This is a genomic window from Nonomuraea sp. bgisy101, from assembly GCF_057708945.1.
In genome coordinates this window covers 57,054-113,279 of the sequence record NZ_JBYITD010000013.1, presented here as the reverse complement: position 1 = coordinate 113,279, position 56,226 = coordinate 57,054, and the positions used below count along the sequence as shown (strand labels likewise).

Below are 56,226 nucleotides of genomic sequence, written 5' to 3'. Positions count from 1 at the left end.
AGGCGACAACGTCGCCGTCACCTACCGATCAGGGGAGCCGCCCGAGGGGCTGTTCGGCGTCCGCTGCGACGTGACCAGCTCGGAGGACGTCGAGGCCGCCTTCGCCAAGGTGGAGGCCGAGCAGGGCCCCGTCGAGGTGCTCGTCTCGAACGCGGGCATCACCAAGGACACCCTGCTGGCGATGATGAAGGAGGACACCTTCACCGACGTCATCGACGCCAACCTCACCGGCGCCTACCGGGTCGCCAAGCGCGCGATCAGGCCCATGATGAAGCTCAAGCGCGGCCGCATCATCCTCATCTCCTCCGTCGTCGCGATGTCCGGCCAGGCGGGACAGGCCAACTACGCCGCCTCCAAGGCAGGCCTCATCGGCTTCGGCCGCTCCCTGGCCCGCGAGTACGGCTCGCGCGGCATCACGGTCAACGTCGTCGCCCCCGGCTTCGTCGAGACCGACATGACCGCCGACCTCGACCACGAGGCGATCGTCAAGAACATCCCGCTGGGCCGCCAGGCGGCGCCCGCGGAGATCGCGCGCGTCGTCCGCTTCCTGGCCGGCGACGACGCCTCCTACATCACCGGGGCAGTGATCCCCGTCGACGGCGGACTCGGAATGGGGCACTGATCATGGGCATCCTCGAAGGCAAGCGCATCCTCGTCACCGGCGTCCTCACCGACGCCTCCATCGCCTTCTCCGTGGCCAAGCTGGCCCAGGAGCAGGGCGCCACGGTCGTGCTGACCGGGTTCGGCCGGCTGTCGCTGGTCGAGCGCATCGCCAAGCGGCTCCCGCAGACGCCGCCGGTGATCGAGCTCGACGTCCAGAACGACGAGCACCTCGACACCCTGGCGGCCCGCGTCGGCGAGCACGTCGACGGCCTCGACGGCGTCGTCCACTCCATCGGCTTCGCCCCGCAGACCGCGCTCGGCGGCAACTTCCTCAACACCACGTGGGAGGACGTCGCCACCGCGCTGCACATCTCCACCTACTCCTACAAGTCGCTCGCGGTGGCCTGCCTGCCGCTGATGAAGGAGGGCGGCTCCGTCGTCGGCCTCGACTTCGACGCCAGCAAGGCGTGGCCGGTCTACGACTGGATGGGCGTGGCCAAGGCGGGCCTGGAGTCGGCTAACCGCTACCTGGCCCGCGACCTCGGCAAGCAGGGCATCAGGGTGAACCTGGTGGCCGCGGGGCCGCTGCGCACGATGGCCGCCAAGTCCATCCCCGGCTTCAAGGAGTTCGAGGACAGCTGGCCGGAGAAGGCGCCGCTCGGCTGGGACCTGGCCGACACCGAGGTGGCCGCCAAGGCGTGTGTGGCGCTGATGTCCGACTGGTTCCCCGCCACCACCGGCGAGATCGTCCACGTCGACGGCGGCGTCCACGCCATGGGCGTCTAGGTTCCCGCGCGTAGTCTCCGGCGTGTGGTCCCGTCCGTCGCGGAGGGCGTGGCGGCCACCGGATCATCGGTGGCCGCCGCCTCGCGCGGTCAGGCCAGGCGGTGGCGGCCGCCGCTCACGCGCACCGGCTCGAACGGGATCGACTCGCCGCGGTCGTCACGGCCGCGGCGCGACTGCATCACCCTGGCCGCCAGCACCGCCGAGGCCAGCAGCACGGCCGTCAGCGCCGTTCCGAGCACGTCGGAGTCGGGCTCGGTCGGCCGTACGACCCGGCCGCCGATGTGGTCGGACAGCTTCTCGGAGAACGGGCCTGGCCACAGCAGTTCCACCCGGGGATCGTCGGGGTCGACGGGCTCGGGCTCGGCCGTGACGACCTCGTCGGTGCTCTGCATGAGCTGGGGCCTGCTCATGGGCGGGGTTGCCGGCTCGACGGGCAGCGTCTTGGAGTCCTTGCGCCGCTTGGCGGGCGGGGCGCTCGGCGAGGGCGAGGGGCCGGAGGTGGCCTTCGGCGCGGCCGAGGGCCGGGGCGCCGGCTCGCCGACCGGGCTCAGCACGCCCTCGCCTTCACAGGCCAGGGCCGGCAGGCAGACGTCCTCCAGCGTGCTCGACACCAGGCCGCCGTCGCCGGCCGGTGGCCGCTCGTCACGCTGGCCGCCGGGGGAGCGGGTGGAGGCGGGCGCGGGCTTGTCGGTGGGCGCGACCTCGCCCACGGGGGCCAGGACGGTGCCCGCGGCCTTGTCCACGCCCTCGGTCACCGGGCTGAGCGCGTTGCCCGTGACGCCGTCGACCGCGTCGGTGACGCCGTCGACCAGGTCGCACACCCCGTTGGTCACGCCGGACAGCAGCCCGCCGCCGCGCTCGCAGTCGCGCGCCTGCGCCGCGGCGGACCCCGCACTCATCGGGAGCGCGGCCAGCGCCAGCGCGAGGAGGCCGGCCGAGACCGCGGTTCTGCGGCGTCCTACGCCCATCTACCCCTCCTGTGTTGTTCGCCCGATGGATAGCTTTGTGGAGTCGGAGCCGATTTCCACGCAAAGTTACGATTCGATATCGACTAGTGATACGCGAGGGTGACTCTCGTTCTGTCGGCCCCCGATGCGCTATGGAGACGATCAGCCTACTCACGTTGATCGTCTCGGCGCACGCCCGTATTACCGGGCCCGCGCGGCGCTCAGTCGACGGAGGAGACGTCGTCGAGCGCCTCGCGGATCTCGCGCGGCAGCACCACGTCCTCCGACAGCAGGATGCCGCTCAGCTGAGCGTGGGTGCGGGCGCCGACGATCGCCGAGGAGACTCCCGGCTGGTCGCGCACCCACGACAGGGCGACCGACAGCGGGGAGACGCCCAGCCCCTCCGCGGCCGTCGTGACCGACTCCACCACCCTGCGGCAGCGCTCGTCCAGGTAGGGGCGGACGAAGTCGGCGAAGTGCGGCGTGGCCGCTCGAGAGTCGGCCGGGACGCCGGTGCGGTACTTGCCCGTCAGCACGCCCCTGCCGAGCGGCGACCAGGCCAGCACTCCCGCGCCCACGTGGTCGGCCGCGGGCAGCACCTCGCGCTCGGGGTCGCGGGCCAGCAGCGAGTACTCCACCTGCGCCGCGGTGATCGGGATCCGGCCGGGGGTGGCGCGCTGCGTCACGGCGGCGGCGGCCAGCTGCCAGCCGGCGTAGTCGCACACGCCCGCGTAGACCGCCCTGCCGGAGGCGACGATCGCGTCGAGGGCCGCCAGCGTCTCGTCCAGCGGGACCTCGGGGTCGTAGGTGTGCAACTGCCACAGGTCGACGTAGTCGACGCCGAGCCGGGTGAGGGAGGCGTCGATGGCGGCGATGAGATGGCGCCGCGAGGCGTCGCGCGGACGCCGCGCGGCCGGGGTGAGCACGGCCTTGGTGGAGATGACCAGTTCCGAACGTGGCACCGCGTCCCTGAGCAGCCGCCCGAGCAGCCGCTCGGCGTCGCCGCCCGTGTAGACGTCGGCCGTGTCGATCAGGTTGCCGCCGACCTCGGCGAAGGTGCGCAGCTGAGCGGCCGCGTCCTCGGCGTCGGTGTCCCTGCCCCACGTCATCGTGCCGAGGCCGAGACGGGACACCGAAAGGCCGCTCCGACCGACATAGCGTTGTTCCATGAAGCTCTGGCGCTCCCATCTGTCGATCTCGGCCAGGAATTCGGCCAGGCTACCGTCAGCCCAGGCAAAGAAACGTGATCGACGCCTGCAAGACTTGTCTCATGGCGACCGTCCTCCTGGCCAGACACGGCCTCACCGCTCTGACCGGTCCCGTCCTCGCCGGCTGGACCCCTGACGTTCATCTCAGCGACGCCGGAGGCGCGCAGGCCAAGGCGCTGGCCGAGCGGCTGGCCGCGGTACGGCTGGACGCCATCGTCTCGAGCCCGCTCGATCGCTGCCAGGAGACCGCCCAGGCCGTGGCGGACGCGAGGGACCTGGAGATCCAGACCGACGACAGGTTCGGCGAGTGCGGCTACGGCGAATGGACGGGACGCCCGCTGAAGGAGCTGGCCAAGGAGCCCCTGTGGCAGGTCGTCCAGTCCCACCCGAGCGCGGCGGTCTTCCCCGGGGGAGAGGCGCTGGCCGACGTGCAGCACCGCGCGGTGGCCGCGGTGCGTGACTGGAACGAGCGGGTCGGGGAGAAAGGCGTCTACCTGGCCTGCACGCACGGTGACGTCATCAAGGCGATCGTGGCCGACGCTCTCGGGCTCCACCTCGATCAGTTTCAGCGCATAACTGCTGATCCGGCCTCCGTAACGATCATTCGTTATACCCCCTTGCGTCCCTTTGTTCTCAGGCTTAACGATGTGGGGGAATTGCGGCTTCCTGAGGGTTCGGAGGAGAAAGACGGGGGAGAAAACATCACCGGGAGCGATGCCGCCGTCGGCGGCGGACCAGGAACCACGTAAGGTCGGGCTATGCCGGTCTTCGACTACGACCCACCAGAGAGGTTCGTGGCGGGTGCCTTGGGGCAGCCGGGGGCACGGATCTTCTTCCTGCAGGCCAGGGCCGAGGGCAGACTGACCACGGTCGCCCTCGAGAAGCTGCAGGTCGCCGCCCTCGCCGGCAAGCTCGAGGAGCTGCTCGACGAGGTGCTCAGACGCAGTGGGGGCACCGCCCACGTGCCGGCCGTCGCGCCCGCCGATCTCGCCGACAACGCGCCGCTCGACCAGCCGATCACCGAGGACTTCAGGGTCGGCACGATGGCGCTGGCATGGGATCCCGACAGGGACCAGGTCGTGATCGAGGCCCAGGAGATCATCGACGAGGAAGACCTGGAAGCGCCGGAGCCCTGCATGTTGAGGGTCCACATCAGCGCGGGCGCCGCCAGGGCCTTCTCCCAGCGAGCGTTGAAGATCGTGGCGCAGGGCCGCCCGCCCTGCCCGCTGTGTGGTCAGCCACTCGACGCCGAAGGCCACATCTGCGTGCGCCTGAACGGCTACCGCGGAGGTGAGGTCGCTACGTGAGCGTGCCCGAGCGCGAGCTTGAAGATCTCCGCTACGACGAGGAGGCCGCCCTCAGCCTCCTCAGAGAAGGCAGGCTGGAGGTGGCGGGCCGGCTGGTCGAGGCGACCAACATGACGCTCTATTGCGGTATCACGCTCGGGGGACGCTCGGCGGCCTGCGTCTACAAGCCGGTGCGCGGCGAGCGCCCGCTGTGGGACTTTCCCGACGGCACCCTGGCCGCCCGCGAGGTGGCCGCATACGAGGTGTCCAGGGCGACGGGCTGGCAGATCGTGCCGCCCACGGTCTACCGCGAGGGGCCCTTCGGCCCCGGCATGTGCCAGCTGTGGATCGACACCGACCAGGAGACGGACCTGATGAGCCTGATCCGCAGCCGCCACCCCGCGCTGCGGAAGATGGCCGTCTTCGACGCGGTCGTCAACAACGCCGACCGCAAGGGCGGTCACCTGCTGCCCCTGCCGGACGGCGAGACCATCTACGGCGTCGACCACGGCGTCTGCTTCTCCGCCGAGGACAAGCTCCGCACCGTGCTGTGGCAGTGGCGCGGCAAGACGCTCCCGCGTGAGGTCGTCGGCGTGCTGGCCAAGCTGGAGCGCGACCTCGAGTCCGGCCCGCTGGGCCGCCGCCTGCGCGAGCTGCTCACCCTCGCCGAGGTGGAGGCCACGTGGACCAGGGTCAGGCGGCTGCTCGACACCGGCGTGCACCCCTACCCCTCGGAGGACTGGCCCGCGATTCCCTGGCCGCCCATATAGGTAGTCTGTCCGCGTGTGTACGGTCATCGTGCGGACGGGTGAGCCGCTGACTCTGCTGGGCGTGCGTGACGAGTTCGCCGATCGGCCGTGGGAGGGCCCAGGCGAGCACTGGCCCGAGTATCCAGGCGTCGTCGGCGGGCGCGACCTCAAGGCCGGAGGCACGTGGCTGGCGGCCCTGCCGTCCCGTGACCGCGTCGCCGCGCTGCTCAACGGGCGCGGGCTGCCCGCCGACGAGCGGACCAAGATCTCCAGAGGCGAGCTGCCGCTGCGCGCCGTCGTGGCAGGCGGCATGCCGGAGGTCGACCTGCCCCGCTACGACCCCTTCCACCTGGTGCTCGCCGGCCGGTCAGGCGCCCGCATGTGGTCGTGGGACGGCGAGCGCCTGACGGCCGCCGGCCTGCCTGTGGGCACCAGCGTCATCGTCAACAGCGGTCGGGACGACGACCCGAAGGCGGTCGAACTGCGCCCGCTGTTCGCCGCCGCCGCAGACTGGCACGACCTCGTCGAGGCGGCCACCGTACGGCACGAGCTTCCTGACGGCCGCGTCTACGCCTCGCTGTCGGCCACGCTGGTCACCGTGGGCGGCGGAGGGCTCGGCTACGAGTTCTCCGATCTCAGCAGGTGGAATGCGGTGCGGCTGCCTCGCGTTGATCGTGGTGTTTCCCGAGACGGATAAGGTCAAAGCATGCGATCGTGGTCTGCCCCTGATGTTCCCGGCCTGCCCGGCACCGCCGTACCTCTGAGGTTGTATGACACCGCGGCGCGCCAGGTGCGGCTGACCGAGCCGGGCGCCACCGCCAGGATGTACGTGTGCGGCATCACACCCTACGACGCCACGCACCTCGGCCACGCCAACACCTACCTCGCCTTCGACCTGGTGAGCCGGGTGTGGAGGGACGGCGGCCACGAGGTCCACTTCACGCAGAACGCCACCGACGTGGACGACCCGCTGCTGGAGCGGGCCGAGCAGACCGGGCAGGACTGGCGTGAGCTGGCCGAGCGGGAGATCGAGCTGTTCAGGACGGACATGCGGGCGCTGCGCATCCTGCCGCCACGCGAGTACGTCGGCGTGACCGAGGTCGTCGACCAGGTCGCCGACCTGATCGAGCAGCTGGCCGACAAGGGCCTCACCTACACCGTCGACGGAGACGTCTACTTCAGCGTCGCCGACGCCCCCAAGTTCGGCGAGGTGTCGGGCTACGGCCGCGAGGAGATGCTGACGCTGTTCGGCGAGCGCGGCGGCGACCCCGACCGTCAGGGCAAGCGCGACCCGCTCGACTGGCTGCTGTGGCGGGCCGAGCGGCCCGGCGAGCCCTCGTGGCCCTCCCGGTTCGGGCCCGGCCGTCCCGGCTGGCACGTGGAGTGTACGGCGATCGCCCTGGCCAACCTGGGCGCCGGCTTCGACGTCGCGGGCGGAGGGTCCGACCTGATCTTCCCCCACCACGAATGCGGCGCCTCCGAAGGCTACGCGGCCAGCGGCGAGTGGCCGTTCGCCAAGTTCTACACGCACGCGGGCATGGTGGCGCTCGACGGCGAGAAGATGTCGAAGTCGCGTGGCAACCTGGTGTTCGTCTCCAAGCTGAGGGTCGAGCACGACCCGATGGCCGTCAGGCTGGTGCTGCTGGCCCACCACTACCGCGCCGACTGGGAGTACACCGACGACCAGCTGACCGCGGCCGAGACCAGGCTGGAGCGGTGGCGGGCCGCCGTCGCGCTGCCGGCCGCGCCCCCGGCCGACCAGCTGCTGGCCACGGTGCGCGAGCGGATGGCCGACGACCTCGACGCGCCGGGCGCGCTGGCCGCCCTCGACGCGTGGGCCGCCACGGCCCTGGCCGAGGGCGGCACCGACACCGCCGCGCCCCGCCTGGTGCGCGACCTGGCCGACGCGCTGCTCGGCGTGGAGCTCTAAAGGGCCTCGCCCGCCGTCACGAGGGCGGCCGACATGTTGCGCTCCATCATGCGCAGCGCGGCCGCCCCCAGGTCCTCGTGGATGGCGGCCACGCAGTCGGTCGGCACCGTGATGGCGAAGTGCCTGACGTAGGCGTCGAGCGCGCTGTAGAGGACGCACTGCTCGGTCACCTGGCCCGTCAGCACCACCGACCCCACCCCGTGGCGCAGCAGGTAGTACTCCAGCGACGTGCCGTAGAACACGCTGTGCCGCACCTTGGGCAGGAACGCGCAGTCGCGTGGCGGCAGCACCGGTTCGACAAGGTCGGGCCGCCGCCCCTTGAGCGCCCGTTCCTCCAGGTCCCCCCGCCCGGCGGTGAAGTCGCCGTAGTTGTCGTTGACGTAGACGAGATCGATGTCGGAGCGGTCGTGCGCGGCGCTCACCAGCCGCGACAGCGGGCGCACGATCGCCTCCACGCCTTGTGCCAGCGGCTCGGCGTCCTCGTGCTCGTAGGGATTGAGCATGTCGATCACGATCACCGCGGTGCCCGCCATCTCAACCTCCTCGCTTCGGCCCCGCCCCTACGGGCGGGCCGCCGTCGGGCCGTTCGAAGGGGCCGAGCCGGGCGAACCACTCGACCGTACGGCGCAGCCCCTCCTCGGTCCCGACCTGAGGCCGCCAGCCCAGCACGGCGGCGGCCAGGCGGGTGTCGGGCCTGCGGACCCTCGGGTCGTCGACGGGCCGGTCGATGAACGCGATCGGCGACGACGAGCCCGCCAGGTCGCGGATCAGCTCGGCCAGCTCGACCATGGTCAGCTCGTCGGGGTTGCCGATGTTCACCGGGCCTGCGAAGTCGCTGCCGGCCATCCGCAGGATGCCCTCCACGGTGTCGTCGACGTAGCAGATGGAACGGGTCTGGCTGCCGTCGCCCGTCACCGTCATGGGCTCGCCCGCCAGCGCCTGCCTGACGAAGGTGGGGATCGCCCTGCCGTCGAAGGGGCGCATGCGGGGGCCGTAGGTGTTGAAGATCCGTACGATGCCCGTGTCGATGCCGTGCGAGTCGCGGTAGGCGGTGGTCAGTGACTCGGCGAAACGCTTGGCCTCGTCGTAGACGCTGCGCGGTCCCACGGGATTGACGTTGCCCCAGTAGGTCTCCCGTTGTGGGTGTTCGAGCGGGTCCCCGTAGACCTCGCTGGTGGAGGCCAGGACGAACCGTGCCGCCTTCTCCTTGGCCAGACCGAGCGCGTGCAGCGTGCCCAGGCTGCCGACCTTGAGCGTCTCGATCGGATGCCTCAGGTAGTCGGCGGGCGAGGCGGCCGAGGCGAAGTGCAGCACCAGGTCCACCCTGCCGGGCACGTGCACGAATCCCGTCAGGTCGCATTCGACGATGTGCAGCTGAGGCCTGTCCAGCAGGTGTTCCAGGTTGCGGGGGGAGCCGGTCAGGAAGCTGTCCATGCAGACGACCTCGCTCCCTCTCTCCAGCAGCTTCTCGCACAGGTAGGAGCCGAGGAACCCGGCCCCTCCCGTCACCACGGCTCTCATCACGACATCGCCTCGATCACTTCGTCGACTTCGATCTCCAGCAGGCCCGGGTCGGGGGAGGATCCGTGCGGATCGCCTGAACGGTTCTTCCACAGAACGGTGTGCGGCCCCCCGGGAGGAGGGCCCCACAGGGCGGGGGAGACGGGGCCGAACAGCAGGACCGAGGGAGTGCGGTAGGCGGTGGCCAGGTGCGCGACCCCCGTGTCGCCGCACACCACCATCCGGGCGTCGCGGACCAGCGCGGCCAGCTCCAGGACGTCCGTCCGCCCGGCCAGCACCCGGGCCCCCGTGCGGCCGGCCACCCGCTCGGCCAGCCCGCGCTCGGCCGCGCTTCCCGTGACGGCCACCTCGTGGCCGCCGGCCCGCAGCGTGGCGACGACCGCGGCGAAGCGGGCGGGAGGCCATCTCCTGGACGGGAAGGCCGCGCCGGGATGGACCACGACGGGGCCGCTCCTGTCGCCGCGCCCGAGGTACAGGTCGGCGGGGTCGGCCCGCACGCCGTACCACTCCAGCAGGTCGCACCAGCGGCACACCTCGTGCACGCCCTCGCGCCACGGTGGGCCGCCGTCTCCGTGGGTCAGCAGCCGCCCCGGGCGGGTCGCCCGCAGCGCCCACGTGCTCTGCGGCCCCCTGCCGTGCAGGTTGACGGCGATCTCCGGCGCCGCGTAGGGCACGGGTCCCGGCCCCTTCACCTCGATCACCTCGTCCACCGGCAGCAGCGGCTCCAGCGCCGAAGGACCGGCCAGCACGAGGCGACGCGCGGGGAAGGCCCGGCGCAGCCCGCGCAAAGCCGGTACCGCCGTCAGCAGGTCGCCCAGCCCCAGCCCGCGCAGCACCAGGACCTCTAGGGCCACGAGGTCTCCGTGGAGGGGCAGACCACGAGCTCGCGCACCTCGCACCCGGGCGGCTGCGACAGCGCGAACACCACGGTCCGCGCCACGTCCTCAGGCCGGTTGAGCTTGGCGTCGGGCCCCGGCTTGTACTGCTCGGGCCGGTCGTCGAAGAAGTGCGTCGACATCCCGCCGGGCACCAGCATCGTCACGCCCACCTGGCCCGCCAGCTCCGCGGCCAGCGCCCTGGTGAAGCCGACCACCCCGAACTTGGCCGCGCAGTAGGCCGTCGCGTCGCTGACCGCCCGCAGACCCAGCGTCGAGGCGCAGGTCACCACCCTGCCCGACGACCGCTTCAGGTACGGCAGCGCGGCCCGCACGACCGCCGCCGTCCCCAGGAGATTGACCTTGATCACGCGCTCCCAGTCGTCGGCGGGCACGTCCTCCAGCCGCCCGCACGCGTCGATCCCCGCCGCGGTGACCACCCCGTCGAGGCCCCCGGCCCGTACGGCCAGCTCCCGCACCGCCCGTTCGGCCTGCGCCCGTTCGGCCAGATCGGCGAGCGCCTGCTCGAATCCGTGCGCCGAGCGCACATCCACCACCAGCGGCCTGCCTCCCGCCTTCGCGACCGCCTCGGCGACCGCCAGGCCGAGGCCCGACGCCCCTCCGGTGATCAGGATGTTTCCCAGCATCGCTTCCCCCTCAGGTCTCCTGCACGGCGGCGATGAGCCCGGTCGTGGACCTGCCGGGCACGCTGGCCAGCACGACGGTCTCCGCGCCGATCCGCCGCAGCGATTCGGCCTCGGCAAGCTCGCGCCCTGCGTAGTCGCCGCCCTTGACCCACACGTGCGGCCGCAGCCGCTCGATGACCTGGGCTGGGGTGTCCTCCTCGAACACCATGACGGCGTCCACGCAGGCCAGTGCCCTCAGCACCTCCACGCGGTCGCGCTGTCCCACGACCGGCCTGCCCGGCCCCTTGAGCCGCTTGGCCGAGGCGTCGGAGTTGACGCAGACGATCAGCGCGTCCCCGAGCGCCCTCGCCCTGCGCAGGAGACTCACGTGCCCGGCGTGCAGCAGGTCGAAACACCCTCCGGTGGCGATCAGCCGTCCCCCGCTCGCCCTCACCAGCTCCGCGACCTCCATCGGCGTGCGCGGCCTGTCGCCCATCTCGTGGCTCTGCAACCTGATGGCCGCCGCGCCGCCGCCCTCGACGAACCTGGAGGCCTCGCCGACGCCGACGGCGACCGCGTCCTCCACCGGCAGCCCGTCGCGCAGCGCCAGGGCCGACGCTCCCGCGAACCTGTCACCCGCTCCGCACACGTCGTGGCCGGAGGCGAGCGTGGGAGGCGGAATCCTGCTGTGGTGGCCGCCCGCGTGGGCGAACGCCGCGCCGTGCGAGCCCAGCGTCACGGCGACGGCCTGCGCGTGCAGGGCCTTCGTCAGGTGGCGGGCCGCCAGGTCAGGGCTGGTGTACGGCGGCGGGCACAACCGCCTGGCCTCGAGCTCGCTCGGCGTGACCAGCGCGCATCCCCGCACCGGCATGGAGCCCCTGGGGTGCGGGTCCCACACGATCGGCGCCCTCACCTCGCCGAGCAGTTCGAGGACCGTGCCGGCGACGCCCCTGCCGTAGTCGGAGACGAGCACGGCGCCCGCCCTGCGCACCGCCGCGCGGACGGTGTCGGTCACGCAGGCCAGCGCCCGCCCGTCGCCGGTGTCGATCCGCACCAGCGTCTGCCCCCTGGCCCTGACCCTGGTCTTGCACACGGTCGTGCCGTGCAGCGGCATCCTGACGACCTCCAGATGGCCGTTCAGCAGCGAGCGCAGCGTACGGCCCTGCGGGTCGTCGGCGAGCGCCGTCACCAGCACCACGTCGGCCCCGTCGCGGGCGGTCAGCAGCGCCGCCAGCCCCGCGCCGCCGGGGCGCAGGTGTTCCCCCTCGACGTCGACGACCGGCACGGGGGCGTCGGGCGCGATGCGCTCGGCGGATCCCTCGACGTCGATGTCCAGCAGCGTGTCGCCGATGACGACCAGCGGTCCCTTCTTCACTCGCACGCCTCCTCGATCGAGTCGCAGAGCAGGTGGATCATCGCCAGGTGCACCTCCTGGACGGTCGCCGTGTCGGACGCGGGCACGGCGACGACCTCGTCGCTCAGCTCGGCCAGCGGGTTGGGCGCGATGCCCGTCATGGCCCACGTGACGAGCCCGCAGTCGTGCGCGGCACGCGCCGCGGCCAGCACGTTGCCGCTGCAGCCGCTGGTCGACAGGCAGATCAGCACATCGCCATGGCGGCCGTGGGCGCACACCTGACGGGCGTAGACGACGTCCGAGCCGAAGTCGTTGGCGATCGCCGTCATCGACGAGGTGTCGGCGTGCAGCGCGATCGCCGCGAACGGCCGCCGCTCGCCTTTGAAGCGGCCCACCAGCTCGGCCGTCAGGTGCTGCGCCTCGGCGGCCGAACCGCCGTTGCCGCACACCAGCAGCCTGCCGCCGCCGCCGAGGACCCCCGCGAGTTTGCGGCCCCACGCCTCGACCGTGGGCGCCTGGTCGGCGCTCATCGTCAGCGCGTCGCGCAGCCTGGTCAGGTGCCTGTGCATGTCATCCCCCTCACTCTGTCCCCCAGCACGCTCCGGTAGACCGTCTCCGTCTGCTCGGCCACGTGCGGCCAGCCGTACCGCTCCCTGGCCCTGCGGGCCCCCGCCGCGCCGAGCGCGGCCGCCCTGTCCGGGTGGTCGAGGATGTCGCACAGGGCGCGGGCCAGCGCCTGGGGGCGGCGCGGCGGCACCAGGACGCCGCAGCCCGCGACCGTGTCGAGGTGGCCACCGACCGCGGAGGCGATCACCGGCACCCCGCACGCCATCGCCTCGAGCGGCACCATGCCGAACGGCTCGTACCAGGGCACCGCGACCACCACGTCCGCCGAGCGCATCAGCGCGGGCACCTCGTCGCGGGGAACGCTGCCGATCACCTTCACCCTGCCGCCCAAACCGTAGGCGGCCGCCAGTTCCGACAGCCTGACCGCCTCCGGGTCGTCGGCCGAGCCGCCCGCGATCACCAGCTCGACCTCGGGCACCTCGCGCAACGCCCGCAGCACGGTGTCGACCCCCTTGCGCGGCACCAGCCTGCCGATGCTCAGCACCCGCTTGACCCCGCCCGTGGGGGTGCGCGGCCCGTCGGGGGTGAAGTGGTGCAGGTCGACCCCGCACGGCACGACCGACACCCGGTGATCGGGGACGCCCATGGCGCGCAGCTCGGTCACCTCGTCGGCGCAGGTCGCCAGGACCGCCGCCGCCCGCCGTCCGATCTGCGTCTCGACCGCGATCCTGCCGGGCGGGCTGGTGTCGGCCCTGCCCTGCCAGCGCCGCTTGACCGTGCCCAGCGCGTGGAAGGTCTGCACCACGGGACGGCCGCGCGCGGCCAGCAGGGCGGCCCTGCCGCTCATCCAGAAGTGAGCGTGCGCCACCTCGGGCGGACGCGCCGCCCACCTCCGCGACAGCGCCTTGGCGAAGTCCGGCATGTACGGCGGCAGCTCGTCCTTGGGCACCGGCGCGGCGGGCCCCGCCGTGACGTACTCGACCCGCACCCCATCCGCCATCGGCACGCTACGCGGCTGGTCGGGAGCGCTTCGCCTGGTGTGCACCGTGACCTCGTGACCGCGTTCCGCCAGCGCGAGGGCCAGAGCGGCGACGTGCACGTTCTGCCCGCCCGCGTCGACGCCGCCCACGCTCGCCAGCGGATCGGCGTGCTCGGAGATGAGATCGATCCTCACGTGACCAGCTCCCTCACTGCTTTGACGACCTGTTCCGCTGTCACTCCCGACAGGCATGGATGGCCTCTGACCGGGCACAGGCGTGCCCTCGTGTCCTTGCACGCCGCTTCCTGGTCGCCCAGCAGCACGGACGGCACGCCGTACGGGGCCCAGCGTTCGGCGGGCACGACAGGAGCGAAGAGGCTGACCACGGGCGTGCCGACGGCGGCGGCGAGATGCGCGGGCCCGGTGTTGCCCGCGACGAGGGCGCAGGCGTCGCCCAGCACCCCCGCCAGCTCGGCCAGGCTTGTCAGGCCGCCCAGGTCGACCCCGTGCCGCCCGGCCACCGCGGCCGTCAGCGCCCGCTCGCCGCCGCCGCCGGTGACCACCACCGTGAAGCCCTCGCAGGCCAGCGCCTCGACCGCCTCCCTGTGCCGCTCGGGCGGCCACGCGCGGGCGGGCGCGTTGGTGCCCGGATGGACGACGACGTAGCCTGGCGGGCCGACGACGCTCGGCGGCGGCGGCCTGACCGCCAGCGCGGCGTCGCCGCCGTCGAAGCCCGCGGCCCTGGCCACGGCGAGCATCCGCTCGGCCTCGGGAAGGTGGCTGCTCTCGTCAACCTGGACCCTGACGTCGAGCAGGGAGCCTGGGTAGTCGTCGCTGATCGCGGTGATCCGCCCCACGCCCCTCAGCCGCAGGAGCAGCGCCAGGGGGAGCGCGGACTGGTGGAAGGAAGTGAGGATGAGCGCCTCGTCGGCGTCGGGCAGCAGCGTCATGAGCCGGTCGACGTGTTCACGGGTGACGGGCGGCGGATCGGCGTCGATCCACGGGGTGCGCCACTCGATCACGCGGTCGACCCCCGGCAGGAGTTCGGCGGCCGCGCGGCCCAGCGGGCCGGCCAGCAGCACCACCCGCCGGCCGTGCGCGCTGACCGCCCGGATGGCGGGGCCGGCGAGCAGGACGTCGCCGGCGCTGTCCGGGCGTGCCACCAGGACGGTCCCCTTCACCGGCGGACCTTCAGCTCGCCGCGCAGGCGGTGCAGGCACGCAGCGGGCGGGATGAAGGCGCTGGTGACCGCCATCCTGGCCACCTCCGCAGGCGTTCTCGGGCCCGGGGCGATGCGCTCCCACGCGAACCTCGCGGTGAGCGCCGCCCATCCGGCCGCTGCGGCCATCGCCCCGCCTCTCCTCCCGGCGAGCGCGAGACCCACGGCACCGAGCCCCAGCACGGTCGTGGCCGCGTGACGGGGCAGCAGACCGCCCGCCCCGATCCGCGACCGCCAGCCGGGCCCGTGCACCCTGCGCATCAGGGCGTCGTCGGCGTTGCCCCGCTGGAACCGCACGCTGGCCCAGAAACCGTCGTCCCGCACCGGATGCCGGGTCACCCGCTCGCCCTTGACCAGCCGGAAACCGGCCGCCCGCACTCTCAGCGCGAGATCGGCGTCCTCCCTGTAGGCGCGGGGGAAGCGCTCGTCGAACCCGCCGACCTTCTCCAGCGCGGCCCTCCGGTAGGCCATGTCCGCGGTGATCCACTCGGCGCCGGCCAGGCCTGCGGTGTTGCGCTCGGCGTCGGTCGGCCGCCGTCCGGCCGGGAGCGGCACCTCGATCCTGGCCTGGCTGCCGCCGACGTCCTCCGGCAGGTCAGCGAGGTCCCTGGTGACCGCCTCCAGCCACCCCTCGCCCGGGACCACGTCATCGTCGAGGAACACCACCCACGGCGTCCGCGCCTGCCGCCACCCCCTGTTGCGCGCCGCGGCGGGTCCCCTCCTCCCGGTGTCCTCCACCACGATCACCGGCACCCCCTCGGGGATCGCCCCGGGCAGGGAGGCCCGCCCGATCGTGGGGATGACGACGGTGATCACGCGGCTCTCCGCACGACGAACGGCCCCAGCACGAGCACGTCCACGGGGGAGGAGCCGAAGCACTCCAGCGCGTCCCTCGGCGAGTCGACCATCGGCCTACCCGCCGTGTTCAGGCTGGTGTTGACCACCACGGGCAGCCCCGACAGCCCCTCGAACCGTTCGATCACCTCGGCCATGAGCGGGTCGTGCTCCCGCGACACCGTCTGGATGCGGGCCGTCCCGTCGACGTGCACCACGGCCGGGATCCGTTCCCGCCAGCCGGGTCGCACGTCGTGGACGAACAGCATGTACGGCGAGGGCACCGGCCCCCTGCCGAAGATCTCGTGTGCCCTCGACTCCAGCACCATCGGCGCGATCGGTCGGAACTGCTCGCGACCCTTGACCTCGTTCAGCCGCTCGGCGTTGCGGGCGTGGCCGGGATGGGCCAGCAGGGAGCGCCGGCCGAGCGCGCGCGGGCCGTACTCGCTGCGGCCCTGGAACCAGGCCACGATCCTGTCGTCGGCCAGCGCCCGCGCCACCTCGCCCGCCAGGTTCTCCGGCCGCGTGTACGGCACGCGCGCCACGTCCAGCCACGCGGCCAGCTCGCCCTCCGTCCATCCGCGGCCGAGGTCGGCACCCCGCATGGGCGCCGCGGGCTCGCCGAACTCCTGGGCCAGGTGGAGGGCGCCGCCCAGCGCGGTGCCCGAGTCGCCCGCGGCCGGCTGCACCCAGATCTCTTCGAACGGCCCCTCGGCCAGCAGCCTGGTGTTGGCCACGCAGTTGAGCGCCACCCCTCCCGCCATCGCCAGGCAGCGCGCCCCCGTCCTGTCATGCAGCCAGAAGGCCAGCTCCAGCAGGACCTCCTCCAATCGCGTCTGGACGCTGGCGGCCAGGTCGGCGTGGTCGGCGGTCCAGGTCTCGCCCCTGCCGAGCCGCTTGGCGAAGCCGCTCCAGTCGACGCGCTCGACGGTGAAGCCCCCGTCGCCCGTGGTCGTGACGAGCTCGCGCATCGCGTCGAGGTGCCGCGGCGTGCCGTAGGAGGCCAGCGCCATCACCTTGTACTCGTCGCTCGAGCGCATGAAGCCGAGGTGCTCGGTCACCTCCTCGTACATCAGGCCGAGCGAATGCGGCAGCTCCTGCGCGGCCAGCGTGGTCAGCTCGCCGCCGCGGTAGTGTCCCGCCAGGTGCGAGACGGCCTCCCCGCGACCGTCGCACACCAGGACCGCGCAGTCTTCGTACGGCGCGGCCAGCCCCGCCGAGGCGGCGTGCGCCACGTGGTGCGGCACGAACCGCACCTGGGCGGGGTCGAGGCCCGGCAGCGCCGTGGCCAGGAAGCTCGGCGCCCTCGTCGCGTACGTGGTGCGCAGGTCCTCCCACGGAGCCCCCGTCTCCCGCCGGACCAGTGAAGGGTCGTAGGAGTAGGCCACCGCGTCGAGATCCTCGGGCCGCAGCCCCGCCTCGGCGAGACACCACGCGGCGGCCTGCTCGGGCAGCTCCCACGCCGAGAACGGGACGGGGCGCTTGCCGTGCTTGCGGCGGCTGAACCGTTCCTCCTCCGCGGCCGCGACCACCTCGCCGTCGACCACGAGGGCGGCGGCAGGGTCGTGAAAGACCGCGTTGATCCCCAGGAACCTCATGGGAGAAGCGCTACCGAGAGAAGCGCTCGTTAAACACAAGGTAGGCGGGGTAGCCGCCACTCATGTTCACGCGTCGGCCCGCCGCGGCCGTGCTTTTCGACCGCGACGACACCTTGATAAAGGATGTCCCATATAACAACGATCCGGACCTGGTCGAGCCCATGCCGGGCGCGCTGGAGGCGCTGAGGACACTGCGCGCCGCCGGGATCCCTGTGGCGATCGTGACCAACCAGTCCGGCGTGGCCAGAGGGCTCATCACGCCCGACCAGCTCCACCAGGTCAACGAGCGCGTCGAGGAACTGCTCGGGCCGTTCGACGCGTGGGCGATCTGCGTCCACGACGAGGACGACGGCTGCCTCTGCCGTAAGCCGAACCCCGGCCTGGTGCTGAGAGCGGCGGGGACGCTCGGTGTGGAACCGGCGGACTGCGTGGTCATCGGGGACGTCGGCAGGGACATGGAGGCGGCCAGGGCGGCGGGAGCCCGCGCCATCCTGGTGCCCACGCCGAGGACCCGGCCCAGCGAGATCGTCGCCGCTCCCGAGGTCGCCCACGACCTGCGCGAAGCGGTGGACTGGGTGCGTCGATGAACATCCTGCTCTGGCACGTCCACGGATCGTGGACCACCTCGTTCGTCCAGGGCCGCCACTCCTACCTCGTCCCGCTCACGCCGGGACGCGACCCCGACGGGCGGGGGAGGGCGCAGAGCTTCGACTGGCCATCCTCGGTGCGCGAGGTGCCGTGGGACAGGCTCGCGGACGAGCGCGTGGACCTCGTCGTCTACCAGCGCCCCCACGAGATCGAGCTGGCCAGGGACTGGCTCGGCGGGACGGTCCCCGGCGTCTACGTCGAGCACAACACGCCCAGGGGCGACGTGCCCGCCACCCGCCACCCGCTCGCCGGGCAGTCGGCCGTCCCGCTGGTGCACGTCACCCACTTCAACGCGCTCTACTGGGACAACGGCCTCGCCCCGGTCCACGTGATCGAGCACGGCGTGGTCGACCCCGGCCACCTCTACACCGGTGAGCTGCCACGCGCAGGCGTGGTCGTCAACGAGCCGGTCCGAAGAACGCGCGTGGTGGGCACCGACCTGCTGGCCGCCTTCGACGTGCCGCTCGACGTCTTCGGCATGAAGACGTCGGACCTGCCGTACCCGGCCTTCGACCTTCCTCAGGCCCGGCTCCACGCCGCCCTGGCCCGGCGTCGCGCCTACCTGCACCCCTACCGGTGGACCTCGCTCGGCCTCTCGCTCATCGAGGCCATGATGATCGGCCTGCCCGTCGTGGCGCTCGCGGCGACCGAGGCGATCGAGGCCGTCCCGCCCGAGGCCGGCGTCCTGTCCACCAGGCTGTCCGTGCTGGTCGAGGCGCTGTCGGCGTTCGTCGCCGACCCTGCCATGGCGAGCCGGTACGGCAAGGCCGCCCGCACGGCCGCGCTGTCCAGGTATGGGATCGCCAGGTTCCTCGCCGACTGGGACCGTTTGCTCGGCTCATGTCCGGGTAACCGGAATGGGCACATCGCTCGCTGACACGTCTGGAATTCCATGTTCATCCTCGACCGCTCGCGCCGGGCCGCCTGCCTCGACGAGGACCCGGAGACCTTCTTCCCGATCTCGCTCCACGGCGCGGGACACACGCAACTGGAGCGGGCCAAGGCCATCTGCCACGGCTGCCCCGTCAGGCAGCCGTGCCTCGACTACGCGATCGCCACCCGCCAGGCCGACGGCGTCTGGGGCGGCACCGGCCCCGACGAGCGCCGGGCGCTGGTCCTCAGTCCTTGACCAGCCACACTCCGTCGCGCATGAGGTCGCGGTCCTTCAGCTCGTTGACCTCCCTCCACGCCTGCACCCTGTGCGGTGTCACGCGGAAGTAGAGGTAGGGGCTGCGCAGCCGCCGAGGGTCGAAGCCGGTCTTGACGGCGAAGGCGTCGCCGACCTCCTGCGAGATCTCCTCCGAGGCGAGCGTCTCCACGCTGCCCTCGATGAGGACGACGTCCCTGGTGAGCCCGAGGCCGAGCCTGACGGTGCGCGACGCCTCGAGATTGCGCGCGGTCGGGTTGCTCGCGGCCGTCGACAGCAGGAGGCAGGCGCCGTCCCACAGGAACGACAGCGGCATCAGGTACGGGCCGCCCTCCTGGTCGGCGCTCGCCACCCACAGGTCCACATCGTGGTCGAGCCTGTCCAGAGTGTCTTGCTTGCGCTGCTTCGGGGTGCGGGGTTCAGGGAGCATCTCGGGCATCTCCACAGATTGTCACATCGGCGTGGTCGGCGGGCCAGTGGTGTGACAGCCGGCCGAGCGGTGCAGGCCGCGCGCCGCAGGGTGTGCGGGGGCGCCGGAGACACGGCTCCGGCGCCCCCGCCTCACCCGTCCGCCTCAAGCGGGCTCGGACCCGCCCCGGCTCAGGCGAGGGCGATCAGGTCGGCGTACCCGGCGTTCCAGAGGTCCTCCACCCCGTCCGGCAGCAGCAGCACCCTGTCGGGCCGCAGCGCCTCCACCGCGTCCTCGTCGTGCGTGACCATCACCACCGCGCCCTTGTAGGCACCGACGGCGCCGAGCACCTCCGCCCGCGAGGCCGGATCGAGGTTGTTGGTCGGCTCGTCGAGCAGCAGCACGTTCGCTCCCGAGCTGACCAGGCCCGCCAGCGCCAGCCGCGTCTTCTCCCCGCCCGACAGCACCCCCGCCGGCTTGTCGACGTCGTCACCGCCGAACAGGAACGACCCCAGGACGTTGCGCGCCTCACCGTGCGTGAGATGCGGCGCCGCGTCGGCGAGGTTCTGCCCGACCGTGCGGCCGGGATCGAGCGTGTCGTGCTCCTGGGCGAAGTAGCCGAGCCGCAGCCCGTGCCCGTGCACCACCCTGCCCGAGTCGGGCGCCAGCCGTCCCGCCAGGATCTTCAGCAAGGTGGTCTTGCCCGCGCCGTTCAGCCCGAGCACCACCAGCCTGCTGCCACGGTCGACGGCCAGATCCACGCCCGACAGCACCGGCAGCGCGCCGTAGGACTTGGCCAGGCTGACGGCCCCCAGCGGGGTCCGCCCGCTCGGCGCGGGCTCGGGCAGCCTGATCCTGGCCACCTTCTCCGTACGGCGGGCGGGCTCCACCCCCGCCAGCATCCTGTCGGCCCTGCGGGCCATGTCCCTGGCGCGGACGGCCGTCGCCACGTTCGAGCGCATCCTGCCGGCCTGGGCGTGCAGCGCGGCGGCCTTGCGCTCGGCCGCCGCCCGCTGCCTGGCCCTGCGCCGCTCGGCCGCGGCGCTGTCGGCCAGATAGGTGTCCCATCCGGTGTTGTGCGCCTCGATCGAGGCCAGGTCGGCGTCCAGCCGCCACACCCTGTTGACCACCTCTGCCAGCAGCCCGGTGTCATGGCTGATCACCACCAGCCCGCCGGGGTAGCCCGAGAGGAACGACCGCAGCCAGGCGACGGAGTCGCCGTCGAGGTGGTTGGTCGGCTCGTCGAGCAGCAGCGTGCCGCGCTCGGCGAACAGCACCCTGGCCAGTTCCACCCGCCGCCGCTGCCCGCCGGACAGCGTGCCGATCGGCTGGGCCATCACCCTGTCGGGCAGGCCGAGCCCCGCGGCGACCCTGGCGGCCTCCGCCTCGGCCGCGTATCCGCCGCGGGCCTGGAACTCGGCCTCCGCCCGGACGTAACGAGCCATGGCCGCCTCGCCGCCCGCGCCCATGTCGCGCTCGGCGGCGCGCAGCGCGCGCACCGCCTCGTCCAGCCGGCGCGCCGACAGGACGCGGTCGGTGACGGTGAGCTCGGGATCGGCCGCGGCGGGATCCTGCGGGAGGTAGCCGACGGGTCCCGTGCGGGTGACCACGCCTGCCGCGGGGGCGGCCTGGCCCGCGAGGATGCGCATCAGCGTGGTCTTGCCCGCGCCGTTGCGGCCGACCAGGCCGACCCGGTCGCCAGGGCCGACGTGGGCGGTGATGCAGGACAGGAGGAGACGGGCGCCGACGCGCACGTCGACATCGCGAAAAGTAATCATGAGGTAACGCTCCGGATAAGCCAGTGGACACACGGGTGACGCGAAAGCGGGTGTCCTGGCTAAGAGATCCGGGCGGTAGGCATGCGGCCCAGGCTACGCGAGGCACCGGCCGGGCCGCATCGGGTTTTCCGCGCCCCCACATCCGCAAATTAACCATCTAAATCAAGTTGACCGGTTAACGACATTGCGCTAACGTCGTCGACATCAACCGCTGAAACGGCTTTAGCCGGTTAATGGAGACTTGTCATGACCATTCGCCACCACACCGTCCGGATCGACGGGCTCGACGTCTTCTACCGCGAGGCAGGCGACCCCGCCGCCCCCGCGCTCGTCCTGCTCCACGGTTTCCCGACCTCGTCGGTCGCCTACCGCGACCTGATCAAGGAACTCGCCGGTGACTTCCACCTCATCGCCCCCGACTACCCCGGCTTCGGACACAGCTCGGCCCCGTCCGCGGCGGAATGGGACTACACCTTCGACCACCTGGCCGACATCGTCGACCAGTTGCTCGACACGCTCGGGCTGACCACGTACGCGATCTACGTCCACGACTACGGCGCTCCGGTCGGCTTCCGGCTGGCCCTGCGCCACCCCGAGCGGATCACCGGCATCGTCACCCAGAACGGCAACGCCTACGAGGAGGGCCTGACCCCGTTCTGGGACCCGATCCGCGCCTACTGGGCCGACCCGTCCGCCGCCAACGCCGACGCCCTGCGCGGCCTGCTCACCCGCGAGGCGACCCACTGGCAGTACACCCACGGCGTGCCGGACGCCGCCCTCGTCGACCCCGACAACGAGGCCCTCGACCAGGCGCTGCTCGACCGACCCGGCAACCAGGAGATCCAGCTCGCCCTGTTCCTCGACTACGGCGGCAACCTCCCCAGGTACCCCGACTGGCAGGAGTACCTGCGCACCCACCAGCCGCCGCTGCTCGCCGTCTGGGGGAGGAACGACGAGATCTTCGGTCCTGACGGCGCCAGGGCCTACGCCAGGGACCTCAAGGACGCCCGCGTCCACCTTCTCGACGCCGGTCACTTCCCGCTCACCACGCGTCTGAAGCAGAGCGCCGCCCTCATCCGCGACTTCCTGCGCGGACTGTCCGACTGAGGACCGCCAGGCGCGCCGCGCTCCTTGGAACCGGAGCGCGGCCTGACGGGCCTGGCTCGTCCTTCCGAGGATCCGAACCTCGGCCGGACGAGCCCGCTCCACCCGAAGCTTGAACGGAGACATCGATGACCACCTCGACCGGCCGGCCCGTGACCCCGACTGCCCAGCCCGTCACCTCGCCCGCCCGCCCTTCGGCCAGAGCCGTCCTCGTCACCACGACGGCCACCCTGGCGGGGCTGCTCTTACTCGCCATCGTGACCTCGGCGACGCACCTGCCGATCTTCGCCCTCCCGTTCGCGGCGAGCGCGGCCATCGTCGCGGTCGCCCCCGCCGCGCCGTTCGCGCAGCCGCGCAGCATCCTGCTCGGCCACCTCAGCGCCACCGCGCTGGCACTGGTGATCACCACGCTGGCCGGCCCCTCGATCTGGGCCGCCGCGGTAGCGGCCGGCCTGGCCACCGCCCCCATGCTCGTCCTGCGCGCCCCGCACCCGCCCGCCACGGCCACCGCCGCCCTGATCGGTCTGACCGACCCCGGCCCGATCTTCCTTCTCAACCCCGTCCTGGCCGCGAGCGTCGTCGTGGTTCTGGGCGGCATCGTCCTCGGCCGGGCGCTGCCGGGCCACCGCTACCCGGCCTACTGGCGGTGATCCTCACCCGGCATGTTCCCGACGTTGCGCGACAGCCCGCCGACACTGTGCCACCGCGCCGCCTGACGCACGCGCCGGGGCCATCGTGGGAACACGGAACGAGCGGGCGCCCTGCGGCGGATATTCGGTTGTCCCGTCTGACACCGGTGGGCCACAGTCCTGGCATGCGTGATGTTCTCCTGCTGCCGGGCGCCGGCCGTACCAAGGCGGACTGGCGGCTGGTCCGGCCGATGCTGGAGGCGGCGGGGCTCAGGACCCTCGCGATCGACCTGCCGGAGCTGGGCACGTGGTCGTGGGAGGGGGCGCTCGACGCCGTCGCCGCCGCGATCGACGACCACGGCCTGGAGCGGCCGATCGTGGCGGGTCACTCGCTGGGCGGGCTGGTCGCCGCCCTGTGGGCCACCCTCCACCCCGAGTGCCCGCTGGCGGTGAACGTCGACGGCCACACCAACCCGACAGGACCGCTCGACGGCGTCGACCCCCGCGAAGGCGAGCGGATCATGCGCGCGTTCCTGACCGAGCACTCCGCGGACCCCGCGACGGCCCACCTGATCGCCCAGCTCGACGCACTCGACCTCCCCGCGACCTACCGGGCGGCGCGCTGCCCCCTGCTGGTCATCTCCTCGACCGCCTCGGGGTTCGAGGACCTGCTGCCGCCGGACGTGGCGAAGGTGTTCACCGCCTACGAGCGTGGTTTCGGCCTGGAGCTGGCCTCGATCGCCCGGACGACCCCCCTCGTGTCGATCGCCGACCTGCCGACCGGCCACCACGTTCATCTGGAGGCGCCGCACGAGGTGGCACGCCTGATTCTGGCTCACCTCTGAGGAGCGCGACCCTCAGGGCGGCGGTGCGGGGCGGCGTCGCACGCGAGGTCGCGTTCCAGCGTGCGCGCGTAGGACTCGACACTGGCGACGATGTCGATCGTGCCGGGGTCGAGCAGCCACTGGGTCTGCAGGCCGTCCAGCGTCGCGATGATCTCGGTCGCCTTCGTCACGGGGTCGACGTCCGGCCGGGTGACGCCGGCGGCCTGGGCGGAGCGGATGCTGTCGGCGACGATGGCCCGCATCGCGCGGTACCGCTCGACGAAGTGCCCGTGCCCAGGAGCGTCGGGTTCCAGGCTCTCGGCCACCAGCACGGTGAACAGCTTGGCCAGCCCCGCCCGTTCCCGGTTCCTGCGCGCGAACTCCGGCATGGCCCGCAGCCGTCCCTCGGGTGCCATGCCCAGCAGCTCCATCGCGAACGCCTCGCTGTCCTGGTCCCTGCGCTCGATCACCGCCAGCAGCAGGCCCGCCTTGCTGCCGAAGTGATGCAGCAGCCCCGGCTGGGTGATGCCGGCCGCCGCGGCGACGTCGGCCAGCGAGGTGCCCCGGAAGCCGCCCCGGGCGAACATCTCGCCGGCGACCGCGATGATCTCCTCCCGCCGCCGGAGCGCGCGTTCCTGTCTGCTGGGGGCTTGCCTGTCGCCGGTCACGATGCTAAATCTAACCCATTCACCTACCGAGTACTAGGTAAGTGAAATCGGCTCGACGAGTGGGGAGACGCGACGATGCCACCGAGACGACAGCACGTCCGGCCGTTACTGATCGCCGGGCTCGCCCTGGCGGCCGGGCTGTGCACCGGCCAGCAGGCCCAGGCCGAGCAGCGGGAGCCGGTGATCCTGGTCCACGGCTGGAACGGGACGCCCGCTGTGTTCGACCAGATGAAGGCGGCGCTGGAGCAGGCCGGCCACCCCGCGTACGCCATCGACCTGCCCGGCGAGGAGAACATCGCCAACGCCGAGGCCATCAGGAACCTGGTCGACCAGGTACGGCAGCAGCACAACGGCAGCAAGGTCAGCCTCGTCGGGCACAGCATGGGAGGGCTGTCCGCGCGCCACTACCTGAAGTTCCTCGGCGGCGCGGACAAGACGCTCAGCTACCTCTCGATGGGCACGGCGCAGCTCGGCTACTGGCCCGCCTGCCTTCTGCAGCCCGCGCAGGGTGGGCAGATGTGTCCCACCCGCGCCTTCATCAAGCAGCTCAACAGCGGCGACCCCACGCCGGACCCGGTCCGGTACACGACGCTGGCGAGCTCGCTCGACGAGACCCGCAACGACGTGATCGCGGGCACTTGGTGCAGGGCCGAGTTCCCCGGCGTGCCGCACGCCGACGAACCGAGGACGCAGGTGTTCATCGACGCCGTCCTCGGCGCCCTGGCCGGCCGGTGCCCCTCCTGACCGGGCCCCGCCCCTCCCCGGCCGCGAACCGGTGGACGTCATCAGCCTCTGGGAGTCCCGCGAGGGCCGGTCAGGAGGAGGCGGCTGATTCGGTGAAGCGGTCGCGGTCGTCGTCGCCCAGACGGTCGACGAACAGCACGCCGTCCAGATGGTCGGCCTCGTGCTGGAGCACCCTGGCCAGCATGCCGATCGCCCGCACCGTCACGGGCTTGCCGTACATGTCCCTGCCCCGCGCGGTCACCCCGAAGGAACGCTCCAGCGGCCACCACGCTCCGGGCGCCGACAGGCATGCCTCGTCGGCCACGATCGTCCGCTCCGACAGCTCGAGGCGCGGGTTGACCAGGTGCCCGGCCTTGCCGTCGTAGTCGAAGACGACCACCCGGGCGCTGACCCCGATCTGCGGTGCGGCCAGCCCCGCTCGCCCTTGGCCTTGGCGCATCGTGAGGGTCAGCGCCTTCACCAGCCCCCGCAGCTCCTTGTCGAACTCCGTCACCGGCTGCGCCACCTCGCGCAGCACGGGATCGTCGAAAGCGCGGATGCGCTGTACGGCCACGGCAACTCCCCGAGAACGTTGTCGTCGTCCAGGAGACGATTCCCTCGGCGGTGCGCGGCGAATCGTCAAATGTCTCCCACGAAGGGGGCCCACCCGTCCACGGTGACCGGCGGAGAGTCCCGGCCCGCACCTCGTCGGTCACCGAGCGGACCCAGTCCAGTTCGGCGGCCGTCATCGCGCGCACCTCCGGCTCGACGGCCGGGGAGTGCACGATCTGTTCCACGACTCTTTCGTCCTGCTCACCGGCAGGCAGGGGGAGGAGTGGGAGCGGCCGCCCGGAACGTGGAGGGCGTGCGCGCCCACCGCGTCCAGCACGACCTCTGACGCGAGCGCTACGACCTGGGAGAGGACGGCGCCGTGCTCGTCAGGCCCGACGGCTACGTGGCCCGGCGGGCGGAGGAGCCGCCCTCCGACCCGGCGGCCGCCCTCCGACACGCCGTTAACGCCGTGTTGCGGCCGTGAAACACATGCATTGCTTGTTACAGCGGTGAGTTACCCGTAACCGGCGCACGGTCACAGAACGTCAAGGTGCGTAACCGGCTCCTCCTACGGTCGAGATCCCCGAACCACAGGAGGAACGATGGCGCGTTGGATCACCGACTGGCACCCGGACGACCCCGCCTTCTGGGAACGCGACGGCAGGCGCGTGGCCAGGCGCAACCTGGCCTTCTCCATCCTGGCCGAGCACCTGGGCTTCACCGTCTGGACGCTGTGGAGCATCGTCGCGGCCAAGATGGGCGCCTACGACTTCACCACCGACCAGCTGTTCTGGCTGGTCGCCCTGCCCAACCTGATCGGCTCGGCGCTGCGCGTCCCCTACACGTTCGGCCCCGCCAGGTTCGGCGGGCGCACCTTCACCGTGGCCAGCGCGCTGCTCCTGCTGATCCCCGCGATCCTTCTCGGCGTCGCGGTGAGCGACCCGGGCACGCCGTACTGGCTGTTCCTGGTGATCGCGGCGACGGCGGGCTTCGGCGGCGGCAACTTCGCCTCCAGCATGGCCAACATCACCTACTTCTACCCCCAGCACAAGCAGGGGTCGGCGCTCGGCCTCAACGCCGCCGGCGGCAACATCGGCGTCAGCTCGGTACAGCTGGTCATGCCGCTGGTGATCGGCGCGTTCGGGCTGGCCGCGGCGGGCTGGTTCTGGGTGCCGTTCATCGTCGTCGCCGCGGCCTGCGCCTGGTTCTTCATGGACAACCTGTCCAGCGCCAAGGCCAGGCCGCGCGAGCAGTGGGCGGTCGCCGGCAAGGCGCACACCTGGGTCATGTCCTTCCTCTACATCGGCACGTTCGGCTCGTTCATCGGCTACTCCACGGCCTTTCCGCTGCTGGCCAAGAGCCTGTTCCCCGACTCGGCGTGGGCCGCGGTCGCCTTCGTGGGGCCGCTGGCCGGCTCGCTGATCAGGCCGGTGGGCGGCTGGCTGTCGGACCGGCTCGGCGGCGCGCCCGTCACCCTCTGGAACTTCGCCGCCATGGGCGCGGGCGTCGTCCTGGTCTGGCTGGCCAGCGCCTCCGGCAGCTTCTGGCTGTTCTTCCTCGCCTTCCAGACGCTGTTCGTCACGGCGGGCATCGGCAACGGCTCCACCTACCGGATGATCCCCGCCATCTTCCAGGCCAAGGCCGCCGAGGAACTCGGCACCGGTGAGCAGGCACTGCTGTACGGCAAGCGCCAGGCCTCCGCCGCGATCGGCATCATCTCGGCGATCGGCGCGTTCGGCGGATTCCTCATCAACCGCGGCTTCGGCATGTCCTTCGCCCAGACCGGCAGCCCCGCCGCGGCCTTCGTCGCCTTCGGCCTCTTCTACGCCGCCTGCTTCGCCCTCACCTGGTGGTGCTACATCCGCACGGTCGGCGTGACCAGGGTGCCCAGCCTCGCTCACGCGCGGGTGTGAGCACCCTCACTTCGGCGGTGAGCCGCTGTTAGCACGCTAGTAACAGAAGGGACCCAGGTGTGAAACGGCCCAAAAGCACCATCGATCACGTGACCGCCCCCACCCTGACCCACTGCCCGTACTGCGCGCTGCAGTGCGGCATGACGCTGACCCCGGGAGAGAGCGTCACCGTCGAGGCCACCGACGCCTTGTGCCAGAAGGGCTGGACCGCGGCCGAACTCCTCTCCAGCCCCGACCGGCTGACCACCCCGCTGCTGTACGGCAGGCCCGCCACGTGGGCGCAGGCGCTCGACCACGTGGCCGCTCGCCTGGCGGAGGTGCGCGCCGCCCACGGCCCCGACGGAGTGGCGGTGTTCGGCGGGGGAGGGCTCACCAACGAGAAGGCCTACCAGCTGGGCAAGTTCGCCCGCGTCGCGCTCGGTACCAGCCAGATCGACTACAACGGCCGATTCTGCATGTCGTCGGCCGCGGCGGCCTCGATCAGGGCGTTCGGCGCGGACAGGGGCATGCCGTTCCCCGTCACCGACCTGGCCGAGGCCGACGTCGTGCTGGTGGCGGGCGGCAACCCCGCCGAGACGATGCCGCCGCTGGTCAGGCAGTTCACCGCGCCGGCGCTGATCGTCATCGACCCCCGGCGTACGGCGACGGCGAGGCTGGCCGCGCTGCACCTGCAGCCCACGCCCGGCACCGACCTGGCGCTCGCGCTCGGCCTGCTGCACCTGGCGATCGCCGAGGACGCGGTCGACACGGCCTACATCGGGCGCCGGACGACCGGGTTCGACGCGGTTCGCACGTCCGTCTCCTCCTGGTGGCCCGAGAGGGTCGAACGCCTGACGGGGGTGCCGGTCGCCGCCATGCGCCAAGCCGTACAGATGCTGAAAAATGCAGATAAAGCGGTGGTGTTGACGGGGCGCGGGGCCGAGCAGCACGCCAAGGGCACCGACACCGTGACCGCGTTCATCAACCTGGCCCTCGCCTTCGGACTCCCCGGCACCCCCGGCTCCGGCTACGGCTGCGTGACCGGGCAGGGCAACGGGCAGGGCGGCAGGGAACACGGCCAGAAGGCCGACCAGCTTCCCGGCTACCGCAAGATCGACGACCCGGCCGCCCGCGCGCACGTCGCGTCCGTGTGGGGCGTCGACCCGGACTCGCTGCCGGGGCCCGGCCGCTCGGCCTACGAGCTGCTCGACGCGCTCGGCACCGAGGAGGGCCCCAAGGCCATGCTGCTGTTCGGGTCCAACCCCGTCGTCTCCGCCCCCGCCTCCGCGCGCGTCACCGAGCGGCTGAAGGCCCTCGACCTGCTCGTCGTCGTCGACTTCGTGCCGAGCGAGACCGCGCGCATCGCCCACGTCGTGCTGCCGAGCACCCAGTGGGCCGAGGAGAACGGCACCATGACGAACCTGGAGGGCAGGGTCCAGCTGCGCCGCCAGGCCATCGACCCGCCCGAGGGCGTCAAGACCGACCTGGAGATCATTCAGGAGCTCGCGCGGCGGCTCGGCCATGACTGGCCGGCCGAGCCGCGCGAGGTCTTCGACGAGCTGCGCCTCGCCTCGCAGGGCGGCACCGCCGACTACGCGGGCATCACCTACGAGCGTGACGGCGTGTTCTGGCCGTGCCCCGCTCCAGACCACCCCGGCACGCCGCGCATGTTCCTCGACCGCTTCCACACTCCTGACGGGCTCGCCCGCTTCGTCCCCGTCGAGCACAGGGCCGCCGACGAGGAGGCCGACGCCGACTACCCCGTCTACTTCACCACCGGAAGGGTCCTGGCCCACTACCAGTCGGGCGCCCAGACCCGCAGGATCGCGCCGCTCGTCGAAGCCTCGCCCGAGCCGTACGTCGAACTCCACCCCGACCTGGCCGAGCAGCTCGCGATCGCCGCGGGCGATCTGGTGCGGGTCAGCAGCAGGCGCGGCACCGTCGAGGGCGTGGCCAGGATCAGCGACGCGATCAGATCCGACACCGTGTTCATGCCCTTCCACTGGGAGGGGGCCAACCGCCTCACCAACCCCGCGCTCGACCCGACGTCGAGGATGCCCGAGTTCAAGGTGTGCGCAGTGAAGCTGGAGAAGGTGGCATGAGACTCCTGGTCATCGGCAACGGCATGGCGGGCGCCCGCTTGGTCGGTGAGGTGCGGGCCCGCGACAAGGACATCAAGATCACGGTGTTCGGGGCCGAGACCTGGCAGCCCTACAATAGGGTGCTGCTGTCGAACGTCCTGGCCGGGAGCTCGGGGCCCGACCAGGTGCGCCTGCTCGACCCCACCTGGTACGGCGAGCACGACGTCGAGGCCCTCCTCGGCACCCGCGCCGTCCAGATCGACAGGGAGACCAGGACGGTCATCTCCGAGGACGGGCGGCGCACACCGTACGACGTGCTCGTGCTGGCCACCGGCAGCCAGGCCATCGTGCCGCCGATCCCGGGTGTCGACAGGGCGGTGCCGTTCCGCACGCTCGACGACTGCCAGGCGATCCTGGCGGCCAGCCGTACCAGCGCGAGGGCGGTCGTGATCGGCGGAGGGCTGCTCGGCATCGAGGCCGCCCGCGGCCTCGCGGGCCGCGGCCTGCCGGTCACGCTGCTGCACCTGGCCGACCACCTGATGGAGCGTCAACTCGACGCCGAGGCGGGGCTCGTGCTCGGCGAGACGCTCGCGGGCCTCGGCGTGGAGATCCGCACCGGCGTCAGCGCGGCCGAGATCCTGCCCGAGGGCGTACGGCTGGCCGACGGCACCCTCGCCGAGGGCGACCTGGTCGTGCTGGCCTGCGGCGTCAGGCCCGAGACCGAACTGGCCGAGCAGGCGGGCCTGGAGGTGCGGCGCGGCGTCGTCGTCGACGACGAGCTGCGCACCGACGACCCGGCCGTCTTCGCGATCGGCGAGTGCGCCGAGCACGACGGCGTCGTCTACGGCCTGGTCGCGCCGGCGTGGGAGCAGGCCTCCGTCGTGGCGGACGTGATCACCGGCGCCGCCAAGGACGCCCGCTACCGCGGCTCCCGCCTGGTCACCCGATTGAAGGCCAAGAGCGTGGAGCTGGCCGCGATGGGCGAGACGCACCTGACCGAGGAGCACGCCGAGGTGGTGCGCTTCAGCCACAGGGCGAAGGGGACCTACCGCAAGCTCGTCATCCGCGACGGGCGGCTGGTCGGCGCGATCCTGCTGGGCGAGAGCGCCGCCGTCGGTACCCTCACCCAGCTCTTCGACAGGGGAGGCCCGCTGCCCGGCGACCGGGCGGGGCTGCTGTTCCCCGGCCTGTCAGGGGCTCCGGTGGCCGACAGCCCCGTCAGGATGCCCGACTCGGCCAAGGTCTGCCAGTGCAACAACGTGACGAAGGGCCAGATCAGAGCGTGCTGGGAGTCCGGCGCGCGGGACGTGACAGCGGTGGCGGCCGCGACGAGGGCCACGACCGGCTGCGGCACCTGCCGCGACGCCGTCGAGGGCATCGTCGGCTGGCTGTGCGAGCAAGAGGGGGTTTCCGCATGAACAGGGTTGTCGTGGCCGGCTACGGTCCCGCCGCGCACAGGCTCGTCGAGACCCTGCTGAGCAGGGGCTTCGACGGGTCTGTCACGATCTTCGGCGAGGAGTCCCTGCCCGCCTACGACCGGGTCGCGCTCACCTCCTACCTGACGGGCACCGACTTCGCCGACCTCAGGCTTCCCGACCTTCCGGGCGTCGTGACGCGACTGTCGGCGCGCGTCACGGGCATCGACAGGGCCGCCAAGGTCGTCACGACCGCGGAGGGGCACGCCGAGCCGTATGACACGCTGGTGCTGGCCACAGGCTCCGCGCCGTTCGTGCCGCCGGTGCCCGGCGCCTCGCACGCCTTCGTCTACCGCACGATCGACGACCTGGAACTGATCAGGGCGGCCGCCTCCCACGCCACCCGCGGCGTGGTCGTCGGCGGCGGGCTGCTCGGCCTCGAGGCCGCCGACGCGCTGCGCGGGCTCGGCCTCGAGACCCACATCGTCGAGCTGAGCCCCTGGCTGATGCCGCGCCAGGTCGACGAGGGCGGCGGCGCGGTGCTCAAGGGCCACATCTCCAGGCTCGGCCTGTCGGTCCACGCGGGCGTCTCGCTGGCCTCCATCGAGCCCGACAGGGTCGTCCTCAGCGACGGCCGGACCATCGACGCCTCCGTGGTCGTCTTCTCCGCCGGCATCAAGCCGCGCGACGAGCTGGCCCGCGACTGCGGCCTCGAGGTGGGCGAGCGCGGCGGCGTCGCCGTCGACGAGGGCATGCGGACCAGCGACCCCTCCATCTACGCGGTGGGGGAGTGCGCCCTGGTCGGCGGCATGGTCTACGGGCTGGTCGGACCCTGTTTCACCCAGGCCGAGGTGGCCGCCGACCGCATGCTCGGCGGCGCCTCCCGCTTCGACGGCGCCGACCTGTCGACCAAGCTGAAGCTCCTCGGCGTCGAGGTGGCCCAGTTCGGCGCGATGGAGGGGGCGCTCGACGTCACCTACATGGACCCCGTCGGCGGCGTCTACAAGCGGCTCTTCGTCTCCGACGACGCCCAGACGCTGCTCGGCGGCATCTGCGTGGGCGACGCGGGGCCGTACACGACGCTGAAGCCGTTCGTCGGCAAGCCGCTGCCGGCGGCGCCCTCCGACCTGCTGTTCACCGGCTCGGCGGTCAGCCTCGACCTGCCCGACGACGCCCAGGTCTGCTCCTGCAACAACGTCACGGCGGGACACCTGCGCACCGCGATCTGCGACGGAGTGACCGACGTGCCCGGGCTGAAGGCGTGCACCAGGGCGGGGACCACCTGCGGGTCGTGCGTGCCGCTGATGAAGCGGCTGCTGGAGAAGTCCGGCGTCGAGCTGTCCAAGGCGCTGTGCGAGCACTTCGACCACAGCAGGGCCGAGCTGTTCGACATCGTCCGCGTGCGGGAGATCACCACCTTCTCCGAGCTGATCGGCCTGTACGGCAGGGGCAGGGGCTGCGACATCTGCAAGCCCGCCGTCGCCTCGATCCTCGCCTCCCTGCACAACGGGCACGTCCTGGACGGCGAGCGGGCCGCGCTGCAGGACACCAACGACCACTTCCTGGCCAACATCCAGAAGAACGGCACCTACTCGGTCGTGCCGCGCATCCCCGGCGGCGAGATCACCCCGGAGAAGCTCATCGTCGTCGGCGAGGTCGCCCGCGACTTCGGCCTCTACACCAAGATCACCGGCGGTCAGCGGATCGACCTGTTCGGCGCCCGCGTCGAGCAGCTTCCGCAGATCTGGAAGCGCCTGGTCGACGCCGGCTTCGAGTCCGGCCACGCCTACGGCAAGGCGCTGCGCACGGTGAAGTCCTGCGTGGGCTCCACCTGGTGCAGGTACGGCGTGCAGGACTCGGTCGGCCTCGCGATCGCCCTCGAGATGCGCTACCGGGGCCTGCGCTCCCCGCACAAGCTGAAGTCGGCGGTGTCCGGCTGCGCGAGGGAGTGCGCCGAGGCCAGGTCGAAGGACTTCGGGATCATCGCCACCGAGAAGGGCTGGAACCTCTACGTCGGAGGGAACGGCGGCTTCAAGCCCCGCCACGCCGACCTGCTGATCTCCGACGTGTCCACCGAGGAGCTGATCACGGTCATCGACAGGTTCCTGATGTTCTACATCCGCACCGCCGACCGGCTCCAGCGCACGGCGGCGTGGGTGGAGTCGCTGGAAGGCGGCCTCGACTACCTGCGGGCGGTGATCGTGGACGACTCGCTCGGGATCTGCGACTCGCTCGACGCGCAGATGGAACGGCACGTGGCGACCTACGTCGACGAGTGGCGGACCACGATCGAGGACCCGGACAAGCTCAGCAGGTTCGTCAGCTTCGTCAACGCCCCGGGAACGCCCGACCCGTCGATCGTCTTCGAGACCGAGCGCGACCAGATCAAGCCCGTCCTCATCCCGCTGGACCGCCTGAGCTCCTCCCTCGCCACCTGACCGCCCCCACCAAACCGCCGCCCACCCGCCCTGCGTCGCCCACCCGCAACCGACCAGACCCGATCAGGCCACCCGCAACCTCGTCGCCCCCCGAAACGACCGGAAAGGAGCACCACAGTTGACCTCCTCCCCACGGCTGAAGCCGGGGGACTCCAACCCTCGCGGGTCGGGTTTCCTGCTTCACCGCCGGCCGCCCGCCCAGCTTGCGCTGCTCGGGTCTCACGCCGGCTCCACAGGCGTTTCACCTCTCGGCCAGCCCGGCCGCGAGGATGTTCCTGGCCGCGTTCACATCCCGGTCATGGGACGCGCCGCACACGCATTCCCGGCTCCGGACGTTCAGCGGCATCGTGTCTTGCAGAAGGCCGCACGTCGAGCACAGCTTGGAGCAGGGAAACCAGCGGTCGATCACGACCAGCTTCCGCCCACCAGGGTTGACGACCTTCTCTCCGGTCGACAGCGTCACCAGGGCGGTGATACCCGCGTCCACGCCGACCGACCGCGCCACGGGATCGAGCGGCCGGATCGCGTCTTCGCAGAGGATGGACACGAACCAGCGTCCGGCCGCGTCCTTCGACACCGTCACCGTGGACGGCTCGACGCCCTCGGGAAGCGGACGCGACCACACGATGTCCAGCGGCCCGTCCATCTTGGCCAGGGTGAGCCGCCCATCGCGGAAGGTGAACGCAGAGCGGGTGTACTCGGCCGACAGCCGCGACTTCTTGCGGGACTTGAACGCCGGGTACCTGGCCCGCTTGGCGAAGAAGTCGGCGAAGGCGGCCTGCAGGTGACGCAGCGCCTGCTGGAGCGGGACCGAGGACACCGCGTTCAGGAACGCGAGCTCGTCGGTGCGTTTCCACTCGGTCAGCGCGGCCGACGACTCCACGTAGGAGATGCGGCGCCCTTGCTGGGTGTAGGCGCGGGTGCGCTCCTCCAGCGCCTTGGTGTAGACGAGGCGGGCGCAGCCGAACCTCCGGGCAAGCTCAGAGGCTTGCTCGGGCGTCGGGTAGAAGCGGTACTTGAACGCCCGCTTCACGCTCTGCGCCACGACACACGTTCTACCGCACGATCAGCTGAGTATCGCGTGTTTGTTCGAACGGAAGGTGTGGCACCGTGCCGCGTTTCCTCCCCAGGGCTGAAGCCCGGGGTCTCCACGCTTCAGGAGTTCCGATGACCGTCGCCGAACTCCCCACGCGCGTTTGGGTCCCCGTCTGTGCCTACGCCGTCCTTCTGCCGGAGCGGGGGGTGTGCGCCCTCGTCGACGGCCGGCAGGTGGCGCTGTTCCGCACCCACAACGGCCACGTCCACGCCATCGGCAACCTCGACCCCTTCACCGGCGCACACGTTCTGTCCCGCGGCATCGTGGGCTCGAGAGGCGAGGAGCCCACCGTCGCCTCACCCATGCACAAGCAGGTCTTCTCCCTGGTCACAGGGCAGTGCCTGGACGACCCCTCGGTCGCCGTGCCGACCTATCCGACCCGAGTGAACGACGGCAGAGTGGAGGTGGGGCTTTGAGCGCCCTGACCGTGGAAGAGCCGAGATCGCCCGAGACCGCACCCGACGCGCTGGCGGGCTTCACCATCGGCGTGACCGCGACCAGGCGGCGCGAGGAGTTCTGCGCCCTGCTCGAAAGGCGCGGCGCCCGCGTGGTCAGCGCCCCCGCGATCAGGCTCGTCCCGCTCGCCGAGGACACCGACCTGCTCGCGGCCACCCGCCACAGCCTGGAGGCCCCGCTCGACGACGTCGTCGTCACCACCGGCGTCGGATTCCGCGGCTGGATGGCCGCCGCCGAAGGCTGGGGCCTGTCGGCCGAGCTGTCGCGGCACCTCACCCGCGCCAGGCTGCTCACCCGCGGACCCAAGGCCAGGGGAGCGGTGCGCGCCGCGGGACTCAACGACCACTGGACACCCGCCACCGAATCCTGCGAGGAGGTCAAGCAGCACCTGCTCGCCCAGGACCTGCGCGGCCGCCGCATCGCCGTCCAGCTCCACGGGGAGCCTCTGACGGAGTTCGTCGCCGAACTGCGCGCCGCGGGCGCCGAGGTCATCGAGGTGCCCGTCTACCGCTGGCTGCCCTACCGGGACATCTCGCCGCTGCGCCGCCTGGTCAGCCAGGCCATCTCCGGCGGCGTCGACGCGGTCGCCTTCACCAGCGCGCCCGCCGTCCTGGCGATGCTCGGCTCCGCCCGCGCCGACGGGCTCGACGACGCGCTGCTGTCGGCGTTCAGCGGGAGGGTCGTCGCCGCCTGCGTCGGCCCCGTGACCGCCCAGCCGCTGGTGTCCAAGGGCGTGCCGGTGATCCAGCCGGAGCGCTCCAGGCTCGGCGCGCTCGCCAGGGTCCTGGCCAGGCACCTGCCCGAGCACGGCGTCACCAGGCTGATGGCAGGCGGCCACGGCCTCGAGATCCGCGGCCACGCCGTCGCCGTGGACGGCGAGCTCAAGCCGCTGCCGCCCGCGCCCATGGCCGTACTCAAGCGGCTGGCCGACAAGCCCGGTCACGTCGTACCCCGCTCAGAGCTGCGCACGGTACTGCCGGGCGGAGCGTCCCGCGACTCGGCCGAGCACGCGGTCGAGATGGCCGTCACGCGGCTGCGCAGAGCCCTCGGACCAGGTGGCATCGTCGAGACGGTGGTCAAGCGCGGCTACCGGCTGGCCACGCACCGCGAGGACGGCCTGTGACCTTCGCCCGGCCGTACGGGAGATCGCAGGGCACGCTCGTCATCGCCGCCCACGGCACGCGCAGCGCGGCGGGAGAGCGGACGCTGGCCAGACTCGCGGACGCCGTGCGCCACCTGCGCGAGGGCCGCCGGGTCGAGCTCGCCTACCTGGAGATCAGCCAGCCGCTCCTCGCGGACGTCCTGCCGGACCTTCCAGGGCCTGTCACCGTCGTTCCGCTGCTGCTCGCGGGCGGCTACCACGTCCACATCGACCTGCCGAACGTCGTTGCCGCGACCAGGCCGGACGCCACCGTCACCGCGCCGCTCGGCCCGCATCCGCTGCTCACCCGCGCGCTGGTCCGCAGGCTCACCAGGGCGGGACTGCGCGCCACCGACGCGGTCGTCCTCGCCGCGGCAGGCTCCTCCGACCCCGCGGCCCTGTCCGACGTCAGATCCACCGCCCGGCTGCTCGCCGTACGGCTCTCGCGCCCGGTCACCGCCGCCTTCGCGGCCGGAGGCAGCCCCGCAGTGAACGAGGGGCTGGACCGCATGCGGCGCGGCCCCGCCCCTCGCGTCGTCCTCGCCTCTTACCTGATCGCGCCAGGCTTCTTCCACGACAAGCTGGTCAGCGCCGGCGCCGACGTGGTCACCGAACCGATCGGCGCGGACCCCGACCTGGCCGCCCTGGTGTGGGCACGCCACGATCAGGCGGCGGGTTCCAGCCTCAGCTCCTTCACGATCTCCTCGGCGCTGGCGTCCCGCGAGGGCCCCGCGTCCGCGCCGACGAACATCTCGTAGTAGGCGTGCTGGAAGCACCCGGCCAGCAGCAGCCTGGCGCTGCCCACGGGATCGACCGACGGCGCCACCCTGCCGAGCCGCTGCTCGGCCTCCAGGTAGTCGGCCAGCGGCACGATCTCGGCCATCGGGCCCAGGCCGTTGTCGCGGACGGCCTCGCGGAAGCGGACCGTCACCGAAGGCGAGGTGAAGGCGGGCAGCGCCGCCGACTGGACCTCCAGGTAGTAGTCGATGCCCGCTCTCGCGATGGGGAGCAGGTTGTCGCTCACCTGTCCTTTCCCCACGAGGTGGGACAGGTCGTGCAAGATCCGCAGCCAGAGCGGGAGCCGGTCCTGAAGCAGGGCGAGGAAGAGGTCGACAGGGCCTCCGCCCCGCTCCTCCCTCAGCGACAGTGCCATCTCCAGCACGCGGCGCCTGGTGTCCTGACTTCTCTGGTGCGAATCGACATGGGAAGTAGCCATGGTTGCCCTAACGTGCGCAGTCACATGGGTAGGTTCAACGTGGCCGTGCCGGAATGGGGGGACGTTGCAGAGCGTGTTTCTCCTGGTTATTCAATCGTTGCGGGTTGGCGTTCCAACTCCACGCATTCCGGGTCGAAACGCGCGGGGCACCGATTATTGCCCGAAACGGCTGAGAATATCGGTGATTGAATCCTGAAACTTCCCTGGCAGTGTCGTCGCGGCCCGCCCGTTCTGAAGGGTTCGCAGGTGCGCGGACCTGCTGCAAGGCGGATATTTCATGCTCTGTCGCTTAACGGCCACCGCGAAAGCCCCTTTGCGGACGGGGACTTCCCGCACACCACCGAGTTGTCGAATCTCGTTCGGGAGAGCGAAAAAGATCACTCGAAATCGCCCGCCGAACTTCCTGTCCCACCCGACCTCTCCACCGCCCCCGCGCACCCCGCTCCGTGCGGGCGACAGCATGCGCCCGGGTCAGCCCCAAGCGAGTAAGTGGCGGCAACCAGCACGTGTGACGACGAAGCGCCCCCTCCGCGACACACCGGCACTTGTCGCCCACGCAGGCACCGCGCACCCCCCGGTCTGCCACCACTAACGCGCCCCTCGGCTTAGGGTGGGTGGCCTGGTGCGCGTCTCTTGGTTTGGGGCGGGCTGCCTGCGCGTCTCTCGATTTGGGGTGGGCCACCGCTACGCGTCCCTCGGCTTAGGGTGGGTGGCCTGGTGCGCGTCTCTTGGTTTGGGGCAGGCCGCCTGGCGCGCGTCTCTCGATTTGGGGTGGGCCACCGCTACGCGCCCCTCGGCTTAGGGCGGGCCGCCTGGTGCGCGTCCCTCGGCTTGGGGCAGGCCGCCTCTCGTGCGTCCCTCGGTTTGGGGCACCCCGCCTCTCACGCACCATCGGTCTGGGGCGCGCCACTGCTGATCGCCCGCCACTCACACCCGTACTGGGTCGAGGCGATGCGGCCGGCGCTGCCGGCTTACAGAGCGTACAAGGCTCACCGCCGCCGCGAGGACGGTCCGCCCATGGGTGACGCCTGGGCCATCAGGACGGCGTGCGCCCGCTGGGCTACTGGTCGCCGGGGTCGGTGTCTCTGCGGCGGAGGTAACGCTCGAACTCGGCCGCGATCGCGTCACCCGACGCCTCGGGCAGTTCGGCCGCGTCCTTGCGCTCCTCCAACTCCTTGACGTACTCCGCCACCTCGCTGTCCTGCGAGGCGAGTTCGTCCACGCCGTTCTCCCAGGCGCGGGCCTCCTCCACGAGGTCGCCCAGCGGCACGGGGATCTCCAGCACGTCCTCCACCCTGCGCAGCAGCGCGAGTGTCGCCTTCGGGTTGGGCGGCTGAGCGACGTAGTGCGGCACCGACGCCCACAGTGAGATGGCCCGCAGCCCCGCAGCGCCGAACGCGTGCTGCAGCACCCCCACGATGCCGGTCGGTCCCTCGTAGCGGCTCAGCTCCAGGTTGACCGAGCGGGCGAGACCCTCCTCGGTCGCCGACCCCACGATCGGCACGGGACGCGTGTGCGGGGAGTCGTTGAGCAGCGCGCCCAGCATGACCGTCATCTCGATGCCCAGCTCGTGGCAGACGCCCACGATCTCGTCGCAGAAGCCGCGCCACCGCATGTTCGGCTCGATGCCGCGCAGTAGCACCACGTCACGCTCCACGCCCGGTGGGCGGGCCAGGGACAACCTGGTCGTCGGCCAGACGATCGAGCGGGTCAGCCCGTCACCCATCTCCACGATGGGGCGCGTGACCTGGAAGTCGTAATAGTCTTCCGGGTCCAGCGCGATCAGCGGCTCGGCCTTCCATTCGCTCTCCAGGTGCGCGATGACGCCACTGGAGGCCTCACCTGCGTCGTTCCACCCTTCGAACGCGGCGATGAGCACCGGATCGACGAGCTCGGGGAGCCCTTCGAGCTCGATCACGCGCCGCCTCCTCTCGCTGTTCTCAACGCCTAAGCCTATGCGGTGAGTGGCGCTTTACGTCACTGATCTCCACCGGCGTAATTCTCGGCGCCTCGGACGGGCGTGAAAGGAGTGCGAAAGGCCCTTGAACGCGGGGGTCGCGACGTCTGGAAGATCGGCCGGAGTCCTGCTGGAGCGGGCGTGAAAGACGGGCGGTCACCGGTGACCGGGGTGGCCTCGACCCTGCTTGCCGTACGGATGGATCGGCGACCTGAGGTGCCGCGGACGTGCGAAGGGATCGGTGGCCCGAGGCGGCGCGGACGTGCGAAGGGATCGGTGGCACGAGGTGGTGGGGACGTGCGGGAGGGGGCGGTGGTCCGAGGCGGGGCTGATGTGCGAGGAGATGTCGGCCGAAGTGGCGCGGACGTGCAGGGGTCAGCGGCCCGAGGTGGTGTGGACGATCAGGACGTCGCACGAGGCGCGGTGGGAGACGTTGGAAGGGACCGAGCCGAGCAACCGTCCCGCCAGGCTGTTGAGGCCGCGGTTGCCGACCACGAGCAGGTCCGCGCGGTGCCGGTCGGCCATCTTGACCAGCACGTCCACTGCGTCGCCCTCCTCGGCGGCCAGCACGATGTCGGTGGCCCCCGCCGCAACGGCGTGTTCGCGGGCCGCGCGCAGGGCGTCGTCGGCGGGGGTGGATCCGCTGACCTTGTAGGCCAGGTCGCCGAGTGCGTCGGCCGCGGCCGCGCGGGAGCTTTCACGCATGGGCAGGTACGCGCAGGTCAGGACGAGCGTGGCGCGGGTGGCGGCGGCCAGCGAGGCGGCGGCGGACACGGCGCGGAAGGAGGAGGTGGACCCGTCGGTGCCGACGAGCACGGTGCGGTAGGTCATGAGGGCGACCCCCAATTGGACGCAGCGTCAATTGTCGACAGGGTAGCGCCCGTTAAGCTTGACCGCATGAACGTCTCCCCATCTTTCCGCGAAGTCCTCTCCCAGCGCGTGATGGTCGCCGACGGGGCGATGGGGACGATGCTGCAGTCCTACGACCCCACCCTTGACGACTTCGAGGGCTACGAGGGCTGCAACGAGGTGCTCAACGTCACCAGGCCCGACATCGTCAGCGGTGTTCACGACGCGTACTTCGCCGTCGGGGTCGACTGCGTCGAGACCAACACCTTCGGCGCGAACCTCGCGGCGCTGGGTGAGTACGACATCCCCGAGAAGGTCTTCGAGTACTCGGAGGCCGGCGCCCGCCTGGCCCGCGAGCGGGCCGACCACTGGTCGACGCCAGAGCAGCCGCGGTTCGTGCTCGGCTCGATGGGGCCGGGCACCAAGCTGCCCACGCTCGGCCACCTGCCCTTCGCCACCCTGCGCGACGCCTACCGCGACAACGCGGCGGGCCTGATCGCCGGCGGCGCCGACGCGCTGATCATCGAGACCTGCCAGGACCTCCTCCAGGTCAAGGCGGCCATCGTGGGCGCCAAGCGGGCGATCGAGTCCGCGGGCCGCGATGTGCCGATCATCGCCCAGGTCACCATCGAGACCAACGGCGCCATGCTCCTCGGCTCTGAGATCGGCGCCGCGCTGACGGCGATCGAGCCTCTCGGCGTCGACCTGGTCGGCCTCAACTGCGCCACGGGTCCCGCCGAGATGAGCGAGCACCTGCGCTACCTCGCCCGCCACTCGCGGCTGCGCCTTTCCTGCATGCCCAACGCCGGCCTGCCCGTCCTCACCTCCGACGGCGCCTACTACCCGCTGAGCCCCGGTGAGCTGGCCGACGCCCACGAGACCTTCGCCCGCGACTACGGCCTGTCCCTGGTCGGCGGCTGCTGCGGCACCACGCCCGAGCACCTGCGCCAGGTCGTCGAGCGGGTCCGCGGCCAGCGGCCCGCCGCGCGCAGGCCGCACCCCGAGCCCGGAGCCTCCTCGCTGTACCAGACCGTCCCGTTCCGGCAGGACACCTCCTACCTGGCCATCGGCGAGCGCTGCAACACCAACGGCTCCAAGGCCTTCCGCGAGGCCATGCTCGAAGGCCGCTGGGACGACTGCGTCGAGACGGCCCGCGACCAGGCCCGCGACGGCGCCCACATGCTCGACCTGTGTGTCGACTACGTCGGCCGCGACGGCGTCGCCGACATGAAGGAGCTGGCCTTCCGCTTCGCCACCGCCTCCACCCTGCCGATCATGCTCGACTCGACCGAGTCCGAGGTGCTCAAGGCCGGTCTGGAGATGCTCGGCGGCCGCGCGGTCGTCAACTCCGTCAACTACGAGGACGGGCGCGGGCCCGAGTCCCGCTTCCACAAGACCATGACCGCTGTACGCGAGCACGGCGCGGCCGTCGTCGTCATGTGCATCGACGAGAACGGCCAGGCCCGCACCGCCGAGGAGAAGGTCCGCATCGCCTCCGAGACGATCGACGACCTGGTCGCCAACTGGGGCATGAAGGTCTCCGACATCATCGTCGACTGCCTGACCTTCACCATCGCCACCGGCATGGAGGAGTCGCGCAAGGACGGCCTGGAGACCATCGAGGGCATCCGCCAGCTCAAGCAGCGCTACCCCGAGGTGCAGACGACGCTGGGTCTGTCCAACATCTCCTTCGGCATCAATCCGGCCGCCCGCATGGTGCTCAACTCGGTCTTCCTCAACGAGTGCGTCAACGCCGGCCTCGACTCGGCCATCGTGCACGCATCCAAGATCCTTCCGATGTCGCGCATCCCCGACGAGCAGCGCCAGGTCGCCCTCGACATGGTCTACGACCGCCGCCGCGAGGGCTACGACCCGCTGCAGCGGTTCATCGCGCTGTTCGAGGGCGTCGACGTCGCCGCGCTGCGCGCGGGCAAGGCCGAGGAACTGGCCGCGCTGCCGCTGTGGGAGCGGCTCAAGCGGCGCATCATCGACGGCGAGCGCAAGGGCCTCGAGGCCGACCTCGACGAGGCGCTGGCGCAGCGGCCCGCTTTGGAGATCATCAACGACGTCCTGCTCGACGGCATGAAGACGGTCGGCGAGCTGTTCGGCTCAGGCCAGATGCAGCTGCCGTTCGTGCTGCAGTCGGCCGAGGTCATGAAGAACGCCGTCGCCTACCTCGAACCCCACATGGACAGGGTCGAGGGCGAGACCAAGGGCCGCATCGTGCTGGCCACGGTCAAGGGTGACGTCCACGACATCGGCAAGAACCTCGTCGACATCATCCTGTCGAACAACGGCTACGAGGTCGTGAACCTCGGCATCAAGCAGCCGGTCAGCAGCATTCTGGAGACCGCCGAGCAGAAGAACGCCGACGTCATCGGCATGTCCGGACTTCTGGTGAAATCGACGGTCGTCATGAAGGAGAACCTCGAGGAGATGAACTCCCGGGGGATCTCCCAGCGCTACCCCGTGCTCCTCGGCGGCGCCGCCCTCACCCGCGCCTACGTGGAGCAGGACCTGGCCGAGCTGTTCAACGGCGAGGTCCGCTACGCCCGTGACGCGTTCGAGGGCCTGCGGCTGATGGACGCCTTCATGGCCCACAAGAGGGACGGCTCCCCGCTGCCCGCGCTGCGAGAGCGCCGCGTCAAGTCAGGCGCCACGCTCACCCGCACCGCCGTCGAGGACCTGCCGGCTCGGTCCGACGTGGCCGCCGACAACCCCGTCCCCGTCGCGCCGTTCCACGGCGACCGCATCGTCAAGGGCATCTCGCTCGGCGACTACGCCTCCTTCCTCGACGAGCGGGCGCTGTTCCTCGGCCAGTGGGGCCTCAAGCCCACCAGGGGCGGCGACGGTCCCGGCTACGAGGAGCTCGTCGAGACCGAGGGCAGGCCCAGGCTGCGGATGTGGCTCGACCGCATCCAGACCGAGGGGTTGCTCGAGGCGGCCGTCGTCTACGGCTACTTCCCGTGCGTCAGCGACGGCGACTCGCTGATCATCCTCGACGACGCGGGCAACGAGCGCACCCGCTTCACCTTCCCGCGCCAGCGCCGCGACAGGCACCTGTGCCTGTCGGACTTCTTCCGCTCGAAGGACTCCGGCGAGGTCGACGTCGTCGGCTTCCAGATCGCGACCATGGGCGGCAAGATCTCCGAGGCGACGGCCGAGCTGTTCGCCAAGGACGCCTACCGCGACTATCTGGAGCTCCACGGTCTGTCGGTGCAGCTCACGGAGGCCCTCGCCGAGTACTGGCACGCCAGGGTCCGCTCGGAGTGGCGCATCGGCGGCGAGGAGTCCCTCGACGACATGCTCAAGGTCAACATCCAGGGCTGCCGCTACTCCTTCGGCTACCCGGCCTGCCCCAACCTGGAGGACCAGGTTCAGCTGTTCGAACTGCTCGACCCGGAAAGGATCGGCGTGACGCTGTCGGAGGAGTTCCAGCTCCACCCGGAGCAGGCCACCTCCGCCCTCGTCGCCCACCACCCCGAGGCCAAGTACTTCAACGTCTGACCCGCAGGCTCGCCCGACCAGGCAGGAGACCGCCCTCCCCGGGGGGCGGACCCTGCCTCCGGCGCGTCCCATGCGAGCCTGTGGCCCGGTCCGCGAGTGCACAGCCGCTCACACGAGGTGGGCTGGGCGATGCCCGGCCCACTCGCGTGGTTCCCGACGCGCGTCAGCGGGCGGCACCTGGCCCCCTGAGGTGCAGTATCGGGCGGCGCCCAACCCCCGAGGTGCTGTGGTGGGCGGCGCTTGGCCCCTGAGGTGCTGTGGTGCGCGGCACCCGACCCCTGAGGTGCTGTGGTGGGCGGGGTGTGGTGGCGGGTGGCGCACAGTGCCCGGATGCGGTGGTGGGCGATGCGCGTCCCCGGGAGGTGGTGCGCGCGGTGCCCGGGTGCGGTGGTGGGCGGCGCCCCATACCTCCCCGTACGGCAAGCGGGCCCGGCCGCCACCCAGGGCACGTGGCCGGCGCCCGTCCAGGGACACGCTCCCCGAGCTCACCCGGCCGGCCGCCGTCACGGCGCCCCCAATGGCACCATGAGCCGACCCGCGCAACGCCCAGTTCCGGACACGCCCTAACGTAGAAGTCCGTATCGATTGCTCCGGGGGGAAAGTGGACGCCGCATTCTTCGACATGGACGGCTTGCTGGTCGACACCGAGAAGGTATGGCTCAAGATCGAAATCGAGGTGATGTCCCGCCTCGGCGGGATCTGGACCCCTGAACACCAGACGCACCTGGTCGGCGGCTCCATGGAACGCACCGTCGACTACATGCTCGCCGTCTCCGGCTCGTCTGTCGCGCCCGAGACGCTGCGCGAATGGATGATCGAGGGGATGGTCTCCCAGCTGGCAGGGGGTGTCCAGGCCATGCCGGGCGCGCTCGAGCTCCTGGAGAGCCTCCGCGCCGAGGGGGTGCCGGTCGGGCTGGTCACCTCGTCGCTCAAGGAGATCGCCGAGGCGGTGCTCGTCTCGGTGGGTCGTGACCGATTCGACGTGATCGTGACGGCCGACGACGTGACCCGCACCAAGCCCGACCCCGAGCCGTACCTGACCGCGGCCCGCCTGCTGGACGTCGAGCCGGTCCGCTGCGTCGTCCTGGAGGACTCGCCCAACGGGGTGGCGGCGGGCACGGCCGCCGGGTGTGCCGTGGTGGCCGTCCCCAGCCTGCTGCCGATCCCGCCCGCGCCCGGCCGGCTCGTGGTGTCGTCCCTCACCGAGGTCACACCCGACCATCTCCGCGCCCTCGTGCCTCCCATCACCGGCCCCTGACCCCCCTTCACCCCCCGCCCCCCACTCCCACCCCCTGACCAGATCGCGGTACCTCGCCGCCCGGATCTCTGGTCCTGGCGGACTGTCGACCGTGGCTCTCCTTCTCGGGCCTTCACGCCTGGGCCTGTGGTTGTCGGCTCTCCGCCACCCGCTCGCGCCGTCTGACCGGACCCGCGATACCTCGCCGCCCGGATCTCTGGTCCTGGCGGACCGTCGACCGCAGCTCTCCTTCTCGGGCCTTCACACCTGCGCCTGCGGTTCTCGGCTCTCCACGCGCCATCGACCTCACCCGGGTCGTCTGGTCACGCGATCCTCGTACCTCGGTTCTCCCGTCTGGTCACGCGATCCTCACGCACGGGGTCTCGCGTCTGGTCACGCGGCCTCGGTTGTCGCACCTCGCCATGCGACCCTCGCCTCCCAGCTCGCGCAGCCGTCGCACTCCCGCTCACCGGTCTCTCGGGTCTTCGCGCCTCTCGTCGCGGCCGGCGGTTCCCCCCGGCAAACACGGCGTCGACCTCGCCCCATGTGCTCAAGCCCCGCGCCAAGTCCTGCGGTCCCCGCTCTCCGGCTCGCGTGCCTCCGACCTCGGACCATCGATCGCGTCGACCGTCGGCCCCGCCCTCGCAGAGTGCCGGGGGTGCGACCAGCGCCGGGCCGGGGTGCATGCCGTACCGAAGGCGGAAAACCTTCCCCTAAGGGAAAGATCCCTCCTCAGGGAGGAGCGGCGACCGGCACCTCGCGTGCCAGGATGGAGAAAGTCAGCCAACACGAGGGGTGGCCAATATGGGCGGATTCAATAACATCGCGTGGTTGCCGTTGTGCGTCGGCGCCACCGGTGTGGGACTGGTGTTCAGCTTCCTGCTGCTGCGCCGCAGGGGAGCGGTGGCCGCCATGCGGATGGTGGCGTGGTCGCTCCTGCCGATGGCCGCCTACCTCACCGGTGCTCTCAGCTCACTCTGGACCATCGGCACGACCGCCGTCACCTTTGTCACCAGCCTGGTGTTCAACCCGCTCACCTGGGCCGGGGTGGCGCTGGCGGGGTTGTCCGTGGTGCTGTTCATGGTGTCGGGCGTGCTCAGGGCGAGGAAGCTGTCGGCCGCGGACGGCAGGGCGTCCGGCGAGGCGGCGGAGAAGAAGCAGGCGCGGAAGGCGCCGCAGCAGCCCGCCGCGCAGGCTCCCGCGGGAAAGCCTGCCATCGCCCAGCAGAAGCCCAGGACGAACGACGATGATTTCTCCGATATCGAGGACATTCTCAAGCGGCGCGGGATCAGCTAGATCCGGCGTCAGTGCAATGTCACAGTTCCGAGACCCAACCGGAACGGGCTGTAGACATTCTGTCCAAGATCGATACGAATGCGTTTCGCCCGAATCACAGTTGAGCTACATAGACCGCGTGGGGGCTAGTCAGCGCAGCTCAGGGCATACATTCTGCCTCCTGGGACCGTGACGGACGGTCCTGGCAAGCACGGGCGTGAGTCCAGACCGGGCCAGTGCCCGTAAGAGACGACGCCGTCTAACCCAGGGGGCAAGAGCAGTATGCGCACAACCCCGGTCGTGCCAGCCTCCTGGAGGGTCAGGACAGAGGAGGGCGCATGACCGCACCGCTCGACGTGCCGGAGTCGGCCAGCTCGGCAGTTCCCGAAGCGGTGGTGGCAGGAGCTGACGCCAAGGCCATCGAGGGCCGTTCGCTCGGCCAGATCGCCTGGCGGCGACTCAAGCGCGACCGTGTCGCGATGGCGGGCGCCATCGTGATCATCTTTCTCATGCTGGTGGCCGTGTTCGCGCCGCTGATCGTGGGATGGCTCGGACACGACCCGCTGCAGTACCACGAGGACCTCGTCGACAGCGGCACGCTCGCGCCGAAGGGCGCCTTCGGCGGGGTGAGCGGCGAGTACCTGTTCGGTGTCGAGCCGGTCAACGGCCGGGACATCTTCAGCAGAGTCGTCTACGGTGCGCGGATCTCGCTGCTGATCGCCTTCCTCGCCACGCTGCTGTCGGTGATCATCGGCACGACGCTCGGCGTCATCGCGGGCTTCTTCGGCGGCTGGATCGACACCCTGATCGGCAGGGCGATGGACGTCTTCCTCGCCTTCCCGCTCCTGGTCTTCGCGCTCGCGCTGGCCGGCGTGGTGCCCGACCAGGCGTTCGGGCTGTCCGGTGACACGCTCCGCGTCACCCTGCTGATCTTCATCATCGGCTTCTTCAACTGGCCGTACCTGGGCCGCATCATCCGGGGCCAGACCCTGTCGCTGCGTGAACGCGAGTTCGTCGACGCCGCCAAGAGCCTGGGGGCCCGCGGGCCGTACATCATCTTCCGCGAGCTGCTGCCCAACCTGATCGCGCCGATCCTGATCTACGCGACCCTGCTGATCCCCTCGAACATCCTGTTCGAGGCGGCACTGTCGTTCCTCGGAGTGGGTGTGCGCCCGCCGACCCCGACCTGGGGCGGCATGCTCTCCGATGCGGCCAGGTTCTACACGATCCCGCACTTCATGATCTTCCCCGGTCTGGCGATCTTCATCACAGTGCTTGCGTTCAACCTGTTCGGCGACGGCCTGCGAGACGCGCTCGACCCGCGTGGCAGCCGCTGACCCCTCTCGGACTCCCTTAACCCTGCTTCCAACCCAAAGGGGTGCGACACCTTGATGAGAAGAAAAGCACTGACGACTGCCGCGGCCGGGCTCACGCTCGCCATGGCTCTGGCGGCCTGTGCCGGCACGCCGACCCAGACGCCGGGTCAGGGCCAGACCGCCGCCGCGACCTCGGGCGCGTCGGGAGCCGCGGAAGCGGCCGACGCCGCGATCGGCAAGATCTTCAACCCTTCTGACAAGAAGGGTGGCACTCTCAAGATGGCCAACTCGGCCGACTGGGACAGCCTCGACCCCGGCAACACCTACTACGGCTACTCGCTGAACTTCGCCCGCCTGTACGGCCGCGCGCTGCTGATGTTCAAGTCCGCGCCCGGCCCCGACGGCAACACCCTCGTGCCCGACCTGGCAGAGAGCCTCGGCAAGTCCAGCGACGACGCCAAGACGTGGACCTACAAGATCCGCACGGGTGTCAAGTTCGAGGACGGCACTCCGGTCACGTCCAAGGACATCGCGTACTCGGTGGCCCGCCAGTTCGACAAGGAGATCCACCCGAACGGGCCGACCTACCTCAACGCGCTGCTCGACTGGCCGAAGGGCTACAAGGGCGCCTACAAGTCGAAGGACGCCGACTTCTCCTCGGCCGTCGAGACGCCCGACGACCAGACGATCGTGTTCCACCTGAAGGAGCCGTTCGGTCTGTTCGACTACATCATGCAGATGCCGATGACCATGCCCGTTCCCAAGGACAAGGACACCGGCACCAAGTACCAGGAGCACGTCATCTCGACGGGCCCCTACAAGTTCGAGAAGAACGAGATCGGCAAGGGCTTCACCCTGGTCCGCAACGACCAGTGGGACCCGGCCACCGACCCGAACCGTCCGGCCCTGCCCGACCGCATCGAGGTGCAGACCGGCGTCAACGCCGACGACCTCGACAACCGGCTGATCTCCGGCGACGTCCAGATCGCCGTCGACGGCCTGGGCATCGGCAACGCGGCCCTGCCGAAGGTCCTGCCGGACCCGGCGCTCAAGGCCCGTACCGACAACCCGATCCAGCAGCGCACCTGGTACACCTCGATCATTCCCGACGTCGCGCCGCTGGACAACGTCGAGTGCCGCAGGGCCATCGCCTTCGCCGCGGACCGCAGCAGCCTCTTCCGCGCCTACGGCGGCGAGACCGGCGGCATCACGGCGACGGCGATGATCCCGAAGACCCTCCCCGGTCACAAGGAGATCGACCTCTACAAGTCGCCCGAAGACAAGGGTGACGTGGAGAAGGCCAAGGCGGCGCTCGCCAAGTGCGGCCAGCCGAACGGCTTCGAGACCAACATCTCCTACCGCACCGAGCGGACCAAGGAGAAGGCCGCGGCCGAGTCGCTGCAGCAGTCGCTCGCCCGGGTCGGCATCAAGCTCACGCTCAAGCCGTACCCGCAGGACGACTACTTCGCCCTGTACGCGGGCAAGCCGTCCTACGTCAAGGAGAACAAGATCGGCCTGGCCATCAACGGCTGGGGCTCCGACTACCCCGACACCTACGGCTTCATGCAGGCCATCATGGACAGCCGGGACATCCGCGACGCCGGTAACTACAACCTGTCGGTCAAGATCCCCGAGATCGACAAGTTGATCGACCAGATCAAGGCCGAGCCGGACGCCGCCAAGCGCGCCGACATGTGGTCGCAGATCGACCAGATGGTCATCGACCAGGCCGTCGTCATGCCCAGCGTGTACGGCAAGGCCCTGTACATGCGCGGCAAGAACCTGACGAACGTCTTCATCAGCGACTCTCAGCAGATGTACGACTACGTCGGTCTCGGCGTCCAGCAGTAGAACGAACCACACCTAGATAGGCGGGTGAAGGCAGCAGGTCCCCGGCCGGCACAACCGGCCGGGGACCGGAGCCGGGCACTGTGGTCACATACATCATCAGGCGCGTGATCGGCGCTGTGGCGATGCTGCTCATCGTGAGCATCGTCACCTTCGGGATCTTCTTCTTGGTGCCGCGCCTGGCCGGAGCGACACCGGAGGCGTTCGCCGCCCGGTACGTGGGTCGCGGGGCCAGCATGGACACCATCAAGCTGGTCGCCGAGCGGCTCGGGTTCTACGATCCCGTGGCGGTGCAGTACGGCCGGTTCCTGAAGGGAATCGTGCTGGGAACGGAGTACGACACCGGTGCGGGCGTCGAACACTGCCCCGCGCCCTGCTTCGGCTACTCCTTCATCAACCAGCAGCCCGTCTGGCCCAGCCTGATGGACCGCTCGCGCGTGACGCTGTCACTCGGCATCGGCGCCGCCGTGCTGTGGCTCGTCGGCGGCGTGGCGACCGGTGTGCTGTCGGCGCTGCGGCGCGGCAGCTTCTTCGACAGGTCGGCCATGGGCATCGCCCTGGCCGGAGTGTCGCTGCCGATCTTCTTCACCGGCATGATCTCCCTGTCCGTCTTCAGCTACGGCCTGGGCTGGACCGCCCCCGGCGGCGCGTGGGTGGACGTCACCATCGATCCGCTGCAGTGGGCCTACAACCTGCTGCTGCCATGGATCACCCTGGCCCTGCTGTTCGCCGCCACCTACGCCAGGCTCACCAGGGCGGGCATGCTGGAGACGATGGGCGAGGACTACATCCGCACCGCACGGGCCAAGGGTCTGGTCGAGCGCAGGGTCGTGGTCAAGCACGGGCTGCGCGCCGCGTTGACGCCCATCGTCACCGTGTTCGGCCTGGACTTCGGCCTGCTGCTGGGCGGCGCCGTCCTGACCGAGACGACGTTCTCGCTCAACGGCCTCGGAAAGTTCTCCGTGGACGCCATCAAGAACAACGACCTGCCCGCGGTCATGGGTGTCACGCTGCTGGCCGCCCTGTTCGTCGTGGTGGCCAATCTGGTCGTGGACCTCCTCTACGCTGTGGTCGACCCGAGAGTGAGGCTTTCGTGACCGCGTTCCTCGACGTCAAGGACCTGCGCATCCACTTCCCGACCGACGACGGTCTGGTCAAGTCCGTCGACGGGCTGTCGTTCTCGATCGAGCGCGGCAAGACGCTCGGCATCGTCGGCGAGTCGGGTTCGGGCAAGAGCGTGACCAGCCTCGGCATCCTCGGCCTGCACAAGGGCGGAAGGGCCCGCGTCTCGGGCGAGATCTGGCTCGACGGCGAGGAGCTCGTCGGCACGACGGCCGACCACGTGCGGGGCCTGCGTGGCAAGAAGATGGCGATGATCTTCCAGGATCCGCTGTCGGCCATGCACCCCTACTACACGGTCGGCGACCAGATCGTCGAGGCCTACCGGATCCACAACGACGTCACCAAGAAGGTCGCGCGCAAGCACGCGATCGACATGCTCGGAAGGGTCGGCATCCCCGAGCCGTCCAGCCGCGTCGACGACTACCCCCACCAGTTCTCCGGCGGCATGCGCCAGCGCGCCATGATCGCCATGGCGCTGTCGTGCGACCCCGAGCTGCTCATCGCCGACGAGCCCACGACGGCGCTCGACGTCACCGTGCAGGCGCAGATCCTCGACCTGATGCGCGACCTGCAGCGCGAGTTCAACTCCGCGCTGATCATCATCACCCACGACCTCGGCGTGGTGGCCGAGCTGTCGGACGACATCCTGGTGATGTACGGCGGCAAGTGCGTCGAGTACGGCAGCGCCGAAACCGTGTTCTACCGGCCCGAACACCCCTACACCTGGGGCCTGCTCGGCTCGATGCCGCGCCTGGACAGGGAGCGCACCGAACGGCTCATGCCGATCAAGGGATCACCCCCCTCCCTCATCAACGTCCCTCCTGGCTGCGCCTTCCACCCGCGCTGCCCGCACGCTGCCCGCACCGAGGGACGCGCGGAGACCGAGGTGCCCGAGCTGCTGAAGACGAGCCCAGGCCACCTCGTCAGGTGTCACATGGCGCCTGAGGAGCGCAGGCAGCTGTGGGAGAGCGAGATCAAGCCGATGCTGGAGACCACATGAGCGAGACGCTGCTGTCCGTGCAGGACCTGCGCATGCACTTCCCCATCACCAAGGGGCTGCTGAAGCGGCAGGTCGGCGCGGTCAAGGCGGTCGACGGGATCGACTTCGAGGTCGTCAAGGGCGAGACCCTCGGCCTGGTCGGCGAGTCCGGCTGCGGCAAGTCCACGACCGGGCGCCTGGTGACCAGGCTCCTCGAGCCCACCGGCGGCAAGATCGTCTTCGAGGGCGAGGACATCACCCACATGCCGCAGGGACGGCTGCGCCCGCTCCGCCGCGACATGCAGATGATCTTCCAGGACCCCTACTCCTCGCTCAACCCCCGCCACACGGTCGGTGCCATCGTCGGCGCGCCGTTCCGCATCCAGGGGATCAAGACCGAGCAGGGCATCAAGAAGGCGGTCCAGGACATCCTGGAGCTGGTCGGCCTCAACCCGGAGCACTACAACCGCTACCCGCACGAGTTCTCCGGCGGCCAGCGCCAGCGCATCGGCATCGCCCGCACGCTCGCGCTCAAGCCGAAGCTCATCATCGCCGACGAGCCCGTCTCCGCCCTGGACGTCTCCATCCAGGCGCAGGTCGTCAACCTGCTCGAGGACCTGCAGAACGAGCTCGACCTCACCTACGTGGTGATCGCGCACGACCTGTCGGTGGTGCGGCACATCAGCGACAGGGTCGCGGTCATGTACCTCGGCAAGATCGTCGAGATCGCCGACCGCAAGTCGCTGTACACCTCGCCGATGCACCCCTACACCAACGCGCTGCTGTCGGCCGTACCGGTCCCCGACCCCAAGGCGGGCACCGAACGCGAGCGGATCCGCCTGCAGGGCGACGTGCCCAGCCCGATCAACCCGCCGCCGGCCTGCCGCTTCCACACGCGCTGCTGGAAGGCGCAGGAGATCTGCAAGAAGGTCGAACCTCCCCTGGAGGAGCTGGCCAGCGGCCACCGCGTCGCCTGCCACTTCCCGGAGAACGCCCCCGTGGCCCCCGCCTCGGAGACCGTGACGGCCTGACCTTCCTGCCTCTCCGCTCCGGCCACGTGACCTTCCCCGGTCACGTGGCCGGGCCGTTGCATCCGTCGCGCCACCATCAGGTGCTCGCCGCTGCATCCGTCGCCGCGCCATCCGGGGCCCGCGGTTCCATCCGGCGCCTGCCTTTCCGGTGCCCGCTCCACCCGGTACGGCAAGCCCGGTCAGGCCCACCCCGGTCACGGGCGGGCGTCCCTCCAGGGAGACGCTCCTCCAGCGCACGTGGCCGGCCGCCGTCACGCGGCGCGCGAGCCGCGCCGCGAAGCCGCGGTGCGCGAAGGGAAGCTCAGGACAGGGCGCCGGGCGTGGTCAGACCCGTCTCGTAGGCCAGGACGACCGCCTGGACCCGGTCGCGCAGCCCCAGCTTCGTCAGCACGTTGCCCACATGCGTCTTGACCGTCGTCTCGCTCACCACGAGTTTGGCGGCGATCTCCGCGTTGGACATGCCCTTGGCGATCAGCCTGAGCACCTCCAGCTCCCGCTCCGTCAGCCGGTCGAGCCGCGCGGGAGTCGTCTGCTGGTAGGCCGAAGGCAACTTCGCCGCGAACCTGTCGAGCAGCCGCCTGGTGACGCTCGGCGCCACGATCGCGTCGCCCGCCGCCACCACCCTGATCGCCTGCACGAGCTCGTCGGGCGGCACGTCCTTCAGCAGGAACCCGGACGCCCCCGACCGCAGCGCCTCCACGATGTACTCGTCCAGGTCGAACGTGGTCAGCACCAGCACCTTCGGCACGTGCGCGTTGGCCGCCGCGTCGCGCACGATCCTGCGCGTCGCCTCGATCCCGTCGACGCCGGGCATCCTGATGTCCATCAGCACCACGTCGGGCAGCAGCGCCCTCGCCTGGTCGAGGGCGTCCTTGCCGTCGCCTGCCTGCCCGACCACCGCGATGTCCGGCTCGGCCTCGAGGATCAGGCGGAACCCCGTGCGCAGCAGTGGCTGGTCGTCCACCAGCAGCACTCTGATCGTCATCATCCGTCCTTCAGCGGGAAAATCGCCCGCACCTCGAAACCGCCCCCCGTGCGCGGACCGATCCTGAGGATTCCACCATAGAGGGCGACCCTCTCGCGAATCCCTACCAGTCCGTGCCCTGTTCTATCGCCTGCCGGTGCGCCAGGGCCCCTGCCGTCGTCCTCCACGACCAGGCTCAGCTCGCGCGGCGCCTGCCGTACGGAGACTCTGGCGTGGGCGCCTGGGCCCGCGTGGCGCAGGCTGTTGGTCAGCCCCTCCTGGACCAGCCGGTAGGCGGCCAGGTCGACGCCCGCGGGCACGGAGCCCTCGCCCTCGACCTCCAGCTCGGTCGACAGTCCCGCCTCGCGCATCTGCTCGACCAGCGCGGGCAGGTCCCGCAGCCCCGGCTGCGGGCCGCGCTCGGGCGGTCCTGAGGCGGCGTCGGTGCGCAGCACGCCGACGATGTTGCGCATCTCGTTCATCGCCAGCCTGCCGGTCTCCTCGATCGCCGACAGCGCCTCACCGGCCACCTCAGGGTTGGCGGTCAGCACCTTCCTCGCCGCGGCCGCCTGCACGGTCATCACGCTGACGTGGTGGGCGACCACGTCGTGCAGCTCCCTGGCGATGCGCGATCGTTCCTCCGCCCTGGCGGCGCGGGTGTCGGCCTCCCTCGCCCGCTCCAGTCTGGTCGCGCGGTCCTTCAGCTCCTCCAGGTAGGCGCGCCGCAGCCGCACGCTGCGGCCCGTTCCCCACACCGCGATGCCGACGAGCACGGCCATGGCGTGGTCGGGCCAGGCCAGGGGCGAGGGCGACAGCGACACCGAGGTGACGTAGCCGACCGCGGCCACGGCGAGCCCGGACAGCGCGATCGCCAGCCCCCGGTGCGCGGCCACCGAGTAGAGCAGGATCAGCCCCGTCAGCCCGGCCAGGCCTGGATCGCCGTCGAGCCCGGCGAGCACCAGGATCGGCAGCTGGGCCGCGCACAGGGCCGCCAACGGCCAGCGCCTGCGCGCGGCCACCGGCGCGTAGGTGAGGGCGAGCAGCGCCGCCCCTGCCACACCGCCGTCGCGGCTCACGACGAACAGCGCCACCGCGGCCGTGGCCAGGGCCGCGGCGAGAAGCGAGTCGTGGAGCAAGGCTCGATCGGTGCGCACCGCTTCAATGTAAGACCAGGTGAAAGCGGGAATCCTCCTCCTTTGGGAGGACTTCAGAGCTCGTCCGTCGCCGTCCGCCTGCTGCTCCTGACCGTGTCACCGGGCTGCCTGGCGGGCACCGGCGGGGGAGTGCCGCCGAACTCGGGGCACAACGCCTGATGATCGCACCAGTCGCACAGCCGCGACGGCCTCGACCGCCACTCGCCCGTCTCCAGCGCCCGCTCGATCGCCGCCCACAGCGCCTGCACCTTGCGCTCGGTCGCCAGCAGGTCGGCCTCGTCGGGCGCGTAACGCAGCACCTCGCCGCCGCCGCCCAGGTAGACCAGCTGCAGCAGCCGCGGAATCGCCCCCCGCAGCCGCCACAGCACCAGGGCGTAGAACTTCATCTGGAACAGCGCCTTGGCCTCGAAGTCGGGACCTGGAGCGCTGCCCGTCTTGTAGTCGACCACCCTGACCTCGCCGCTGGGCGCCACGTCGAGCCGGTCGATGTAGCCGCGCAGCATCAGGCCGCTGTCGAGCACCGCCTCCACGTACAGCTCCCGCTCGGCGGGCTCCAGCCGCGTCGGATCCTCCAGCGTGAAGTACCGTTCCAGCATCGAACGCGCCTGGCCCAGCCACTCGCGCTGCTCGGCCTCGTCGGCGAACATCTCCGCGTAGGCGGGATCGTCGCCGAGCAGCCTGGCCCACTGCGGCTCCAGCAGCTCCACGGCGGCCTGCACCGAACGGCGCGGCGCGGGCAGGTCGTACAGCCGCTCCAGCACCGCGTGGACCACCGTGCCGCGCACCGCCGCCGCCGATGGCTTCTCGGGAAGCTGATCGATGACCCTGAAGCGGTACAGCAGGGGGCAGGTCATGAAGTCACCCGCCCGCGAAGGGGAGAGGGCCCCGATGATCACGGGTTCGGTCAACGTCATGTTCCGCACTGTAGGTCAAGACGCCGACAGAATGGGCACGCCGAGTAGCATCAAGGCAGTCATTGGACGAAGGAGTGATAGGTGAGCGCCGAGAGTCCCCGCCAGGAGTTCTCCGGCATCCGGATGGGCAGGCCCTTCGGCATCCCGGTCTACGTGTCATGGACCTGGTTCATCGTCGCGGCGTTCATCACCTGGAGCTTCGGCCGCGTCATGCTCAGGATGATGCCGGGTGTCAGCGAGCCGCTCGCCTACGCGGTGGCCTTCGTCTTCGCCGTGCTGCTGTACGTGTCGGTGCTGTTGCACGAGCTGGCCCACTGCGTCGTGGCCAGGATGTACGGCCTGCCGGTGCGCCGCATCACCCTCTACCTCCTCGGCGGCGTCTCGGAGATCGAGAAGGAACCCCAGACGCCCGGCCGCGAGTTCATGGTCGCCTTCGCGGGGCCGCTGCTGTCGCTCGGCCTGGCCGGCGGCGGCTACCTCTTCTACGAGTTCGTGATCCCGCAGGGCGGCGTGCCGGGCGCGCTGGCCTGGCAGCTGTGGGTGGCCAACCTCATCGTCGGCGTCTTCAACCTGCTGCCCGGGCTGCCGCTCGACGGCGGCAGGATGCTGCGCGCCGGCGTGTGGAAGGTGACCCGCAACGCCATCTCCGGCACCCTCGCCGCCGCGTGGGTCGGCAGGGCGCTGGCCGTCGCCATCGTCGCCGCCGCGTTCGCCATGTCGCTGATGAGCGGCCAGTCGCTGCTCGACACCTACGTCATCTGGTCGGTGCTGCTG

The 56,226-nt window shown here is 71.1% G+C and carries 53 protein-coding genes and 2 pseudogenes (2 of these 55 running past the window's edge); 31 read left to right on the top strand and 24 right to left on the bottom strand.

Annotated elements, in window-relative coordinates:
* Positions 1 to 622: the 3' portion of a beta-ketoacyl-ACP reductase gene (locus AC3EO4_RS24865; protein ID WP_379568920.1), read on the top strand. The gene continues 74 nt to the left of window position 1, outside the view; 622 of the gene's 696 nt are visible here — the last part of the coding sequence; its start codon lies off the left edge, out of view; the stop codon is at positions 620 to 622.
* A gap of 2 nt (positions 623 to 624) precedes the next feature.
* Entirely contained in the window at positions 625 to 1,389 is a 765-nt protein-coding gene (fabI, locus tag AC3EO4_RS24860; protein WP_379568918.1) for an enoyl-ACP reductase FabI, read from the top strand.
* Between the two features lie 89 nt (positions 1,390 to 1,478).
* Here fabI and AC3EO4_RS24855 read toward each other — a convergent pair whose 3' ends face one another.
* The gene (locus AC3EO4_RS24855) at positions 1,479 to 2,357 is read right to left on the bottom strand and encodes a hypothetical protein (protein WP_431898086.1); all 879 of its coding nucleotides are present in this window, start codon (positions 2,355 to 2,357) and stop codon (positions 1,479 to 1,481) included.
* A gap of 200 nt (positions 2,358 to 2,557) precedes the next feature.
* A complete protein-coding gene (locus AC3EO4_RS24850) occupies positions 2,558 to 3,505 on the bottom strand; it encodes an aldo/keto reductase (protein WP_431898085.1) in 948 nt (315 codons plus the stop codon).
* A 101-nt stretch (positions 3,506 to 3,606) separates the two neighbouring features.
* Here AC3EO4_RS24850 and AC3EO4_RS24845 point away from each other — a divergent pair, with 101 nt between their 5' ends.
* The 5 genes from AC3EO4_RS24845 to mshC are packed head-to-tail and all read left to right on the top strand — an operon-like array spanning position 3,607 to position 7,509.
* Positions 3,607 to 4,293: a histidine phosphatase family protein gene (locus AC3EO4_RS24845; protein ID WP_379568912.1), complete on the top strand. Its 687-nt coding sequence runs from the start codon at positions 3,607 to 3,609 to the stop codon at positions 4,291 to 4,293.
* A 9-nt stretch (positions 4,294 to 4,302) separates the two neighbouring features.
* Positions 4,303 to 4,851: a DUF3090 domain-containing protein gene (locus AC3EO4_RS24840; RefSeq protein WP_379568910.1), complete on the top strand. Its 549-nt coding sequence runs from the start codon at positions 4,303 to 4,305 to the stop codon at positions 4,849 to 4,851.
* Positions 4,848 to 5,600, top strand: coding sequence for an SCO1664 family protein (locus AC3EO4_RS24835; protein WP_379568908.1), 753 nt, complete (start codon positions 4,848 to 4,850; stop codon positions 5,598 to 5,600). The genes AC3EO4_RS24840 and AC3EO4_RS24835 overlap by 4 nt, the downstream gene beginning before the upstream one ends.
* 13 nt (positions 5,601 to 5,613) lie before the next feature.
* Positions 5,614 to 6,276: an NRDE family protein gene (locus tag AC3EO4_RS24830; RefSeq protein ID WP_431898082.1), complete on the top strand. Its 663-nt coding sequence runs from the start codon at positions 5,614 to 5,616 to the stop codon at positions 6,274 to 6,276.
* Positions 6,277 to 6,285: 9 nt separating this feature from the next.
* Complete coding sequence (gene mshC, locus AC3EO4_RS24825; RefSeq protein ID WP_431898081.1) at positions 6,286 to 7,509, top strand: cysteine--1-D-myo-inosityl 2-amino-2-deoxy-alpha-D-glucopyranoside ligase; 1,224 nt, start codon at positions 6,286 to 6,288, stop codon at positions 7,507 to 7,509.
* Here mshC and AC3EO4_RS24820 read toward each other — a convergent pair.
* Genes AC3EO4_RS24820 through AC3EO4_RS24775 form a run of 10 tightly spaced genes read right to left on the bottom strand, consistent with a single transcriptional unit; the run spans position 7,506 to position 17,082 of the window.
* A complete protein-coding gene (locus tag AC3EO4_RS24820) occupies positions 7,506 to 8,042 on the bottom strand; it encodes a cysteine hydrolase family protein (RefSeq protein ID WP_379568902.1) in 537 nt (178 codons plus the stop codon). The genes mshC and AC3EO4_RS24820 overlap by 4 nt on opposite strands.
* A 1-nt stretch (position 8,043) precedes the next feature.
* Positions 8,044 to 9,030 carry a UDP-glucuronic acid decarboxylase family protein gene (locus AC3EO4_RS24815; RefSeq protein WP_379568900.1) on the bottom strand — a complete coding sequence of 329 codons (987 nt, stop codon included), beginning with the start codon at positions 9,028 to 9,030 and terminating at the stop codon, positions 8,044 to 8,046.
* Positions 9,030 to 9,884 carry a glycosyltransferase family 9 protein gene (locus AC3EO4_RS24810; RefSeq protein WP_431898078.1) on the bottom strand — a complete coding sequence of 285 codons (855 nt, stop codon included), beginning with the start codon at positions 9,882 to 9,884 and terminating at the stop codon, positions 9,030 to 9,032. The genes AC3EO4_RS24815 and AC3EO4_RS24810 overlap by 1 nt, the downstream gene beginning before the upstream one ends.
* On the bottom strand, positions 9,875 to 10,552 hold the full coding sequence (locus AC3EO4_RS24805; RefSeq protein WP_379568897.1) for an SDR family oxidoreductase: 678 nt from the start codon (positions 10,550 to 10,552) through the stop codon (positions 9,875 to 9,877). The genes AC3EO4_RS24810 and AC3EO4_RS24805 overlap by 10 nt, the downstream gene beginning before the upstream one ends.
* 10 nt (positions 10,553 to 10,562) lie before the next feature.
* Positions 10,563 to 11,906, bottom strand: coding sequence for a PfkB family carbohydrate kinase (locus AC3EO4_RS24800; protein ID WP_431898076.1), 1,344 nt, complete (start codon positions 11,904 to 11,906; stop codon positions 10,563 to 10,565).
* Positions 11,903 to 12,454, bottom strand: a complete 552-nt coding sequence (locus tag AC3EO4_RS24795) for a D-sedoheptulose-7-phosphate isomerase (RefSeq protein ID WP_379568893.1) — start codon at positions 12,452 to 12,454, stop codon at positions 11,903 to 11,905. The genes AC3EO4_RS24800 and AC3EO4_RS24795 overlap by 4 nt, the downstream gene beginning before the upstream one ends.
* A complete protein-coding gene (locus tag AC3EO4_RS24790) occupies positions 12,439 to 13,626 on the bottom strand; it encodes a glycosyltransferase (RefSeq protein ID WP_379568891.1) in 1,188 nt (395 codons plus the stop codon). The genes AC3EO4_RS24795 and AC3EO4_RS24790 overlap by 16 nt, the downstream gene beginning before the upstream one ends.
* A complete protein-coding gene (locus AC3EO4_RS24785) occupies positions 13,623 to 14,612 on the bottom strand; it encodes a glycosyltransferase family 9 protein (protein ID WP_379568889.1) in 990 nt (329 codons plus the stop codon). The genes AC3EO4_RS24790 and AC3EO4_RS24785 overlap by 4 nt, the downstream gene beginning before the upstream one ends.
* Positions 14,609 to 15,466, bottom strand: coding sequence for a glycosyltransferase family 2 protein (locus tag AC3EO4_RS24780; protein ID WP_431898074.1), 858 nt, complete (start codon positions 15,464 to 15,466; stop codon positions 14,609 to 14,611). The genes AC3EO4_RS24785 and AC3EO4_RS24780 overlap by 4 nt, the downstream gene beginning before the upstream one ends.
* The gene (locus AC3EO4_RS24775) at positions 15,463 to 17,082 is read right to left on the bottom strand and encodes a carbamoyltransferase family protein (RefSeq protein WP_431898072.1); all 1,620 of its coding nucleotides are present in this window, start codon (positions 17,080 to 17,082) and stop codon (positions 15,463 to 15,465) included. The genes AC3EO4_RS24780 and AC3EO4_RS24775 overlap by 4 nt, the downstream gene beginning before the upstream one ends.
* A gap of 62 nt (positions 17,083 to 17,144) precedes the next feature.
* Between AC3EO4_RS24775 and AC3EO4_RS24770 the strand changes: the two genes are divergently transcribed.
* The 3 genes from AC3EO4_RS24770 to AC3EO4_RS24760 are packed head-to-tail and all read left to right on the top strand — an operon-like array spanning position 17,145 to position 18,859.
* Complete coding sequence (locus AC3EO4_RS24770; protein WP_379568883.1) at positions 17,145 to 17,669, top strand: D-glycero-alpha-D-manno-heptose-1,7-bisphosphate 7-phosphatase; 525 nt, start codon at positions 17,145 to 17,147, stop codon at positions 17,667 to 17,669.
* Positions 17,666 to 18,607, top strand: a complete 942-nt coding sequence (locus AC3EO4_RS24765) for a glycosyltransferase (protein ID WP_431898069.1) — start codon at positions 17,666 to 17,668, stop codon at positions 18,605 to 18,607. Before AC3EO4_RS24770 ends, AC3EO4_RS24765 begins: the two co-directional genes overlap by 4 nt.
* Before the next feature lie 15 nt (positions 18,608 to 18,622).
* Complete coding sequence (locus AC3EO4_RS24760) at positions 18,623 to 18,859, top strand: WhiB family transcriptional regulator (RefSeq protein ID WP_379568879.1); 237 nt, start codon at positions 18,623 to 18,625, stop codon at positions 18,857 to 18,859.
* Here AC3EO4_RS24760 and AC3EO4_RS24755 read toward each other — a convergent pair.
* Together AC3EO4_RS24755 and AC3EO4_RS24750 are read right to left on the bottom strand one after the other, a co-directional pair.
* Positions 18,849 to 19,316, bottom strand: a complete 468-nt coding sequence (locus AC3EO4_RS24755) for a pyridoxamine 5'-phosphate oxidase family protein (RefSeq protein ID WP_379568877.1) — start codon at positions 19,314 to 19,316, stop codon at positions 18,849 to 18,851. The genes AC3EO4_RS24760 and AC3EO4_RS24755 overlap by 11 nt on opposite strands.
* Before the next feature lie 161 nt (positions 19,317 to 19,477).
* On the bottom strand, positions 19,478 to 21,064 hold the full coding sequence (locus AC3EO4_RS24750) for an ABC-F family ATP-binding cassette domain-containing protein (RefSeq protein ID WP_431898067.1): 1,587 nt from the start codon (positions 21,062 to 21,064) through the stop codon (positions 19,478 to 19,480).
* Positions 21,065 to 21,310: 246 nt separating this feature from the next.
* Here AC3EO4_RS24750 and AC3EO4_RS24745 point away from each other — a divergent pair, with 246 nt between their 5' ends.
* From AC3EO4_RS24745 to AC3EO4_RS24735, 3 genes are all read left to right on the top strand, one after another.
* Complete coding sequence (locus tag AC3EO4_RS24745) at positions 21,311 to 22,171, top strand: alpha/beta fold hydrolase (RefSeq protein ID WP_379568873.1); 861 nt, start codon at positions 21,311 to 21,313, stop codon at positions 22,169 to 22,171.
* Positions 22,172 to 22,296: 125 nt separating this feature from the next.
* Positions 22,297 to 22,818, top strand: coding sequence for an HPP family protein (locus AC3EO4_RS24740; RefSeq protein ID WP_431898065.1), 522 nt, complete (start codon positions 22,297 to 22,299; stop codon positions 22,816 to 22,818).
* 164 nt (positions 22,819 to 22,982) lie between these two features.
* Positions 22,983 to 23,642, top strand: coding sequence for an alpha/beta fold hydrolase (locus AC3EO4_RS24735; protein WP_431898063.1), 660 nt, complete (start codon positions 22,983 to 22,985; stop codon positions 23,640 to 23,642).
* Here AC3EO4_RS24735 and AC3EO4_RS24730 read toward each other — a convergent pair.
* Complete coding sequence (locus AC3EO4_RS24730) at positions 23,633 to 24,289, bottom strand: TetR/AcrR family transcriptional regulator (protein ID WP_379568867.1); 657 nt, start codon at positions 24,287 to 24,289, stop codon at positions 23,633 to 23,635. The two genes, AC3EO4_RS24735 and AC3EO4_RS24730, sit on opposite strands and share 10 nt — an antisense overlap.
* A 75-nt stretch (positions 24,290 to 24,364) precedes the next feature.
* Between AC3EO4_RS24730 and AC3EO4_RS24725 the strand changes: the two genes are divergently transcribed.
* A complete protein-coding gene (locus AC3EO4_RS24725) occupies positions 24,365 to 25,033 on the top strand; it encodes an esterase/lipase family protein (protein WP_431898061.1) in 669 nt (222 codons plus the stop codon).
* 70 nt (positions 25,034 to 25,103) lie between these two features.
* Here the strand turns inward: AC3EO4_RS24725 and def are convergent, their stop codons facing one another.
* A complete protein-coding gene (gene def, locus AC3EO4_RS24720; protein WP_379568863.1) occupies positions 25,104 to 25,586 on the bottom strand; it encodes a peptide deformylase in 483 nt (160 codons plus the stop codon).
* 339 nt (positions 25,587 to 25,925) lie between these two features.
* On the opposite strand from def, the gene AC3EO4_RS24715 reads away from it, so the two are divergent.
* The 5 genes from AC3EO4_RS24715 to nirB all read left to right on the top strand — a co-directional run bounded on the left by AC3EO4_RS24715 (position 25,926) and on the right by nirB (position 33,390).
* The gene (locus AC3EO4_RS24715; RefSeq protein ID WP_379569193.1) at positions 25,926 to 26,048 is read left to right on the top strand and encodes an aromatic-ring hydroxylase C-terminal domain-containing protein; all 123 of its coding nucleotides are present in this window, start codon (positions 25,926 to 25,928) and stop codon (positions 26,046 to 26,048) included.
* A gap of 118 nt (positions 26,049 to 26,166) precedes the next feature.
* Complete coding sequence (locus AC3EO4_RS24710) at positions 26,167 to 27,477, top strand: MFS transporter (protein ID WP_431898059.1); 1,311 nt, start codon at positions 26,167 to 26,169, stop codon at positions 27,475 to 27,477.
* Between the two features lie 140 nt (positions 27,478 to 27,617).
* Positions 27,618 to 29,558, top strand: a complete 1,941-nt coding sequence (locus AC3EO4_RS24705) for a molybdopterin oxidoreductase family protein (RefSeq protein ID WP_431898216.1) — start codon at positions 27,618 to 27,620, stop codon at positions 29,556 to 29,558.
* Positions 29,555 to 30,955, top strand: coding sequence for an FAD-dependent oxidoreductase (locus AC3EO4_RS24700; protein WP_431898057.1), 1,401 nt, complete (start codon positions 29,555 to 29,557; stop codon positions 30,953 to 30,955). The genes AC3EO4_RS24705 and AC3EO4_RS24700 overlap by 4 nt, the downstream gene beginning before the upstream one ends.
* Positions 30,952 to 33,390, top strand: coding sequence for a nitrite reductase large subunit NirB (gene nirB, locus AC3EO4_RS24695; protein WP_431898055.1), 2,439 nt, complete (start codon positions 30,952 to 30,954; stop codon positions 33,388 to 33,390). The genes AC3EO4_RS24700 and nirB overlap by 4 nt, the downstream gene beginning before the upstream one ends.
* A 250-nt stretch (positions 33,391 to 33,640) precedes the next feature.
* On the opposite strand, the pseudogene AC3EO4_RS24690 reads toward nirB, so the two are convergent.
* Positions 33,641 to 33,814 (bottom strand): annotated as a pseudogene (locus tag AC3EO4_RS24690) (zinc ribbon domain-containing protein); the annotation flags it as partial.
* A 3-nt stretch (positions 33,815 to 33,817) separates the two neighbouring features.
* Positions 33,818 to 34,435, bottom strand: a pseudogene (locus AC3EO4_RS24685) (RNA-guided endonuclease InsQ/TnpB family protein); the annotation flags it as partial.
* Positions 34,436 to 34,557: 122 nt separating this feature from the next.
* Here AC3EO4_RS24685 and nirD point away from each other — a divergent pair.
* From nirD to AC3EO4_RS24670, 3 genes are read left to right on the top strand one after another with little or no spacing between them, the layout of a single operon-like run.
* Positions 34,558 to 34,902: a nitrite reductase small subunit NirD gene (nirD, locus tag AC3EO4_RS24680; protein WP_379568854.1), complete on the top strand. Its 345-nt coding sequence runs from the start codon at positions 34,558 to 34,560 to the stop codon at positions 34,900 to 34,902.
* Positions 34,899 to 36,065, top strand: a complete 1,167-nt coding sequence (locus tag AC3EO4_RS24675; RefSeq protein WP_431898053.1) for a uroporphyrinogen-III synthase — start codon at positions 34,899 to 34,901, stop codon at positions 36,063 to 36,065. The genes nirD and AC3EO4_RS24675 overlap by 4 nt, the downstream gene beginning before the upstream one ends.
* The gene (locus AC3EO4_RS24670) at positions 36,062 to 36,841 is read left to right on the top strand and encodes a sirohydrochlorin chelatase (protein WP_431898051.1); all 780 of its coding nucleotides are present in this window, start codon (positions 36,062 to 36,064) and stop codon (positions 36,839 to 36,841) included. The genes AC3EO4_RS24675 and AC3EO4_RS24670 overlap by 4 nt, the downstream gene beginning before the upstream one ends.
* Here AC3EO4_RS24670 and AC3EO4_RS24665 read toward each other — a convergent pair.
* The 3 genes from AC3EO4_RS24665 to AC3EO4_RS24655 form a co-directional block, all read right to left on the bottom strand.
* Positions 36,748 to 37,245, bottom strand: a complete 498-nt coding sequence (locus AC3EO4_RS24665; RefSeq protein WP_379568848.1) for a hypothetical protein — start codon at positions 37,243 to 37,245, stop codon at positions 36,748 to 36,750. The two genes, AC3EO4_RS24670 and AC3EO4_RS24665, sit on opposite strands and share 94 nt — an antisense overlap.
* A gap of 1,114 nt (positions 37,246 to 38,359) precedes the next feature.
* Positions 38,360 to 39,217, bottom strand: coding sequence for a PAC2 family protein (locus tag AC3EO4_RS24660; protein WP_379568846.1), 858 nt, complete (start codon positions 39,215 to 39,217; stop codon positions 38,360 to 38,362).
* A 414-nt stretch (positions 39,218 to 39,631) separates the two neighbouring features.
* Positions 39,632 to 40,087, bottom strand: a complete 456-nt coding sequence (locus AC3EO4_RS24655) for a universal stress protein (protein WP_431898048.1) — start codon at positions 40,085 to 40,087, stop codon at positions 39,632 to 39,634.
* 66 nt (positions 40,088 to 40,153) lie between these two features.
* On the opposite strand from AC3EO4_RS24655, the gene metH reads away from it, so the two are divergent.
* From metH to AC3EO4_RS24615, 8 genes are all read left to right on the top strand, one after another.
* On the top strand, positions 40,154 to 43,612 hold the full coding sequence (gene metH, locus AC3EO4_RS24650; protein WP_431898046.1) for a methionine synthase: 3,459 nt from the start codon (positions 40,154 to 40,156) through the stop codon (positions 43,610 to 43,612).
* A gap of 601 nt (positions 43,613 to 44,213) precedes the next feature.
* Entirely contained in the window at positions 44,214 to 44,870 is a 657-nt protein-coding gene (locus AC3EO4_RS24645; protein WP_431898045.1) for an HAD family hydrolase, read from the top strand.
* Positions 44,871 to 45,653: 783 nt separating this feature from the next.
* Complete coding sequence (locus AC3EO4_RS24640) at positions 45,654 to 46,145, top strand: cellulose synthase (protein ID WP_431898044.1); 492 nt, start codon at positions 45,654 to 45,656, stop codon at positions 46,143 to 46,145.
* A gap of 317 nt (positions 46,146 to 46,462) precedes the next feature.
* Complete coding sequence (locus AC3EO4_RS24635; RefSeq protein WP_379568836.1) at positions 46,463 to 47,461, top strand: ABC transporter permease; 999 nt, start codon at positions 46,463 to 46,465, stop codon at positions 47,459 to 47,461.
* 54 nt (positions 47,462 to 47,515) lie between these two features.
* Entirely contained in the window at positions 47,516 to 49,291 is a 1,776-nt protein-coding gene (locus AC3EO4_RS24630; protein ID WP_431898043.1) for an ABC transporter substrate-binding protein, read from the top strand.
* Between the two features lie 80 nt (positions 49,292 to 49,371).
* The gene (locus tag AC3EO4_RS24625; RefSeq protein ID WP_379568832.1) at positions 49,372 to 50,385 is read left to right on the top strand and encodes an ABC transporter permease; all 1,014 of its coding nucleotides are present in this window, start codon (positions 49,372 to 49,374) and stop codon (positions 50,383 to 50,385) included.
* Complete coding sequence (locus AC3EO4_RS24620) at positions 50,382 to 51,410, top strand: ABC transporter ATP-binding protein (protein WP_379568830.1); 1,029 nt, start codon at positions 50,382 to 50,384, stop codon at positions 51,408 to 51,410. The genes AC3EO4_RS24625 and AC3EO4_RS24620 overlap by 4 nt, the downstream gene beginning before the upstream one ends.
* Positions 51,407 to 52,420: an ABC transporter ATP-binding protein gene (locus tag AC3EO4_RS24615; RefSeq protein WP_379568828.1), complete on the top strand. Its 1,014-nt coding sequence runs from the start codon at positions 51,407 to 51,409 to the stop codon at positions 52,418 to 52,420. The genes AC3EO4_RS24620 and AC3EO4_RS24615 overlap by 4 nt, the downstream gene beginning before the upstream one ends.
* 301 nt (positions 52,421 to 52,721) lie before the next feature.
* Here AC3EO4_RS24615 and AC3EO4_RS24610 read toward each other — a convergent pair whose 3' ends face one another.
* Genes AC3EO4_RS24610 through AC3EO4_RS24600 form a run of 3 tightly spaced genes read right to left on the bottom strand, consistent with a single transcriptional unit; the run spans position 52,722 to position 55,452 of the window.
* Complete coding sequence (locus AC3EO4_RS24610; RefSeq protein ID WP_379568826.1) at positions 52,722 to 53,405, bottom strand: response regulator; 684 nt, start codon at positions 53,403 to 53,405, stop codon at positions 52,722 to 52,724.
* Entirely contained in the window at positions 53,405 to 54,538 is a 1,134-nt protein-coding gene (locus AC3EO4_RS24605) for a sensor histidine kinase (protein ID WP_379568824.1), read from the bottom strand. The genes AC3EO4_RS24610 and AC3EO4_RS24605 overlap by 1 nt, the downstream gene beginning before the upstream one ends.
* A 53-nt stretch (positions 54,539 to 54,591) precedes the next feature.
* Complete coding sequence (locus AC3EO4_RS24600) at positions 54,592 to 55,452, bottom strand: RecB family exonuclease (protein ID WP_379568822.1); 861 nt, start codon at positions 55,450 to 55,452, stop codon at positions 54,592 to 54,594.
* Between the two features lie 123 nt (positions 55,453 to 55,575).
* Here AC3EO4_RS24600 and AC3EO4_RS24595 point away from each other — a divergent pair, with 123 nt between their 5' ends.
* A protein-coding gene (locus tag AC3EO4_RS24595; protein WP_379569189.1) for a site-2 protease family protein crosses the window boundary here: on the top strand, positions 55,576 to 56,226 show its 5' portion. The gene runs 444 nt beyond the window's last position; only the first 651 of its 1,095 coding nucleotides appear in the window; its start codon is at positions 55,576 to 55,578; the stop codon falls past the right edge of the window.

Bases quoted from the DNA above. Each gene is read 5' to 3' on its own strand.
- fabI (WP_379568918.1), top strand. From the start codon at position 625: ATGGGCATCCTCGAAGGCAAGCGCATCCTCGTCACCGGCGTCCTCACC.
- AC3EO4_RS24855 (WP_431898086.1), bottom strand. From the start codon at position 2,357: ATGGGCGTAGGACGCCGCAGAACCGCGGTCTCGGCCGGCCTCCTCGCG.
- AC3EO4_RS24850 (WP_431898085.1), bottom strand. From the start codon at position 3,505: ATGGAACAACGCTATGTCGGTCGGAGCGGCCTTTCGGTGTCCCGTCTC.
- AC3EO4_RS24845 (WP_379568912.1), top strand. From the start codon at position 3,607: ATGGCGACCGTCCTCCTGGCCAGACACGGCCTCACCGCTCTGACCGGT.
- AC3EO4_RS24840 (WP_379568910.1), top strand. From the start codon at position 4,303: ATGCCGGTCTTCGACTACGACCCACCAGAGAGGTTCGTGGCGGGTGCC.
- mshC (WP_431898081.1), top strand. From the start codon at position 6,286: ATGCGATCGTGGTCTGCCCCTGATGTTCCCGGCCTGCCCGGCACCGCC.
- AC3EO4_RS24820 (WP_379568902.1), bottom strand. From the start codon at position 8,042: ATGGCGGGCACCGCGGTGATCGTGATCGACATGCTCAATCCCTACGAG.
- AC3EO4_RS24815 (WP_379568900.1), bottom strand. From the start codon at position 9,030: ATGAGAGCCGTGGTGACGGGAGGGGCCGGGTTCCTCGGCTCCTACCTG.
- AC3EO4_RS24805 (WP_379568897.1), bottom strand. From the start codon at position 10,552: ATGCTGGGAAACATCCTGATCACCGGAGGGGCGTCGGGCCTCGGCCTG.
- AC3EO4_RS24795 (WP_379568893.1), bottom strand. From the start codon at position 12,454: ATGCACAGGCACCTGACCAGGCTGCGCGACGCGCTGACGATGAGCGCC.
- AC3EO4_RS24775 (WP_431898072.1), bottom strand. From the start codon at position 17,082: ATGAGGTTCCTGGGGATCAACGCGGTCTTTCACGACCCTGCCGCCGCC.
- AC3EO4_RS24770 (WP_379568883.1), top strand. From the start codon at position 17,145: ATGTTCACGCGTCGGCCCGCCGCGGCCGTGCTTTTCGACCGCGACGAC.
- AC3EO4_RS24765 (WP_431898069.1), top strand. From the start codon at position 17,666: ATGAACATCCTGCTCTGGCACGTCCACGGATCGTGGACCACCTCGTTC.
- AC3EO4_RS24760 (WP_379568879.1), top strand. From the start codon at position 18,623: ATGTTCATCCTCGACCGCTCGCGCCGGGCCGCCTGCCTCGACGAGGAC.
- AC3EO4_RS24755 (WP_379568877.1), bottom strand. From the start codon at position 19,316: ATGCCCGAGATGCTCCCTGAACCCCGCACCCCGAAGCAGCGCAAGCAA.
- AC3EO4_RS24750 (WP_431898067.1), bottom strand. From the start codon at position 21,064: ATGATTACTTTTCGCGATGTCGACGTGCGCGTCGGCGCCCGTCTCCTC.
- AC3EO4_RS24745 (WP_379568873.1), top strand. From the start codon at position 21,311: ATGACCATTCGCCACCACACCGTCCGGATCGACGGGCTCGACGTCTTC.
- AC3EO4_RS24740 (WP_431898065.1), top strand. From the start codon at position 22,297: ATGACCACCTCGACCGGCCGGCCCGTGACCCCGACTGCCCAGCCCGTC.
- AC3EO4_RS24735 (WP_431898063.1), top strand. From the start codon at position 22,983: ATGCGTGATGTTCTCCTGCTGCCGGGCGCCGGCCGTACCAAGGCGGAC.
- AC3EO4_RS24725 (WP_431898061.1), top strand. From the start codon at position 24,365: ATGCCACCGAGACGACAGCACGTCCGGCCGTTACTGATCGCCGGGCTC.
- AC3EO4_RS24710 (WP_431898059.1), top strand. From the start codon at position 26,167: ATGGCGCGTTGGATCACCGACTGGCACCCGGACGACCCCGCCTTCTGG.
- AC3EO4_RS24705 (WP_431898216.1), top strand. From the start codon at position 27,618: ATGACGCTGACCCCGGGAGAGAGCGTCACCGTCGAGGCCACCGACGCC.
- AC3EO4_RS24700 (WP_431898057.1), top strand. From the start codon at position 29,555: ATGAGACTCCTGGTCATCGGCAACGGCATGGCGGGCGCCCGCTTGGTC.
- nirB (WP_431898055.1), top strand. From the start codon at position 30,952: ATGAACAGGGTTGTCGTGGCCGGCTACGGTCCCGCCGCGCACAGGCTC.
- nirD (WP_379568854.1), top strand. From the start codon at position 34,558: ATGACCGTCGCCGAACTCCCCACGCGCGTTTGGGTCCCCGTCTGTGCC.
- AC3EO4_RS24655 (WP_431898048.1), bottom strand. From the start codon at position 40,087: ATGACCTACCGCACCGTGCTCGTCGGCACCGACGGGTCCACCTCCTCC.
- metH (WP_431898046.1), top strand. From the start codon at position 40,154: ATGAACGTCTCCCCATCTTTCCGCGAAGTCCTCTCCCAGCGCGTGATG.
- AC3EO4_RS24640 (WP_431898044.1), top strand. From the start codon at position 45,654: ATGGGCGGATTCAATAACATCGCGTGGTTGCCGTTGTGCGTCGGCGCC.
- AC3EO4_RS24635 (WP_379568836.1), top strand. From the start codon at position 46,463: ATGACCGCACCGCTCGACGTGCCGGAGTCGGCCAGCTCGGCAGTTCCC.
- AC3EO4_RS24630 (WP_431898043.1), top strand. From the start codon at position 47,516: ATGAGAAGAAAAGCACTGACGACTGCCGCGGCCGGGCTCACGCTCGCC.
- AC3EO4_RS24615 (WP_379568828.1), top strand. From the start codon at position 51,407: ATGAGCGAGACGCTGCTGTCCGTGCAGGACCTGCGCATGCACTTCCCC.
- AC3EO4_RS24610 (WP_379568826.1), bottom strand. From the start codon at position 53,405: ATGACGATCAGAGTGCTGCTGGTGGACGACCAGCCACTGCTGCGCACG.
- AC3EO4_RS24600 (WP_379568822.1), bottom strand. From the start codon at position 55,452: ATGACGTTGACCGAACCCGTGATCATCGGGGCCCTCTCCCCTTCGCGG.